Consider the following 54,591-nt stretch of genomic DNA (forward strand, 5'->3'; position numbering starts at 1 on the left):
AGAAAAAGACATTCATCTTCTGAATGTCTTTTTTATTTGAAAGTGAATTACTTAACTGTGGGTGCACCCTTCCAAACAGCAACCTCACCAGTACCACTCTTGTAATCGATGAAATCAGCAACGTTCTTTGACTGGTAAGCCTTTACTAGCTTCTTAATTGCTGAACTATTCTTCTTGCTCTTCGTCGTGGCAATAATATTCACAGCACCATGTTGGCTCTTATCAAGCGGACGCACATAAATGGCCGAATTGATTGAACGGCCAGCACCAACAATAAAGCTTGGATCAACAGAAGCCAAATCAACTTCAGGCAATACACGGACTAGCTGGTCAGTACCAACTTCCTTAAATTGCAAGTTCTTCTTGTTTTCTGTAATATCCTTCAAAGTTGGATCAGAAACCTTGTCAGACACCTTAATCAAGCCAGCTGCTTGTAGTAACAGCAATGTTCGACCTTGTGTAATCTTCGAATTTGAAATGGCAACCGTTCCATTTTGTGGAATGTCTTTAATGCTCTTGTGCTTATCAGAATACAAACGACCGGCAACCATGATGGTTTCACCAACAGGAACAATATTTGTCTTATGTGCCTTGTTCCAATCGTTCAAAAAGATATAGTGCTGGAAGGCGTTGGCGTCAATATCTCCCGAAGACAGCGCCGCGTTTGGCTGGTTATAGTCGGTAAAGGTCTTAATTTTAAGGTCCAGACCTTCCTTTTTGGCATTTGCCTTAATCAGCTTCCATTGCTCATCCGTTTTTTTGTCACCAGCCATAATACCGACAGTCAACGTTTCCGTTTTGCTCTGAGCGCTATGCTGAAAAAAGCTAAAATAACCAACGACAATCAAAGCAATCGCTGCAATAATACCTGTTACTATTTTGTTGTTCATTCTTCTCTTCCCTTTTCCCCTATTTGTTGCAATTAAAATCGAACAATTTTTTAATAAACTCTTTTGGCAATGCAATTCCCCGCTACCTAATCAACTCCTTTTCAAATAAAAAAGTCCCGTAGTCAAAAGACTACGGGACGAATTAAAGTCGTGTTACCACCCTGATTTTAACTAGCATCACTACTAGTTACTCGACAGGTACGTCAAAAAGAGATAACCTAACGCAATAACGGGCGCACCCGGTTCCGGCTAACCAATAGCTCACCGTCACTTAAACTCAAGGACCATTTTCAAGGGTTTTAATTCATCAACTCCCACCACCGTTGATTCGCTGTGCAATCTCGACCCTTTACTTTTCCTGTCGATGTTTATTAATTGCAGTTTAGCAATCAAATTAGTATTTGTCAACAAAATATGAAAAAATAGTTAAATTTAAATGAATAAGCATTTCTCCCAGTTACAATTTTAATTGATGTAGTACCTGCTGAAGGACTCTAACTACAATTTGTGTTTTTTATTTTAATTTAAAGCTGAACAGTTATATATTAAAGAATAAGAAGTTACGATAAGGTGGTTTATGAATTATGAAAAAAATTATTGGAGTTGCCGTGGCAATCGCCGTAGCGATTGCCAGCGTGATCGACGGTTACATTGTCTTCTTCAAGGGCCATCAACGGCATTCTCAGACTAGTTCAAATAGCAATCAGTCTAGTACAAGCACCGAATCGTCCAGCAGCACTAGCAGCAATCAAACGACGAATGGACAATACAAAGACGGAACGTTTACTAGTAAAACGGTTACTACCCCTCATGGTACCATGCAGGTTAGTGTCGTGATTTCAAACGGTAAAATCACGAATATCAAAATTTTGAAGTATCCTGACAAAGAATCCAAATCAGAAAGCATTAACAGTCAATCATTGCCTACTTACCAATCGGAGGCCATTAAGGCCCAAAGTGCTAATATACAACAAGTATCTGGTGCTACCGAAACTTACACAGGATTCACGAATTCACTTCAAGATGCTTTAAACAAAGCGGTTTAACATTATCCAGGAGGACTGGTATTGACTAAAAAGACTAATGCACAATTCCATTTTTTAACAAACGTTATTGGGAAAATGAACATTCCATTTACAATTAGCGCAGCTGTGTTCGAAGAACGGCCTGCCCTTCAAGAGCGTTTTCAACAACAATGTCAAAAGATTGCTGCTGATTTAGACCAGGTTAACGCTGTTTTTTCACCATTCAAACCGGATTCGTTAGTATCCAGATATGCAGATGGCGAGCGAGAAGTGATGTTAGATTCAACTGATTTTCAAGAGGTCTTCTTAATGGCTGACCAAGCTAATCAGGTAACCGAAGGATTTTTTGATCCATTCTTCAAAGGCCAATATGACCCAACCGGCATCGTCAAGGGCTGGGCAATCGAAAAAATATTTAATCAACGGTTACGGCCCTTACTGACAGATTCCTTGGTTGCAGGAGTCGCTTTAAATGGTGGCGGCGACATTCAAGCAGCTGTTGCAAATGACAGTGAACTAACCTGGATGACGGGCATTGAAGACCCACGTCAACCAGGTTACTTGATTGGCAAGTACCCGTTAACCAATGCTGCACTTGCTACCTCCGGGGTTAATAAACGTGGCGAACACATTAAACGGGTTGCAATTGACGGGCGTGCTCATTGATGCAGGTCACAATTGTTGATTACTCATTAACGATTGCCGATACCTGGGCAACCGCAGGAATGGCTGCCGGAACCAAACGATTTTTAGAACTAATTAAGAAACATCAATTGACGGGCGTGCTCATTGATGCCAAAATTGGTGAAATCAGTTTTGAGAAAGGTCAGGTTCATCATGCTCAAACGATATAACTTTAGTCTAGGGCTGACTTGGTTGGTAATCTTCTTTGTCATTCCATTACCACTACTCCAGACACTATCAGCTGGATTGCCAGCAATTTATTCCAGCCAATCCCAAGCAATTTATTTAGGTGCCATTGCCTATGCTTGGATGCTCACGTCAATTTATTTAGCCACGAAACCCCATTGGTTGGATCGACTGATTGGCTTGCCTGATATGTATATGATTCATGGCATCATCAGTATTCTTGCTATCGGTTTGGCCTATTTGCATAAATTTGGTAACCCTTCTGATGGCTGGATAAGAACTACCGGCGATTGGGCCATTTATCTATTTACTGGCATCATGGTCTATTCGATGATCTTTATGGCTGGCTGGTTCACTAGCCGGATTCCCTTTCTAGCTAAGTTAAAAAGAATGCTAGAGACCGTTTTCAAACATGAATTATCTGTCTGGTTGCATCGTCTAAACCTGATTGCTACCCTCTTAGTATTTATCCACGTCCAATTAATTAGCTATGTGACCGCTATTCATCCTTTCATGTTCGTCTTTTATGCCTACAGTAGCATTGTCTTTATCAGCTACGTGATGAGTAAAGTTCGGAGTCAATTAGGTGATACCAGAGGAACCGTGATGACTAACGAGGTACTAGCGCCAAATGTTCAGGAGTTAACGATTACGCCTCAAAAACATTATCAATTAAATTTGCGAATGGGCGATTTCGCCTTTATCTCCTTTCCTGATTTAAAAGGCCTGAAAGAATACCATCCGTTTTCAATCGTCAATCCACCTAGTGACGACAGCCAGCACATTAAATTGGACATCCGCGGCGATGGTGACTTCACGAAACTCCTTTCTGAAATTAAACCAGGCGTCGCAGTTAAATTAAGTGGTGGTTACGGCCGTTATCATTCTTTCCTGGAAGATAATGACCAAGACCATCACATTGTCATGATTGCTGGTGGTATTGGTGTAACACCATTGCTTTCAATCGTGGAAGGTTCTCCAGAACGTCACATTTCATTGTTTTATTCCGCCCATTATGACCATGATTTAATCTATTTAAATCAGCTAAAGGATTGGCACCAACGTGACAACTTTAATTTACATTATCAGGTTGGTCGCTATTCCGAAGCCGATGTTTTGAACCATCAATTGCATGACTTACCAAATAACACCATCTTTCTCATTTCTGGACCGGCTCCAATGATTCGCTATTGGAAACGGACCTTGAAGAAAAAATGGTATTCGAAATGGGCAAATGTACGCCGAAGAATTTACCTGGTAATAAAGAAAAGCCCGGTCAATATGACCGAGCTTTTTTATGTTGATATTGATATTAATGGATATAAATCGTTATGACTGTGAACAAGCCAAACAAAATCCCTGGGACGTTCGAAATAATAATTGGCCAATCTTTATACGTTTTAGTCCAGCCATAGCCAGCCCAGAACGATGCGTTAATCATCGCTACGAGTGGCTGTAAAACACCGACTGGATGCCCTGAAAAATTGCTAATAATTTGCGGGATATAAGAAACATACATCGCAATACAGGTGAACGTAGCAGCCTTGCTGAGTAACTTCAGCCGTTTAACTCGTTTTTCGGGTATAGCATTCTCACCTGTTGGATATTCTGAAGTATCAATTCTCATAAAAATTTCCTTTCTCCGTTGTTCATACCTAAAATTATAGCTGTTTTTATTTCATATAGCGAGTAAAAACGAAACATCTGCACTTTTTATGCAATATTGCTAGCTACTATTCAAATAATTGCTATGATTAAGTAATTCCAGCTAATGATATAATGTGACTTATATTAATAGCCGAGGTAAAAACATGAATAAAAATGAAGTCTTTCAGTATTTAAAGCAAAAAAACATTTGGCACGAAATTACAGAGCACCAGGCCTTATTTAGTATGGATAGCATTGTGGATGTTGATTTACCATACCCAGATGCCGATGCAAAAAATCTTTTTGTCCGTGATGATAAGAAACGAAATTATTATCTGATTACCGTTAAAGGCGATAAAAGAGTTGATTTGAAGGCCTTCCGCAAGGATAACCAGACTCGCCCACTATCGTTTGCTTCAGAAGAAGACTTGCTAAGATTAATGGACTTAATTCCTGGCTCAGTTTCCCCCTTTGGTCTATTAAACGATGAAGACCGCCAGGTCAATTTTTTCCTTGATGAAGAATTTTTAAAAGAACCCGGACTAATCGGGATTCACCCAAATGAAAACACGGCAACGGTCTGGTTAAAAACTCCTGATCTGCTCGAAATGATTCAAGAACATGGGAATGAATTTACGACTGTCCCTATTCCCGAACGAGAATAATATCATCATAATCCACTTAAAAAGCCGCAACACTGTTTCTGTAAGTAAATATGAACCCCGAAATTTGTTGGTCCAAATCTCAAAGTTCATATCAGTGCTACAGCTTTTTAGTATCTCATTCTCTTTTTAAGAAACAATTTGATGGTATTGCTCCTGGGCAATTTGTACAATTGGTACTTGCTGTGAACTGCACGTGCCTAATTTTTGACCAATATGTTGGACAAGCCAAGCAGTTAAATAAGGTCTGGAAAGAAGAGCTAGGTAAGCGTCGAAACTGAGAAACGTTTCGATATCCTCAAAATAGCTAAACAATTCTTCATCCGCACGCACCGGTTGAACAAGTCGCAGCATAATAATCGTTTCCAAAACTTGCTCATGACAGAGTAGATGTTCTTTTTGTGCTAAACGAACCATGATTCGTTTCAAAACCCGTTGAGTATCAACAAACCGGTACGCTTTTTCAGCCCAATCAATAATGGCAAAACCATCAAAAACGTTGGCTTTCTGCCAATGTTAAGCCCATATAACGCAATAATTGATAGCGGTACTCAAATGGATATCTGTTTGGCCACGTTCAAAATTTAAAATCACACTCGTCGATAAACCCGTTGCTTCGGCTAAGTCATTGGCAGACATGCCACGAATTTCACGTCATTCGCGAATCATGGCGCCTAAATGTTGAACCTCTGCAAAGACATCTTTCGACATGGTCCTCGACCCCTTTTTACGTTCTTAATTTCACTTTTTATTCAGCAATCACTTTTAATTCAGCTCGCTCTAGTAAGTACACTTGCAAATCAGCAATTGAAATCATTGGTAATTGCCATTTTTGGCTAACTGAACTAAATCAGCCTGACGAGCCCATATGACCATCTAGTAAAAGAATCTCGATGATTGTCGCTACCGGTGCTGTTCCAGCTAATTTGGCCAAATCAACACCCGCTTCGGTATTGACCATTACGCTCCAAGACACCTCCAGACTTGGCCACAAATGGGAATGTGTAACCTGATTCGCGAAAGTGCTAAACAACTAATGCGCTTAGTCAAAGAAAACGTGAAGCCAAAAAATTTGATTACCAAAGAAGCGCTTGATATGGCCATGGGTGGTTCAACAATACCGTGCTTCATGTTTTAGCAATTGCTCATGAAGCAGGAATTGACTATAACCAAGAAAATATCAATAAAATTGCTAAAAAAGTCCCTTATCTAGCCAAAATTGCGCCATCATCCAACTGGTCGATGGAAGATGTTCATCAAGCAAGTGGTATCCCAGCAATCATGAACGAACTTGTCCGCATGGGAATATCTTACATCCTGATCGCATGACCCTTACTAGGAAAACTATTCGAGAAAACGTGACTGGCCACGAAATTTTAAATGATGAAATTATCAGGCGCTTTGATATAAATCCTTATTCTAAAGAAGGTGGTATCTCCATTCTTTCTACGGGAACCTTGCACCAGATGGCGCGGCCATCAAAGCTGGTAGAGTCGATGCCAGTATCAAACAGTTTACGGGAGAAGCCATTGTGTTCGACTCGGAAAGGACGCTGTCAAGGCCATTGATGCCGGTCAGATTCCTGCCGGTCGCGTAGTCGTTATCCGTTATGAAGGACCTAAGAAAGGACCCGGCATGCCCGAAATGCTTGGACCAACATCTGCTCTAACTAGGATGGGACTAGGAAAAGAAGTTGCCCTGATTATTGATGGCCGTTTTTCCGGAGCAACCCGTGGTATCTCAGTTGGACATGTCAGTCCAGAGGCAGCAGATCAAGGACCAATCGCTTTAATTCATGATGGCGATCAAATTACAATTGATTTAGTTGACCGATCAATCCACTTACATGTTAGCGACGCGGAATTAGCAGAGCGAAAAACGCAATTAAAGCCTTTTAAGCTAAAAATCAAGCATGGTTGGATTGCTCGCTACCAAAGTCTCGTGACTTCAGCAAATACCGGTGCTGTTCTTAAAGGGAGCTGATGAACTTTTCGGTTAAAGAAATGAGGTACCTTTCATGAGAACTGCAACAGAAAACCTTAAAAACAGAATGGTCCAGGTCCAGGCTCTTTCAGAAGTAATTGATCCTGAATTGAAATGTGATATCATCAATCTTGCCTTAGTTTACGGATTATCGATGGATGATCATCATTGCGTAACTGTTCGATTAACATTAACTACAATGGGCTGTCCCTTAACAGAGGTTTTAGAAACCATGATTGAACGTGCCTTAATGATTCTCGTTGAGGTCGAAAAAGAAGTCGTCGTCGAACTCGTCTGGAGTCCCGCCTGGAATTAAAACATGATGAGCGACTATTCCAAACTTGTTTTAGGAGTCTATTAACAAAAAAGATTAGTTTCGCAAGCGATGACTGTTTTGATTATTCTGGCCGTATTGTCTACTAATTCAAAAACAATTCTTGCCGTTAGTGCACTTGCTTTAATTCCAATTATCATGTTGTATAATTTATTAGGCTATCTATTTGTTTTTTTGTTTGCCAGACTATTACAAATTGACAGTGCCCAACAGAAGGCAATTACGTTTGAAATTGGTATGCAAGATTCGGCCCTTGCGTCTACATTAGCAATTTCATTTTTCGAACCTGCTTCCGCCATTTCAGCTGTCATTTTCTCTGTTTGGCACAATATCTCTTGATCAGTTTTAGCCTCCATTTGGAAGCACTATTAAGAGCTCTTCCGTTCATGGCAATACAAAAAGTCGGCATTTTAGCCGACTTTTTATGATTAAAAATCAAACTCATTGGATAGAAAAAGGCCCGTTGCTTAAGCAACGGGCCTTTTTTACTATTAATATTTTATTTTAGTAAGTGCTGCTTTGCTTTACGAAATATCCATACGACCAGACTTAGTCCTGAATAAATCGAAACGAAGATGATAAAGTTCAAGAAGAGATTATCCTGAATAGCGGGATAAATCTTTTCAACTTGGTCAATACCAATAAAACTACCTAAAATAATGAAAATACTGCTAATGGAGAAGCCTCTTTTTCGGCGTTCGGGTCTCGACTTCGCTTGCATACTCATTGACCTCTCAAGTAAGTTATTAGTCATTAAACCTGAAAGAGCTTCGGACTGATTTTCTTCAAGATTTCTAAGATAATTGTCGGCACAACAGTTAAGAGAACAATCATCAACCAATGGCTAGCTGATAAGCTAACCAAGCCGAAGAGTCCTTGAACACCCGGAATTACCGAAACGGCAATGGTAATCAATGTTGCTAAGATGGCCATGTTCACCAACGATGGGTTGGCACCGTAGCGAATTGAAAAGAGCGACTTTTCAGAACGGATATTGAAAACGTGAATAATCGACGTTAATGACAAGACCACGAAGGCCATTGTCTGACCAACTTCTTCTGAAGTAGCGATACCACCCATGGCCACATTTTGACCAAACCAAATGGCACCTAAGGTCACCAGGGCAAAGAGCGATGCGTTTAAGGCAATCTGTCGGCCAAGTCCCTGGCTAAACAATGATGCATTTTTAGGCATCGGCGCCTTATCCATCACATTTGTTAACATCGGTTCACGACTCAAAGCGAATCCTGGCAAACCATCGGCTACAAGGTTAATAAAAAGTAGATGGATTGGGAGTAACGGTGAACCCCAGCCTAAAATCATGGCAATCATGATAGCAATTAATTCCGAGATGTTAGCGGACAAAAGGAAATTAATGGTCTTACGAACCTTAACATAAACGCCTCGTCCTTCTTCGATAGCACTAATAATCGTCGCAAAGTTATCATCTGTCAAAACGATATCGGAAGCACCACGAGCAACGTCAGTTCCGGTTTGGCCCATAGAAATACCAACATTGGCTGCCTTCAAGGCCGGTGCATCATTGACACCATCACCCGTCATGGCAATCGTAGCATCTTGTCGCTGCCATGACTTGATAATTCTGATTTTGTCCGTTGGTGTTACACGAGCATAAACACTATAATCTTTAACATTCTTATCCAATTCAGCATCGGATAATTGGGCCAATTCGGCACCGGTTAATGTTTTGTCGCCTGGTTGTAAAATGCCGATTTCACGGGCGATTGCACTCGCCGTTTCAACGTGGTCACCGGTAATCATCACCGTCTTAACCCCGGCTTGTCTTGCCTGAGCAACGGCCGCTGCTGATTCCGGACGTGGTGGATCAATAATACCAACCAAACCGACCAGTTCTAAATTGCTTTCATAAAATTTCTGAGTTGGTTCTTCCGGCATTTGATCAAAGACGTGCTTTGTAATAGTCAAAACACGCAGTGCCTGACGACCGAACTTTTGGTTAATCTTTTCGGCTTCAGCAACACCACCGTTTGCCAGCATTGGGGCCAACACATCAAAGGCTCCCTTAGTGATGGCAATGTAACCACCATCTGGTCGTTGATGAACGGTTGTCATCCGCTTTTTTGTTGAATTAAATGGTACCTGATCAACTACAGGATATTCAGCCAATAATTCTTCTCGACTCTTAATAGGATCAATGGCCCGTACCAAAGCAACTTCCGTTGGCAAACCATCAAAACGTGTTTCACCATCTTCATCTTCCGATACTGCAACGTTCGTTGACATTGCTGCCAATGACAAAACTTCCTCGGCTTCAGCTGTGATACCATCCGCTGTGGCTGATAACTGATTTTGACTCGCTTGCCAGACTTGACGAACTGTCATCTTATTTTGCGTCAAAGTTCCAGTCTTATCCGAAGCGATGACATTCGTTGTTCCCAGCGTTTCAACCGCTGGTAATCGACGAATAATAGCGTGCTTCTTGGCGATTCGCTGAACGCCAAGAGCTAGAGTCATGGTCACGATCACTGGCAGCGTTTCTGGCACAATGGCAACGGCTAAGGAGATGGCTGTTAAGAAGATGTACTTCAGATCCATTCCTTGGGCAATTCCTAACGTCAAAACGACAATAGCAGAGATAATGGCCAAATAAGAAATATTACGACCTAATTGAGCTAAACGACGTTGTAATGGTGTCAAAGGCGTGCTATTTTCATTGTTCAACAGGCTGGCAATCTTACCCATTTCGGTTGCCATTCCCACAGCCGTGACGATGGCAAGGCCATGACCATTAACAACAGTCGTACCACGATAAACCATCGTTACTCGTTCACCGAGGTCGACGTCCTTGTCTCCCTCAAAAGTAGCCTCCGCATCTTTTTCAACGGGTAAACTTTCGCCAGTTAATGCAGACTCTTCTGTCTGCAATTCAACAGCTTCAATTAAACGCGCATCAGCGGCGATGGATCGTCCGTTTTCTAAGAGCAAAATATCACCGACGACAACGTCATCCGAATCAATTAATTCCGGCTGACCGTCACGCAGAACCTTAACCTGGCTCTTATTCAAATCCTTCAAGGCGGCTAAAGAGTTCTCCGCCTTTCCTTCTTGGAAAATGGACAATGCTGAGTTGATGACCACAATCCCGATCACCAAGAGACTTTCGAAGTAATTATTACTTCCTTCCAAATAAGTGGCGACAAAGGAAATCCCGGCAGCAATCAGCAAAATGATAGTTGCCACATCCTTTAAACTAAGCAAAATTTTCTTAGCTAAAGACGTCTTTTTTTCAGCAACGAAAACGTTTTTTCCGTGTTCTTGTCGGCTTTTCTCGACCTGATTTTCCGAAAGCCCTTGGTTCGGTTTTGTCCCAAGAGTCTGGAGTGTTGCTTGAACTCCTTTTTGGAATGCTTGCATGAGTATTCCTTTCAATGGTTCATGAGAAGGTATCACACCAGAGATGGTCTCCTGGCCACGGCACGTCTTCTCTTGCGTGACCGTGTTGGCAGTTGCATACTACTCAAAGTTCGGCGCCGACAATAAAGTGGTGTAAGTCCCCGAATTTTGAAATCGTGTCTCTTCATAGATAAAAAGCGAACATTTTCGGCTAATCATTTGCGATTAACATGTAGGTTTTTAGCTAATTGGAATACTGGCACAATTAACTGTCAAAATTAATATTCAGATATGTATGAAAGTACGACGCCATTAGAGTGAATAAAAGTATTCTTAAACTAATAAGTATGACTAATTTTATTTTAGCATACTTATAACGATTTTTGTAAGTTTTAAAGAATAAAATAATTTTTTCTAATAAAAAAAACACTATTAAATCAGCGATTATATACTTTAAATTAGAATAATATTTATTAAAAAACGCCTATACCAATTTTGGAAGGTGTTTATCTGTCAAGTATTCCGTCTCCCTTTAAGGGATAGACCATCAATCATTCACGAAGACAAATTTCTTTTGCGTTTTCACTTCTTCAAAGCCAAGATAACGATAAAAAGCATGGGCATCTTGACGATTTGCACCAGAATTAAGCCTGATGATTCGAATTTTTCGGCTTTTGCCCGCCGCCTCTAACCACTCAATTAAAGCCGTGCCAATTCCCTGCCCCTGCGCTGACTGGTTGACCGCCAATGCCAAAATATTCAACGCAGGATCAGCATAAATTTCCTGGTAAACTTCGGCATGAAGATAGCCTAAAACCTTGTGCTGTGGGTTTTCGGCAACGGCCAGCAGATGGTGGCGTTGATCTTCCAGCAATTGCAATAACTGATTTTTCGCCTTCTCAATTGGATAATCGTACCCCAACTCATTTGTATTGAGCATGTGAAGGGCAGCCAAGTCAAGCAGCGTAGCCTCACGAATAAAAAATTTTTCAGACATTTTTCACCGACGTCCTTCCTGAAGGTACTTAGCTTCGACAATTGTGTGCGCTTTTTGCCACCAATTCTGGTGATTTTGGTACCAGGCAATGGTTTCTTCTAAACCAGCATCAAAATCACTAAAGGCCGGGTGCCAGTCAAGGGCTGCCATCGTGCTACTAGCATCCAAGGCATAACGCTGATCATGGCCGGGACGATCAGCAACATGCGAAATATTCGACGAATTCTGACCCAACTGGTGCAAGATTTTTTGCACAACTGTTAAATTACTCAACTGACAGTTAGCCGAAAACAGATATGTTTGGCCACTTTGTCCCCTTTCCAAAATAGCTAACAGACCTCGAACGTGATCCGTCACGTGCAACCAATCACGCACCTGCTTCCCAGAACCAAATATTTGGGGTTTTTCACCACTCATGACAGTAGCAATTGTCCGTGGAATTAGCTTTTCAACATATTGATAAGGGCCATAATTATTCGACGAGTTTGAAATTGTGGCTTGAATACCAAAAGACCGGACCCACGCCCGAACCAAGTGGTCAGAGCTTGCCTTTGTTGCCGAATATGGTGACGAAGGTTGATAACGAGACTCTTCTTGAAAAGTCGCCGTTGAATCAATCGGTAAATCACCAAAAACTTCATCAGTGGAAACGTGGTGGTAAAAGACACGGTATTTACGAACTGCTTCCAGCAACGTATAGGTACCGATAATATTTGTATCCAAAAATGGCCTTGGATTGGCTAATGAATTGTCATTATGGCTTTCCGCCGCAAAGTTCATCACGACATCGACAGTCTGAACCAGCTGATCAACCAGTGGCGCGTCACAAATATCGCCAACTACTACATGCAGTCGTTTAGTTGATAAATCAGTTATATTGTCTAAGTTTCCGGAGTAAGTTAACTTATCTAAAACTGTGATTTCGACTTTTTGATCGTGCTCCAGCAGATAACGAACGAAGTTAGCGCCAATGAAGCCAGCACCTCCCGTTACGAGTATTTTTTGATAGCGCATGGCCTTCTCTCCTTTGCTGATTTTAAAAAATATTATAACAAAAGGTCCTCCTCAGCAAGCACTGAATTGGCCCCTTCTCAATATTCTTACATTTTCAATAGAAGCGATGCCCGAATCTTTTTCGATTCGGCTTGTGCCGTTCGAACATAGATGGTATCTCCCGGTCGCAAAATCAAATCTCCAGCTGGCAGTAAGCTTTGGTTTCCCCGCTTCACCATCGTAATTAAGCTTTGACTGAGCCAGTCAATATTGCGAATTTCACGGTCATCTAAGACTGTGCCGGCCAAAACTGGCACTTCCAAAGTAATCAGCTGTTGGCCACCATCTTCTTCCTGATTTTGCAAAAGACGGTTCAGCAAGGACTCATAGATTGGTGCACCGTTGCACAAGTCGACCACTAGGTAAGCAACTAAGCTGACAACGGCCAACGGCAAAACATGGGTTACGGAACCGACCATCTCAATAATCAGGATGATGGCAGTAAAAGGCGCTTTCCCGATAGCCGCAAAATAAGCAGCCATGCCAATAACCACGAAATCAATGAGATAAGACGCAGACAGCCAACCCAAAATGACAAAAACCTGACCAATGATAGCACCATTTAAGGCACCAAGCGTCAAAATTGGTAAAAAGATGCCCCCAGGAAGACCCGATCCGTAACTAATCATCGAGAAGATAAAGCGAACTAGCACCATGGCCAATAAAATTTTGATACCTGGAACATGGTGACCAAGTGCCAGGACCAAATTATTGCCCCCACCAAGGCCATTTGACCAAACAAGCCCTAAAGGAATAACCAGCATCAGTGGCACCAGGCCGTTCAGATATTTTGGTAGGTGTGTCCATTGATAAATCTTCTGGCTGGCCAAGAGCGTTTTTTGGTATAGAAAGCCCAGCAAACCAAGAATGAGCCCCAAAATCAAGAGCAGGCCGTAAAGGTGGACTGGAATGAGTGGTAATTGTCCAACCGCCAAAACCGGCGTCTGGCCGAAAACAATTGTGGAAATCGCATCGGCAATCACAGAACCGGCCAATGCCCCCAGCCAGATAACCGGCGAAAAACTATGGTAGATTTCTTCCAAGACGAACATCACACCAGCTAACGGTGCATTAAAGGCGGCAGCCAAACCCGAAGCCGCTCCTGCCGCAATCAGTGACTTTTTTTGACTATGATCAACCTTGATGGTTTCAGCAACTCCTTGCCCGACGGCAGCACCAAGTTGAATCGAGGGTCCTTCTCGTCCCAACATCAAGCCGGAACCAATAGCTAAGATACCGGCAACAAATTTCCGCCACAAAATCGAAAAATAATTTAAATGCAGTTGATCCATCAACTGCCCTTCAACCTGTGGAATCCCAGAACCCGCGATATTGGGTTCCTTTTTCACTAACATCGCGACAATCAGGCCGATTACTAAATTAATAAGAACAACGAGGACAAGCATTAACCAGTGGCCGCTTTTAATGTGCGTATACATATCACGCCACCACGAAAGCGAGTGTTCAATGCTCATTCGAAAAACGGACACCACAATCCCGGTCAAAACACCAACCAGAGCCCCATTGATAATCACCATTAATCGATTTGTATTGAAATGAAAGGTATTTTTTTGCATATTTTTAGTTTACACCTTTTTATTCTAAAATCGTAACGAAAAACAAAAATAGTTCAAAAAGATTGATAACTTTTTGAACTATTTAACAAGAAATTAGATTGTTCGCCGATTTTAATGGCGCGTTTGACCATCGCCAAAAACTTCATACTTAATGGTCGTCAACGCTGGCAAGCCCATTGGCCCACGAGCGTGCAACTTTTGCGTGGAGATCCCAATTTCGGCACCAAAGCCAAATTCAAAGCCGTCCGTAAAGCGGCTCGAAACATTTTGGTACACCACCGCTGCATCCACTCGGTTCATAAAATCAGCGACATGCTGTGGATTTTTCCCAAGCATAGTCTCGGAATGGTGAGTCGTATGCGCATTAATCCAATCAATGGCAGCATCGCTATCGGTCACCACCTTAATCGCCATGATTAAGTCATTGTATTCCGTATCCCAATCAATTGGTGTTGCTAATGAGAGACGGCCATCAATAGCCACAGCCTGGTCGTCGCCGCGTAGTTCAACCCCGGCTTCAATTAAGGCCGAAGCCACCTTCGGCAAGAATTCAGCAGCAATTTTTTCATGAATCAGTAGCTTTTCGGCGGCGTTGCAGACAGCGGGCTTTTGCGTTTTTGTATTGACAATCACTTCGATTGCCTGATCCTGGTCGGCATCTTCATCCACAAAGATGTGCGTGTTGCCTGCCCCAGTTTCAATCACTGGTACGGTAGCATTCGTCACCACAAAGTCAATAAAGCTACCAGAACCACGAGGAATTAAGACGTCCACGTATTGACGCAGATGAAGCAATTCGTTAACGGAATCATGTGTGGTATCGGTGATCAATTGAATAATATTGGGATTCAATTGGTGATCTGTCAGTACGGAACGGAGCACCTGCGCCAAGGCAATATTGGAATGGATTGCTTCTTTACCACCACGTAAAATCACGGCGTTACCTGATTTGAACGTCAAGGCAGCGGCGTCCACTGTCACATTTGGCCGGGCCTCATAGACCATCGCTACCACTCCAAGTGGAACAGTTTTCTTGATAATTTTGAATCCAGATGGGTGTTCCCAGTTTTCATATGGGCCAGCCAATGAATCGTCAAGATCCGCCACGGCAGCCAAGGAAGTAGCGATGCCCTCAATCGTCCCATCATCAAGCGTTAGGCGATTGCGCATTGGGCCAGAAAGCGCTGTTGCACTGGCTAAATCCGTTTGGTTTGCGGCCATAATAGCTGGCTTTTGTTCCCGCAAGGCTTCAGCCATCGACAATAAAATTTGGTTGCGGTCTTGTATTGATAATTGCGCAACAACTTGTGCTGCTTCTTTAGCCTGTTGGCCAATTTTTTCAACTGTTGTCATCGTCTATTCCTCAAAAAGTGTCCCAATTTCTTCTCCCGCAATCACTGCAAGGATATTGGCCGGGTCATTTCCATTCACCAAGGACATTTTTTGACCATATTTCATCGTTAAATCAGCGGCCGCTAACTTAGTGCTCATGCCGCCAGTGCCCAAACCGGACGTTGAACCCGTTGCACTAAGCCAAATTGTTTCCGTAATCTCTTCCACTCGGTGAATCGGCTGGGCATTTTGATCAATATTTGGGTTAGACGTATAAAGTGCATCAACATCACTCAAAATAATTAAGCCATCGGCTTGAATTTGCTTCGCAACTAATGCGGCTAAGCGGTCGTTATCACCAAACGAGTGTTGGTGATCCAACTCGTCAACGGCAATCACATCGTTTTCGTTAATAATCGGAATCACACCCTGGTCAAAAAGTGTCTCAATAGCATTTGTAGTATTTTCTAGCATGACTGGGTTATTAAAGACATCATAAGTCAAAAGAACCTGCCCAACCTGCTGCTGATAGAAGGCAAAGCTTTGGTGGTACAAAGACATTAAATACCCTTGCCCAATGGCAGCGAGCGCCTGTTGCTTTGGAATTTCCTTTGGCCGCTGGTGCAAATTCATCTGGTTCAAAGCGACTCCCATGGCACCTGAAGTCACCAATAGCACCTGGTGACCTTCCTTTTGCAAGGTCGATAGTGTTTGAGCTAAACGGTTCACAACCGGGTATTTGATTTGCCCATCCAGGTCCACAATGGTACTTGTTCCAACTTTTACAACAATTTTCTGCCAGTCTGCCATGCACTTTTTCCTTCATTGAGTTTATTCTATTATAGCAAGAAAACAGGATAGTAGCGCGATAAAAAGAAGCTACGATTGTTTTTAAATGAATAACGAGGAACACTGCTTGCTTCGACAGGAATTATTTTTTTAGTAATCAATATAAACTAAATCAAATTCTAAGCAAGTAATTTGAAAGCAACAAAAAAGCAAAGTTAACTTTGCTTTTTTTCTACGCATAATTTAGTTTCAATCAATTCAAAAACAGCATCCTCAACACAGCTAAATTCGCCAAAAATGCTCAAGCCCTTATGAAAGCCTATTTTCTGTTCTAGGTGGCTAGTCGGTTTTCAAAAAGTGAACCCAGCTGATTTTCATTAATTGACCAAACGGGCAGGAATACCCACAACCGTCTGACCAGCAAGAATGTCTTGCAAAACAACGGCATTAGCACCGACTTTGCTATCCTGACCAATATGGATGTTCCCAATTACCTTGGCACCAGCACCGATTAAGACTCGATCGCCAATGGTTGGATGACGCCGCACGCCATCCTTCACAGCGCAACGAGCGCCTAATGTGACACCCTGATAAATCGTCACGTCGTCACCAATCACGGTTTCTTCACCAATCACAACGTTGACACCGTGGTCAATCACCAAGTTTTTACCAATTGTTGCGCCGGGATGAATATCAATCCCGGTCTTTCTCTTACTATGGGTCGCAAGCAGCTGAGCCAAAAATGGGTGGCCATGCGTCCAGAGGTAATGGCTTTTGCGATAAGCCCTGACCGCCTTATAACCAGTATGGAAAAACAAAACTTGGTAGCGGTGCTGTAAAGCAGGATCACGTCGAATAAAATCATCAGCAGTGTCAAACATGAGTTCTCCTTATTGATAAAAACCCTGGCGTATTCGGTCACCAGGTCAGCAATTCATCGCGCTTCCCGAATATTTACTGACGAATATACCCCCCTTTGCCTAACAAGGCATACAATCTTTGTCAGGAAAACTGCCAAATTTAAATTGGTACAGTTATAACAAGCGGTATGATAAGACCTGTAATAAATAGCAGGGAAACAGTACTTGGAGGAATTCGAATGGATAGTGGAAGTATTGCTTGGGTCCTGACATCAGCCGTTTTGGTTTGGATCATGACCCCAGGATTGGGATTGTTTTACGCAGGATTAGGCGACAAGAAAAACTTGTTGCATACAGTTGGTATATCAGTATTGCTGATTGGTCTAGCCACAGTCATCTGGGCACTGTTAGGTTATAGCTTATCCTTTGGTGGATCTGGTTCCTTTATTGGAAACCTACATTACTTGGGACTCAACCACGTCTCCCTTTCAGGGTCTACACGTGGCTTAAACATTCCAGATGGCGCCTTTGCCATCTTCCAAGGAATGTTCCCAATTATCACCATTACCATCATCACTGGTTCAGTGGTTGGTCGGATGCGTTTGAAGTCAATGTTAACTTTCCTAACATTATGGTTGATTTTCATTTACGCTCCCCTTGCCCACATGGTTTGGGATAACGGCTTCTTAGCTAAGTTAGGTGCCATCGATTTCGCTGGTGGTACTGTTGTTCACATTTCATCTGGTGTCACAGGTTTGGTATTGGCTTTGATTCTGGGTCCACGCAACGATCAAAAGCCACACCAAACAAATCCAATTTATGTCTTGGTTGGTGGTTTCTTACTCTGGGTTGGTTGGTTCGGCTTCAACTCTGGTTCAGCTTTAGCTGCTAACAACCAAGCCATCGTGGCTTTGATTAACTCATGGGTTGCCTCATCAGCAGCTGTTCTTTCATGGGGAGTAATTGCTTACCAGATTCAAAAAAAGGTCACACTCGATGGACTGGTAACGGGTGCCTTAGCTGGTTTGGTCGCAATCACGCCTGCAGCTGGTTACGTTCAACCATGGGCAGCCATTGTGATGGGCTTGATTGCCGGGGTCCTTGGTTTTGTTAGCATCACAACAATTAAGAACTTCTTCGGTTACGATGATACCCTGGATGCCTTTGGTATTCACGGAATTGGTGGTACCGTTGGTGCTCTTCTGACCGGTGTCTTCGCTGATAAAAACTTACCTGGTAGTGCCGCTGGTTTAATTTCAGGCCACTGGGACTTGCTAGGTCATCAAGCAATCGCCATTTTGGTGACGCTTGCTTTGGTCATTATTGGGACACTGGTTTTGGCAGGCGTTACTCGAGTCATTGCTGGTCCATTACGCGTAAGCGATGCTGATGAAAGCGCTGGTTACGATAAATTGATTCACCTACTCGTTATCAAAGACTAAGTCAATTAAATCAATGCACAATAAAAGGGCTGTCATCAATGACAGCCCTTTTATTTTTGCCTAAAGTTAATTTGTTTGGTCAAGCAGATAGTCCAACAACAAGAACATTATTTCCTGATTTTTGCTTGGAACACCGTGAGCTAAAATATCAGCACCCGTTTGGTGCAAAGTATTTTTAGGATCATTGGCGTACTCGCAATCATTAGCAACCATTTCACGGACATTGTCCGCCTCCGGTTCAAAATGAAACTGCAAGCCTAAGACGTTTTCGAACACAAAGCCCTGATTTTTGACTAAATCAGTACTGAATAACATCTCCGCCTGCTCAGGTACAGTAAACATCTGTTCATGCCAATGCAGTGCTTCTACTTTTTCTGGTAAGCCAGGAATACGGTTACTAAGTCGTTTAACCGGTGCCCAACCAACTTCCTTATAGGGAAGCATCGAGAACTTCGCCCCCAAGCACCTTGGCAATTTGCTGAGCGCCAAAGCATGCCCCAAAAATCGGTTTATGCTGAACCATTAATTGTGCAATTAGCGACCGCTCTTCAGCAATCCAAGGCAAGTCATCATTAGGACTCATTGGTCCACCCAAAATAACTAAGAAATCAACATCCTCCGCCTTTGGCAAGACATCTTGAAAATGAGCTGGGTGGTGAACGGTCATCTCATGACTGTTTTTTTGCGACCAACGAGCAATGCTCCCTGGCCCTTCGTTTGGTGTATGTTGCAAAACATGAATGCGCATCAAAAAAGCCTCCTTTTTTCGACGGCAATTTGATACGGGTTTCGCCTGCATATGCCCTTAATACGATTATTCTAACACAAAAAAATCCTGACGGTTTAAGTCAGGACTAATTTTTCAACGAATATTTAGAAGAACAAGTGAATCAAAACAACAGCGAGCAAAACTTGAACAGCGCCGACCAAGAAACCAAAACTGAGGAACTTGACGCCACTCTTTTTAATAACTGACCACTTCAAGTTCAAGCCAATGGCCGCCAAGTTGACCACGCCAAAGAAAGTTGACACCGTGTGACTAAACTGGTGAATTGGAGCTGGCAAAGCCATGATTGAGTTCACTATCAGTAAGATGGCAAAGACGATGATGTACCAAGGTAGAATCGTAATTTTAGCACTTTCGTCCTCTTCGACCGCCTCTTTTGCATTTTGCCGCTTAGCGATGTAAGCAAACAAAACAACTACAAAGACCAACATAATGACCCTCAACAGCTTAAACAGCGTTGCAAAGGTCACAACGTTTGAGTTAATCAAGGAAGCTGTTCCAACAACCTGACCAACGGACTGAACAGTGCCACCAACTAGGGCCCCGCGCAATAAATCGTTATTGCCAAATAAGAAGTGTGACAAACTTGGCAATGTCAGCAAAAGCAGCATACCCGTCAAGGAAACGGTTGCGACCGCCGTTCGGCGATCATCATCCTTGGCCTTAATAACTGGTGCCACGGCCGCAATAGCACTTGAACCACAGACGGCATTTCCAGCGCCCATCAACATCGTACTGTTGTCGTCAACCTTAAACAGGTACTTCCCCAGCAAGAAGACAATCCCAATCACCAAGACCATATTAATAATGATAAAGAAAATACCATTCAATCCTAATTTGGAAAGCGTTTTAAAGGTCAAAGTCGACCCCAGCAGAGCAATCCCAATCTCAATTGGATATTTTTCTGACCACTTAACCCCAGCACCATACTGGTCACCAGCAAAAATAGTATTTCCCAACAAAATCCCAATAATCATGGCCAAACTTTCGGCTCCCAATTGCGGTAAATATTTACTCAAAAATTGGGCGAAAAGCGAAACCACAACTGCTAGGACAATCCCAACAACATGCTTCTTCTCGATTCTCATCAGACAACCATTCCTTCTTTCGTTAGCGTTTTAACAAAAAATATTACTTCCCCATTAAACACCTAACCAGGGGGGCTTGGTCAAGCTTATCAAGATTAAAATTTGATAACAAATGTCGATTTTTAATCATTTTTAAAATTGATACAACACACCACGCCCTCGTTTAAAATAAAACAAAAATTAAGGGGTTGTCTTTTAACCACCGTGTTATCATAATTAAAGTTAATTATAGTATAGAAAGTTGGATTGTAGCATGACCGATGAATATTTGATTTTTGACCTTGATGACACCCTTTTGGATTTTACCGGAGGCGAAGTCGCCGCCATTCGTCAGCTTTTTTCAAATGAATTAGGCTTAACAGGCACTGATTTAGACCATGCACTAAAAACTTATCAAGAGATTAACCACCATCTCTGGCAACAATACGAATTCAAAGAAATTGCTCGCCAACAAATTTTTGAAGAGCGTTTCAAAAAGACCCTCGGAGCTCTTGGAATCGACTATGATGCCGACCGACTTGAGCAAGAATACGCTACATTGCGTGACCATAATTATCGGATGGTGCCCTATGCCACTGAAATTTTGCAGCACCTACAAAATCAATATACGATTATTGCCGGTACGAATGCCCAAGACGCTACTCAACGCCTTCGCCTCAGGGAAACTGGCTTAGACCAGTACTTTGACCAAATTTTCACTTCTGAAATGATTGGTGCTTCTAAACCCGACGCCGCCTTCTTCGACCGCATTTTCCAAGACAACCCGCAAATGACCAAGGAAAATACAGTAATGATTGGGGATGGCTTAACTTCTGATATCCTGGGTGGCCAAAACTATCAACTCGACACGATTTGGATTAATCCCAATCACAAAGAAAGCCCGTCAGAAATCAAACCAACTCAAGTAGTTGAAGATTTGCCAACTTTGGAAGCACTCTTGCAATAATGAAAGCTGCGCTTCTATCATCATCAGCTCAAAAAAGTCAGACCTTTGCGGGTCTGACTTTTTTATTTTTGGTACTTACCGATTTTTTGATCAATCGTTAAAATTTCACCATCGGGCTGATAGGCAACCTTGATATAGGCTGAAACCTTCTTGGCACCCGCCCGAACAGCCACACGCTGACACTCTTTCACGATGTCCATCAACTGGTTGTAATCATCGCCTTCAATCGTTGTTTCAAAGGGACCAACTTCATAACGTAAACCAGTACTTTGAATATACGCAATTACCTCATCGACCATCCGGCACAACTCATGGTCATTTTCGGCTGCTGGTAAGACCTGAATCGCTACACTTGCACTCATTTATTTTCTCCTTTTACTACAGTCGCAAAATCAATCGTTTCATCTGCTAAATTTTGTAAATCAGTCCACTCTTCCTTTGACTGATGGTCATAGACACCAATCACAAGAAAACCCGCTCTCTTTGCAGTTGAAGCCGCATACAGTGCGTCCTCGTAGACTGCAATCTTGTTCGGTTGCTGGCCAAAATATTGTGCAGCAGCCTGGTAAATTGTGGGTTGCGTTTTATCCTGCCCAACATCTTCACAGGAAAAAACAAAGTCAAAAAACGGCAGTAATTTCAGACGGCGAAGACAGTCTTTGGCTAACGCCGAGCTACTAGCGGTTGCCAGAACAATTTTGCGACCATTTTTGTGCATGCCTTGTAAGTACGCATATACCCCCACCTTAAGCGGAACATCATTTCGATAGTGTTGGTCCATCAAAACTCGCATTTCCTGCGCCAAACTTTCAGCAGTAACGGGTAAGACAAATAGTTCTTGTATAAAGACGGCCGAATTCGTCAAAGTCATGGTTTGAATCCGGTCATGCAAGTCTGCTGGTAGCTGATCAATGCCATGTCGGTGAAGCAATTCAGTTGCTAAATCCTCCCAAAAAGGCATGGAATCAACTAATGTGCCATCGAGGTCAAAAATCAAATATTCCTTACCGCTCATCGCTCACTCTCCCCTTACCAGACTTGTTCTAAATGCCGTTGTTATTTAGTCCAAGCTCGCGTGCATTCGTTTGAGCAGCCCCGTCTTCTGAAAAATTAAGGTCACTGCCAAGCCCATCCCAGCACCCACAATGGCAGCTGGTGTGTAATATGGCACAAAGTAATACCACTTGTGGACGTCCAAGCCATAGAAAATTTTCATCAATGGATAAGAAGTTAACGCCCCTAAAATACCTGTTCCAATCACTTCACCAAGGAAAACCAGGTAAAGGTTGTGGGTTTTACGATAAATCAAGCCACCAAGAATGGGGCCAAAAATAGCGCCCGTCACGGCTTGAATCGTCCGACCTGACATCATTCGCAAAATACCACAAATTAAGGCACTAGCCAAGCCATACCATGGCCCTACCAAAACAGCGGCTAAGACATCAACGAAGTGTTGGAAGGGTGCCATTGCCGGGAAATAGACAAAGCTATTTAAAACATAGGCCAAAGCAGCCAACAAGGCCGTTACTAGCATCTTCTTCGTTGATAATTTTTTCTGTGTCTTCATTTGAAAACGCTCCTTTTAAAATCAGTGGGGTAGCAAAAAAACAGCGCTCCTTTCCCACTTTTGCGGTTAAACCAGTCAGGCAGACCCTGTCTAGTAGAAAGTTCGGTCGAGACTAATTGGTCTCCTCTCACGCCGGAACACGGCTTCCCATCGCTGTTTTTTCAGAATCAAGGCGCTCCCCTTCATCCTGTCACGGTAAAATCACCGTGAATTATTCACTACCACTCCTTTCTCATTTAAAAGAAAAAATCGAGCACCCCAAAACGGAGCCCTCGATTACAAAAGTGATACGATTTCCTCCGCCGGCATTATCCGGTTCAGGTGTTCGGGTCAATGGTTTACCATCCTCTCAGTCTATTACACAAACTCCCCGATCGATTTTATTCAAAATAAGGGCCGCCCAATTTATTGGTGCGGCCAATTGTTGTTTACTGAAACAAACAATTTGGAACCACTAAAAAGGGTGACTGAACAATGAAGGTTATCAACATAATGGTAACCCTCATTACCCAACGAGAATGATTATACTCATTTTAGCGGAAAAAGACAACTATTCTGTCTGATATTTCAAAATTGTTTGCTTATTTACTAACTGCCACCACAACGTCTGCAAAATCATGGTTAAAGCTAGCTGTCCAGGTTCCTTCCGTTAGGTGTGGGGGCAATAGGAAGGTTCCTGAGGAAACTCGTTCCCCCACATGCAAGGTCTTTCCTTGCGCTGCCAATTTTTTAACTAGCCATTGCAACGATTTAAGTGGATTACCCAAAACTTCGGCTGAACTTCCCTCAGCCACCACTTCGCCATTATGGGCCAAATAGGCCTTCACATCCTCAAATTCAGCAACGGTCAAAGATGTACTTTCTCGTTCTGGTCCATAAACCACAAAACCGCCAACCGCTGCATCTGCCATGACTAAGTACTTGCTCAAAGATGGAAACCAGTCCGTAAACCGGGCATCAGGTACTTCCACACCAGCTGCTACAGTCGTTTTACGACGCAAATCTTCCAAAGAATCGGTAACTTGCAAGTCTTCCTTGGCCTTGAAGACCAATTCCACTTCTGCCAATGGGTCCAATAAATCGCTCTTCAACGAAAGATTGGCTGGTGACTGCACAAAATGGTTCTGCACCTGAGCCCCGTACAGTGGTTCGTTTGAATCGAACATATCTTGAGTTTCTTGGCTAGTCAAACTGACCTTGTAACCCCCAAGTGGCTGATTTTTCAATTCCATCAATTGGTCTTGCACTGCATAGGCAGTTTGATCATTGCTGACAACCTTCTCCCATTCAGTCATCTCAAGCGGTTGACGTTCTTGATAAGCATGATAGAGGGCCTGCGCCAATTTGTCCTCTTGCTTTGCTGGTACTACCTTCACCTTGGTCTTCAATTCAGTCATTGTCATATTTCATGCTCCTTTCAGTATACAAACAGCTCACGACGGTACGAAACTTCACGGTGCCCTCCTTTTCTAAAAAAATCAGCAGATAAAAAAGCGCCCTCAACCACGAAAAAATCGTTGTTAAGGGCGCTTACGCACGGTACCACCTTAATTTGTTGAACGGCAAAGTCCAACCTCAAACGTACGACCCGAAAAAGGCGATACGCCGGTTTGATAACGGTACCAACCGAGCGAGGCTTACTTCATTCAGCCCACTAGCTAAAGAATGATCGTCTTTAAGTTTGAAAACGACGCCCTTTCACCAAACAGGCGTTCTCTAATCATTTTCTCACTCAGACATTTCTTATTATCGCTTATTTTTTCTATCTGTTGATTCGTAGTCTACAACTTTATGATTGAATGTCAACCCTTTTATCATTTATTTTTAATTTAAATAAAAAAAACAAGGGTCTCCCCTCGGCTTCATTTGAAATCAAAAAATATTTTGAATGTTTTGATGACCAGCTGTTAAATCATAGATTTGATTAGCTGATTGTTCAGGATGAGCTAATACCACTGTGACAAAAGCAGCAACATCTGCTCGCGGAATTTGCAAATCTTCCTTTGGACCAGAAAAGTCGACATTCAATGAAACCTTTCCAGTACCAGCAGTGTCCAAAAGCAGCGCTGGGCGAACAATCGTATAATCCAAACCGGAATTTTGCAAATACAAATCAGCATAGTGCTTCATCATAAAGTAATGATAAATACCGGATGCAGACCACCGACTGCGGTCATCTGCTCCAGCAGCTGAAACCATCACATAGTGGGCAACACTAGCTTTTTTGGCTGCAATCATCGTTTTAATGGCGCCGTCCAAATCAACTTCTACCGTTCGTTCGATGCCACCCTTGCCTCCGGCACCTGCCGTGAAAACAATTTGACCAACTTGGTGGTCGATGAAAAATTGGGTCATCGCTTGTTCGTCGCTATCGAGGTCAAAATAAACTCCCTCAACACCGGCTAAATCAGCCACTGTTTGCAATTGGTCTTTATTCCGAAAGGCCGCTAAAACCTCCCGCTGATTTTTAGCTAAATCTTGAACCAAAATTTGACCAACTTTACCGTGTGCACCAATCACAAGTGTCTTTGTCATCAAAATCTCCCTTCACTTAATCCAAAATTGTCAAAATACTTTTCGTGTCCATGCGACCAGAACGAATTTGATTTAACAAACTATCTTCATCACGATAACCGAGCCCAACGCCCATTACAACCTGTTGGTCATCTGTTAACTTGAGCGGTGCCATTAAATCATTAGCAAATTTAACGAATTCATAGTCTGGCAAAGAATCAACACCTGCATCTTGGACCGACAGCACCAATGCTTCTGAAAAGGCACCCCAATCAACCAATGACCAATCAGGATAATCTTTAGGCAAAGTTAAGTAAACGATTGCCTGAGCATTATAGAGGTTGGCACCTGCCTTCCCCATCATTGTACCTCAATCATCACCAATTTGTTCCTTGGTACCAGCAAACCAACCCACGATATTGGCCTTGGCGCAATCGTCCCACTCTGGAATTGGCTGATATGGCAAGACTGATTGACTCGGTGCTTGGTTCAAAACGGATTGTAAGTGTTGTGCTCGAATAGCTGCCAAGGTATTGCCAGTGGCAATCACCACTCGGACTGGTTGCGAGTTCACAAAAGACGGTACTTTCTGTACCGTTTCAACAATCTCCTGTAGCGCTTTCGTGGAAACTTCTCAATCTTGAAACCACCGAATGGAACTCCGACCATTCACAACAGTTTGAAAATTCATTTGGTAGGGACTCCAATTTCTTTAAATATTTGTTAGGAACATTATCTCTATTTGTTGATAATAATTCAACTTTCTCTTTGATTGGTATAGTTAATAATCATATGTGCTATTTTTAAAAATACAACAAATGGCATAAAGAAATCAGAACTGATTTTTAAAATTATTTGAAAGAAGAGCGCACAATTTCCTTTTTATAAGCAGATAAACTTTTATCAAATTCATAAATAATTGGTTCGCCGTTTGGAATTTCGACCTTAGTTACCTGTTCCGGTGTCAAACCCTCGATGAGCTTGGTCAAAGCTCTGACGGACGTTCCATGAGCAACAATCAAAACATCTTCTCCCGCACGCAACCGTGGCACAATCTCATCTTCAAAAAGTGGTCGAACTCGGACTTCAGTACTTTGAATATTCTCACTGAGTGGCAAAAGGCCATAAGGCACCCGTGCATAACGGCGATCAAAAGCTGGATAAGTTCGGCCATCAATGGTAACTGTTGGATCATATGCCGGCTGTTTTGGTGGCAAGACAGAATAAGACCGTCGCCAGATTTGGACCTGCTCTTTACCATACTTGGCACGCATAGCATCCTTATCCTCACCCTGCAATATGCCATAATGGCGTTCATTTAACCGCCAAGACTTCGTTAGCGGAATATATGATTGACCTAATTCATCTAAGATGCGATTAATGGTCATGATCGTCCGACTAAGAACTGAGCTATAGGCCCGGGAAAAATGAATCTCCTGTTTTAAAAGCGCCTGCCCGGCATCCTGTGCTTGTTTTTTGCCAGTTGCAGACAAATAAGTATCGATCCAACCATTAAAGCGGTTAGACTGGTTCCATTCACTTTGACCGTGACGTAGTAAAACAAGTTTTGGCATAATCAAGCTCCTTTGCGCTCTATTTTACACCGATTCTCTTTAAGCAGGCAATGCCTTCTATAAACAAAATAAAAAGCCTTCAAAAGAAGACTTTTATAATAAGTCAGCTTATACGTTTACCATTCAACACCGTATTCTTCAAAGAATTCTGGAAGTGTTTTCAAGTTTTGACCATCGTATGAATCTAAAAATTCACGAACCGAACTTGGTCGTTGCAAATCAAGGTTACTGTTATAAGTTGGGTTGAGCGTTTCTTCCATGCCTTGGTCTGTTTGCTTTAATTGTAATTCTTCGACAGGCAGCGAACGGGCATCTGAAATTTTAGCTTCAATCAAGAATGGTCGACCAGCCTTCGTGACCTCAATCGCTTGATCAAAGGCTGCTGGTAATTCACTGGCCTTGGTAACCGTCACTGATTCAACACCCATTCCCTGGGCAATCATGGCAAAGTTTTGATCAGCAAGATCAATTCCTGAATGATGCATGGCCACATCATCTTGTTCACTCTTAATAAAGTTCAACGTCTTGTTGGCCGTAATAACATTAATAATTGGCAAATCATACTTCTTCTCGGTCAGCAAATCTTGCATAATCATTGAGAAGGCACCATCACCAGCGATATTCCAAACTTGGCGACCAGGGTATGACAATTGGCCAGCCAAAGCAGCTGGTAGTCCAGAACCCATAGAAGCAAAGATGGCAGAAATCACGAACTTATTCTTTGGAGTCACATGCAAATGACGGAAGGAGTTAATGATATTATCACCAATATCAATGGCAAAAATGGCATCCGGGTCAGCAACACGGTTAATTTCTTTGTAAATTGGTTCGGCTCGAAGCGGCTCACGAATATCATCTTGCAATTGCTTTTGGTAAGTAAACCAATTTTCCTTATCGGCACAAGCGGCCTTGAAAAATGCGGATTCTGGTGCTTGTTCACTACGGTCTAAGGCAGCCTGTACAAAAGCAGTTGCATCCGACCAGATACCCAAATCGAGGTTATGATGGCGGCCAAGCTCTGTTCGGTCGTTATCGACCTGAACGAACTTAAACGGATGAGTCGTGTACACTAATTTGGCAAATGGGAAATCAGCCCCAATGGCAATCAACAAATCAGCGCTCGCCATGATTTCATCGGCAGCCTTTGAGGCAGCACGGTTGGCCATGCCCAAGTTTCCTGCATAGCTTTCATCAACATGGCCTTTTGCCAAACCGGTCATAACCAAAGGAATTTGCAATTTCTTTGATAATTCAATCAGGGCGTCACCACCTTCTTGAATTCCACGACCAACGTGAATAACTGGTCGCTTGGCTTCCTTAACCAATGCTAAGAATTGATCAACTTCGGCAGCGGTTGGTTCTGGCTGTGGCGTCTTTTTATCATCTGTGGATCCATGGGAACCATAAGCGATATCTGGAATTTGTTCGTAGCCCAAGTCGTTTGGAATAATCACCGTTGCGACACCCTGATGCTTGTAGGCTTCACGAATGGCCTGGTCGACCACGTGTGGCAAACTTTCAGCCGTCATGACAGTTCGGCAATAAACGGATACATCTTCAAAGATTGGATCTTCGTTGAATTCTTGGAAAAAGTGTGAGTTCATAACCGCGCGTGGCGTTTGACCAACAAGAGCCAAAACAGGTGCATGGTCCTCCTTGGCATCATAAAGACCCGTTAACAAGTTTGTGGCTCCAGGTCCAGCCGATCCGAAGGCAACGCCGATTTTACCTGTGAGTTTAGCATCCGCTGCGGCTGCCAAAGCACCAACTTGTTCATGGCGAACTTGAATATAGTGAATTTGTTCTTTTCGCTCTGCGAGGGCTGCCATGGTGGAGTTAAACGAACCCCCAGGATAGCCAAAGAGGTGATCAACACCCCAATCTTCAAGCACCTTTAACATTGCGATGCTTGCTGGAACTGTGTTTCCTGTTACTGACATAAGACATCTCCTGTTCTACTTTGCTATAGCCATATTATAACCTTGTTTTACAAAGATGTAAAAGATTTTGCGCAGTTGTAACATTCAACAGACAATTATTAATAAAAAGATGCCTAATGCTGATTTGCCAGCGATTATACCAACGTCACCTTCACCATAGTTTTGGACTTCAAAGCCGTAATCAGTCCTTCCAAATCTTTCACCCGCCGTCTGGGAACGGTTAAGATTTGACGAGAAATGGTTGAGCGACCAACTTGATTCCACTCAAAGAAAAAATTAACTTGTCCGGCATACCGCTGGTCCACCACTCGCAATTCGTAAACAGTATTTTTAGCCCGTTTAAATAATGGTGTCATTTCCTTTAAAATTTCAGTTATCAATTCATTTTCGACCATGATTAACCTCCACAAACTGCAAGTCTTCCCAATTTTTTGGTTCTCTGTCTAAGTAAAAACCATCCGCAAAAAAACCTGTTACCCGGCCAACTTCTACAGGACTGGCCCGGCCTTCGATATCGAAACTGTTCGCTTGGACAACCAATCGTTGTGAATTCCGATAAGCCAAAGCAACCACCTGCTGCATTTGCTCATACGACATGGCCTCATGCAACTTCGTCTGATCTGCCTGGTCTTGATCCGTTTTCTGATTTTTCAATCCCGCAGTATGATCCGAAAGAAAAAAGCCATTCCACTTGACCTTCCCTCGCTCGCGATAATCATGGTCAAAGTAGCCAGCGACGGTCGCTAACCAGTCTGGATTAGCAGAAAAATTCTTACTCATAAGCATTTCCCCCATTATGGCCCCCAACCAAATTAGCCCGGCTAATCGCCGTAGCCCCTTTTTCTAGCGAAATTGAACGGACCAGGCTCGCCGCCCCAAAGCGACGACGAATTTGGTCAACAACCGTATCAACCGGATCTTCCTCCTGGTCAGTTGGACTAGGAGCCTTGTCAAAGAGTGAAATTTCTTGCACGCTTTCACTCGATAAGCCGGAAAAAGAAATCCCAATATAGCGAACTGGGTCACCCGACCAATTTTCCTGAAAAATGCGCTTCAAAACGGCCATCAAGGTTTGACTACGATTTGTTGGCTCGATGCGAATGGTCTGGTGCAGGCCCGTTTTAGGATTGTGGCGGGTGTTAAAAGCGATTCCTTGGTCAGCATAACCCAAGTAAAGTGATGCCAGGGTTGCTTGTTGTTGGTGCGCCCGGAGGCGACTTGCTACTTGATCTGCCATTTCTTGCACCACCACTTGGATGGCCGCTGCATCATGGTAATTTTCTGGTAAAACTTGTGAGTTCCCATAGGACTTATCTTTTGGCGTAATCTTTTCTGTCAAATCAGACCGGTCAATGCCCCAGGCCAAGGCATAAAGTTGCTCACCCATTAGTCCCAGCCGTTCTTTGAGAACATATGGGTTTTGTTTGGCTAAATCGCCAATGCTTGCAATGCCCCACCGCTGCAATTTTTGTGCCGTTTGTGACCCAATACTCCAAACATGACCAAAGTTTGTCACGGGCCACAACTTTTTCGATACGTCCTCATAGTGCCACTCAGCCAGCAGGTGTGGCGCCTTTTTCGCTTCTAAATCCAAGGCTAATTTGGCTAAAACCGGACTATCCCCGATGCCAACTGAAAGGTAAATCCCCATTTCGGCCAGGACTTGCCGTTGAATTTTTTGCGCAACTTCTCTTGGGCTCTTGCCAAAGAGGTGCCAAAAATCAGTGATATCTAAAATTGATTCATCAATGGAATATGGTAACAAGTGGTCATCGTCAACGTATTGTTGGTAGATGGCATTAATCGCTAAGTTTTTTTTGATATAAAGGTTCATCCGCGGCTCCGCCTTGATTAGGCCAGGAACATCTGGAACATCCTTTTGTCTGGTAACGTTGGAAATCCCCAGTCGCTTCTTAGCCATTGGCGATGAGGCCAGCACTAACCCCCCGGTATCATTTTCCTGGTGTGACATCACTACCAGCATGGCCTTCAGCGGATTTAACCCTCGTTCAACCGCTTCGCAACTGGCATAAAAGCTTTTTGAATCGATTAGAAAGACAACCCGCCGGTCTTCACTTTGATAAATTTTTGAAAAATCATTAGTCGTCATCCGACGGATTTCCTCCTGTTAAGTCTGTTTTTATTATACGAACAGATGTTCGCTTTAGCAAGAAAAAAATCAGTAAAAATTTGCTAAGAAAAAGACCTAACATTAACGTTAAGTCTCTCATCAAAATTTTATGTCACAATCACTCATTTGCCAGGGCCCAAAACCTGGCCGACCACTTCATCAAAGTTGTCAGGTACCCAATCAACCCGCCTTTGTTCTGCTAGAGCGAGACTGATACTTTCCCCCTCGTAATCGGCAAGAAAACGGTCATAATAACCGCCACCAAAACCGACTCGGAGGCCGGCATCGCTAAAGGCGAGCCCTGGTACTAAGACCAAATCAATCGCTGATTTCTTCAGTTCCTGACCATTTTCGGGCTCCAAAATACCAAAACTTTCACCAGCTGTCAGGGCACTGTCGGCACTGATTTTAACAAAGGTTAATTCTCGATCAACCACCTTCGCCAAGCCAACCGTTTTACCAGCCTGCCAGGCGGCCTCCATAATCGGTGTTGTCTCCACTTCAAAAGGAAGCGATGCCGTCACCGCGACAGTTTGTGCCTGAAGCCAGGCTGGTTGTTGAAACAGTTTTTGATATAACTGTTCTTCTTGTTCAGCCTTTGCTAGCGGGCTCAAGGCCTTCAACTTGGCTTTTTGTTCCTGGCGAATCGTCTTTTTGTCAGGCATTTGTTCACCTCCAGCGGATTCAAAGAAAAAAAGCTGCATTAACAGCTTTTCATCATTCTATACCATTATTGGTCATTACGGCAACTTGTGTGCCATTGCCAAGCGTTCTGCTTGCTTCTTAATGTCCTTTAATGCCTTTTCATCGTCATGGTTGTGAATTGCTTCCACAATCAAACGGGCAACTTCAGCACTATCGTTTTCATCGAAACCACGAGTCGTGATGGCTGGTGTTCCAATACGAATTCCAGAAGTAATAAATGGACTGCGCTGTTCATTTGGCAAGGCTTCCTTGTTCGTCGTGATTGAGACACGATCCAACAATTCTTGTGTTTCCTTACCAGTCAAATCAGTCTTCGTCAAATCCAAGTTAAAGAGATGGTTATCAGTACCACCAGCAACAACACGGATGTCGTCAGTCTTTTCAAAGACTGCAACCATTGCCTGTGAGTTCTTGATGATTTGCTTTGCATAGTCCTTAAATTCTGGACGCAATGCTTCACCAAAGGCAACAGCCTTGGCAGCAATCACGTGTTCCAAAGGTCCACCCTGTGAACCAGGGAAGATAGCTGAATTAATTTGCTTTGCGTATTTTTCTTGTGACAAGATTACACCACCACGTGGGCCACGCAAAGTCTTGTGGGTTGTTGATGTCACGACATCAGCAATGCCAACTGGATTTTGGTGCAAACCAGCTGCAACCAAACCAGCAATGTGAGCCATATCAACCATCAAGTAGGCCCCAACTTCATCGGCGATTTCACGGAACTTCTTAAAGTCGATTGTTCGTGAATAAGCAGATGCACCAGCCACAATCATCTGTGGCTTGACTTCCTTGGCTTGTGCCATGATGGCATCATAGTCCAAAGTTTCAGTTTCTGAATCCAAACCGTAAGTTTCTGAATGGTAAACCTTACCAGAAAAACTTACCTTGGCTCCGTGAGTCAAGTGACCACCAGCATCCAAATCCATACCCAAAATTGTATCACCTGGCTTCAAAAAGGCCATGTAGGCTGCTGCGTTTGCCTGTGAACCAGAATGTGGTTGCACATTGGCATATTCTGCACCAAACAATTCCTTCAAACGATCAATCGCAGCTTGTTCAACGATATCAACGTATTCCGTTCCACCATAGTAACGCTTGTAGGGATATCCTTCTGCGTACTTGTTCGTCAATACCGAACCTTGAGCGGCACGAACGGCTTTTGAAGCAAAGTTTTCAGAAGCAATCAATTCGATTGTCCGGTTTTGCCGGGCACCTTCTTGTTGAATGGCTGAAAAAATCAATGGGTCTTGGTCAGTAAAATTCATGATTTAAGCTCTCCTGGGCATCTTCTTTCACTAAATCAAACAACATCAGCTAGCCAGTCAGCTGATTGACTAGTGTAAAGTTATTATAGCAAATATTTATTGCGATAGTCTAGCATAAGTACGACTTTTATTAAAATTCGTGCAAGTAATTATTTAAATCGTTCGTGTTTAGCTGATTTTCCAGACCAATCAAGAGTTTTAGTCGGGCCTTTTGCCCATTAACGGCCGATGCGAAGATAGCCCCGGCCTTTTCGAGCTGCACGCCACCACCAAGGTAATCATAAACCGGCTCCGCAATGCCCTTAAAGGACCGCGAAACAATCACAACAGGAATGCCAGCATCCAAGAGTTTCAAAACCCCAAGGGCAGCATCCTCGCCCAAGTTTCCTGCTCCAAGTGCTTCAATCACGATGCCATCAATGCCTGAGTCAGCTAAAAGACTCAGAATATGGCCATCCATCCCGGCATAGGCTTTCATAACCGGAATTCTTTTATCAACGGCTTTAATGGGATAAGTTTGCTTATATGGCAGGTCGTAAAAGAAGAGAATTTTACGTTTATTAACCATACCCATCGCCCCAGAAATCGGTGAGGCAAAGGTGGCAACGTTCGTTGCATGTGTTTTCGTCACAAACCGGGCAGCATGAATTTCATCATTTAAAACAACCATGACACCCCGATTTTTTGACTGCTTATCGATGGCCACGCGCAAGGCCGATTGGAAATTATATAAACCATCGGAGCCCAATTCGTTGGAGGACCGCATAGCACCGGTCATGACAATTGGAATTTCAAAGGAAAGTGTTCCATCCAAGAAGAATGAGGTCTCTTCCAACGTATCCGTCCCGTGCGTGATGACTACCCCGTCAAAATCTTGTTCCGCATCCTTGAGACGGTTATAGAGGGCCAACATATGAGTTGGGGTAATATGTTCGGACGGCAAATTAAAAATGTTTTCAGTCGTCAATTCCACTTCGGGTAAATCGAGGTGGGCATCATTTAATGGGTTTTGTGCACCCTGTTCAACATCACCATCAACATCCTCGTGCATGGCAATCGTCCCACCAGTATGTAAAACTAAAATTCTTTTCATGGCTTTCCCTTTCGCGCCTTAATGGTCAGCTGCCCTTCAAAAGCAGCCATTTTTTGAATGAAGACCTTTTCCTTTGGCTTCAACCCGACTTCTCGGTCATAAAGATAATCAATCACCCGTTGAATGCCGCGCTTGGTCATCAAAGATAAGGTTACCTTAGCAATCTTATTCATGTCAATTGCTGAAAATTGCCGTAAATAATAGACGACTTTCTGGTCCAAGTTTAACCGTTGATCATCAAGGTCAAAATGTGACCGTTCAATGATACCGTTATATTTTTCAGAATAGTCAAAGACTCCCATTACAGCACCGGAAATCGGATCAGCCTGCCAGTTTGGTGCCACACCAAAAGCGGGCAACAGCTGTAATTCAAAAATATTGGTAATAACTTGAGGGTCCACCTGTTCATTGAGTTTTTCAAACCCCACCAACGTTTTCTCATACCATTCCGATTCTGATTTTCCCTCTTCCAAGGCTAAATCCAAGAGCTTTACAATTAGCGCTGCATAGGCACTCACATTGATGTCCCCAACCACATTTTTATAAGGATGACTGTCTTGCACATCATTAATAAAGCCCAAACCGGTATTATTTTTTGGATAAGCGCCATCGAAAATCGTCCAGGAATAGGCCTGACAGGCAAAACCAACTTTTGACTTTGCCTTCTTGGCCCCACGAGCCATCAAAGTCATTATTCCCTGTTCCTTCGTAAAAACTCGAACCAGCAGATCATTATCTCGGTAAGGCCGTGTATACAAGACGAGACCTTCAATCAATGCCATCACGGCCCTCCTTTCCATAAAAAAACAACCATCAAGCTGATGGTTGTCTGCTCAGCTATTGTGCTGGTAAAACGGTTTAGAAATCATCCTTACGGTAGCCAAAGCTTTGCAAAGCCTGTGGTCGATCACGCCAACGTTCCTCAACCTTAACCCAGGTTTCCAAAAAGACCTTAGAACCAAGCAGGCGCTCAATATCTTTCCGTGCTCGTGTACCAATTTCTTTAACCATTCGGCCTTGCTTACCAATCACGATGTTCTTTTGACTGGCACGCTCGACGATAATTGAAGCCTGGATGCTAACCAAACCATCATCATCAGAGGAAATTTTATCAATCACAACCGCCACGGAATGTGGGACTTCTTGTTTAGTTAATTGCAAAACTTTTTCACGAATTAATTCGGAGATAACGAAGCGTTCCGGGTGATCCGTCAACTGATCTGAATCGAAGTATTGTGGTCCTTCATCCAAATCACCGATGACCGTTTCCAACAGCTCGGGAACATTATCCCCTTCTGTTGCCGAAATCGGGAAAATTTCCTTCCAGGCCGGTGCATCCTCTTGATACGACTGGATGACCTCGAACAGTTCTTCCTTAGGCAACAAATCGACCTTGTTGACCAGCAAATAAATCGGTGTCTTCGTTACTTCCTTCAAACGGTCGATGATATAGTTATCACCCCCGCCCCGCTTTTGGCTTGCATCAACAACAAACCAAATAGCATCTGCCTCGTGCAAGGCTGAGAAAGCTGATTTAACCATATAGTCACCCAAAGAATTTTGGGGCTTATGAACACCCGGTGTATCGATAAAAACCACCTGGGCCTCATTGGTTGTATAAATACCTTGAATCTTATTTCGGGTAGTCTGCGCCTTATTCGACATGATGGCAATTTTTTCACCAACAATGCGATTCAATAAAGTCGACTTTCCAACGTTTGGCCGACCAATAATGGCAACGAAACCTGATTTAAATCCTGGATTTGTCATAAAATAAGTTATCCTTTCAAACGGTGGACGAAACGAGAGAAGTTCGTTTCAATCCCAAAGTAATGCCAGATGTGTGGCTGGAAAATCAGAGCTAAGATAATCAACTCAGCACCAACAGCGACTAAAACCATTCCGGCCGAAACATCCTTCACCAAACCGGCTAATGGATGGTACTTGCGTTCAACCACAAGGTCTACGACGGCTTCCACCACCGTATTTAAGAACTCACCATAAACAGCCAAAAAGACCGCAATCACAACCCACAGCCATTCAGATCGGTTAAGACCTAAGTAAAGGCCAAGCACCAAAATAAAGAATGCAAAGCTTAAATGGAAACGCATATTCCGCTCGCGAATCACCACCAAGAAAATCCCTTTCAATGCATGGTACATTGAAATCAAAAAATTTTTGTTCCGCCTTGATGGCGCCTTGGGATTGGTTTGTTCAGCCAACTCTTCCACAGCAGACTTAGGGTGAAAATCAGTCTCTTCAATCTGACCGTGGTTGTTATCGCGTAAGTCCGTAGTCATCTAAAATCTTCCTCTGCAAGTCAAACATCTCTTTTTCTTCGGCATCACCAAGCATGTGATCATAACCGTTTAAGTGCAAGAAACCATGAACAACTAGAAAGCCAAGCTCACGTTCAAAGGAGTGACCAAGGTATTCCGCCTGGCTCTCGATAATATCAACGGAGACCAAAATATCCCCAATATTTTTAGCAATATCTTCGGCCATTTCTTCATCAAGAAGAACAGGGCTATCATCGCCATCCTCTTCAATGGCAAAAGAAATGACATCCGTTGGCTTGTCTTTACCGCGATAATCGCGATTATAAGCCTGAATGGCATCATTATTCATAAAGGTCACTGACATCTCAGTGTTGTCTGGTAATTCTAGATAGGCACCAGCATAATTTAAAACAGATTGGACGAGGTCTTGGTGAAACTGTGTCACACCGTCTTTCGTCTGATCAATTAATGCTAAATCCATTAGTTATTGGCTTCTTTCTGTGCGTTTTTTAATTCAGCTAGTCGAGCATCCGCATCTTCATAGGCGGAAACAATCAGACCAACGACTGGGTGGCGAACGACATCACCACTCTCAAAGTTAATAAAGGCAATACGGTTGACATCGCGGAGAATCCGGCGAGCAGCCACCAGCCCAGACCGAACACCATGTGGTAAGTCAATCTGGGATGGGTCCCCGTTGACGACCATCTTAGCGCCAAAGCCCAAACGTGTCAAAATCATCTTCATTTGAGCGTTTGTCGTATTCTGAGCCTCATCGACAATGATAAAGGCATCATCAAGGGTTCGACCACGCATATAGGCGAGTGGTGCAATTTCTAGGACACCCCGTTCAATAAGACGAGCAACATGGTCTGCTCCGACTAAAGAATTCATGGCATCGTAAATGGGCCGCATATAGGGGTCAACCTTTTCCTTTAAATCACCCGGTAAGAACCCAAGTGATTCACCAGCCTCGACTGCAGGGCGAGTAATCACAATCCGCTCGACGTCACCCTTCTTTAAGGCTGAGATGGCCATGGCGACGGCTAAGAAAGTTTTTCCAGTTCCAGCGGGGCCGATTCCAAAGGTTAGATCATTCTTACGAATCGCCTGGACATATTGACGCTGACCATAATTTTTAACACGGACTGCCCGGCCCTTATTATCGCGGATAATACTTTCACTATACAAATCTGAAAAGTAATCCAATGTTCCGCGCTTCGCCATTGTCATCGCAGAGATAACGTCAGCAGGACCGACGGAAATTTGTTTCTTAATCAATTGTGTCAGTGCTTCCAAAACGGCGAGCGCCAAAGAAGCTTGGTTCGAATCGCCTTGGACAGCTACCTGATTGCCACGAACGAGCATTTTAACGGCCAAACCCTCTTCCATTAAAACCAGAAGCTGATCCTTTGGACCCGTTAATTTGGTCTGCTGTTCAATGTTCTCAAAAGTGAATAGTTTCTCTGTTTGCGTTGTCAAAAATCCCGCACCTCATTTAGTTGAACTTACCTTATTTTAACACAACTTAGAACAAAAAAAGCCCGACAAAATCGGACTTTTCAAGTAAATCATTAGATTGTTTCAACAGAAACGTTGTTATCTGACTTGGCCATGTCGATTGGGGCAACAGTCACAACAACAATCTTGTCACCAGCAGCTGCCAAACCTTGAGCTTGAGCAACTTCCTTGGCCTTGGCAACCAAGTCATCAACAGACTTTGGTGTGTCAGCCAAGATAGGCAAGATTCCGTTGTTCAAAGTCAATCCGCGTTGTACGCGTTCTGACTTTGTCAAAGCGATTGTCATTGCAGTAGGACGATGCTTTGAAACCATACGTGCGGCGTAACCAGTTTCAGTCAAGACAACAACGGCCTTAGCTTCAACTGAGTCTGACAAGCGAGCAGCTGCTGAAGCAACTGATTCAACATCATCATCACCGTAGAAAGTGTCAGCATGACGGCTGTACAATGACAAAGCTGATTCAGCCTTTTCATCAAGAGCGGCCATCATAGCAACAGCTTCAACTGGGTAGTCACCGTTAGCTGATTCACCAGAAAGCATTGTTGCATCAGTACCATCAAAGACAGCGTTGGCAACATCAGAAGCTTCGGCACGTGTAGGACGTGGGTTTTCTTCCATTGAGTCAAGCATTTGAGTAGCAGTGATAACTGGCAATCCCAAAACGTTCATCTTGTCGATCATTTCCTTTTGGATCAAAGGCACGTTTTCGGCAGGAATTTCAACACCCATGTCGCCACGTGGAACCATCAAACCATCAGAAACTTCCAAGATAGCATCCAAGTTGTCGATACCTTCTTGTGATTCAATCTTAGGGATGATTTGAACGTGTTCCATGTTCTTTTCCTTCAACAAGGCACGGATATCCAAAACATCTTCAGGCTTACGAACGAATGAAGCAGCGATATAGTTGATTTCGTGGTCCAAACCGAAACGAATGTCATCAGCATCCTTTTCAGTGATACCAGGCAAGTTGATTGAAACACCAGGGGCGTTAACACCCTTACGTGATCCCAACAAACCGTTGTTTTCAGCCTTAACAACCAATTCCTTGTTTGCTTCGTCCTTTTCAGTGACAGTAGTAGCTAACAAACCATCATCAAAGAGCACTTGTCCGCCAACCTTAACGTCGTCAAACAATCCAGGATAAGTAACCGCAATCTTTTCCTTTGTTCCTTCGATGCTGTCGTCCATTGAGATACGGAATACATCGCCAGTTGAGAATTGAATCTTACCGTCAGCTTGCTTAGTAGTACGGATTTCCGCACCCTTTGTATCAAGCAAACGACCAACAGTCTTACCAGTAATCTTTTCGGCTTCTGCAACTGCTTGCATACGGCCCAAATGTTCTTCGTGATCACCGTGTGAGAAGTTGAAACGGAATACGTTAGCACCTGCTTCAATTAACTTCACAATTGTGTCTACATCAGTTGATGATGGACCAAGTGTTGAGACGATCTTCGTCTTTTTCATGGGTAAATAGCTCCTTTGATATCTTGGTGAGTTGCCTACAAACAACTTCCTTTTCATATTGTAATACACTCTATAACCAATTCACAAGACACAATTTAGTCTTTTTGTCGGAAAACGACATTTTTACTAGATAAAACCTGTTCTAATGCCCGTTTTAACTGGTCTGGCCCGGCTAAATTGTAAGATTGTGGTAACATTCGCCTGATTTTTGTCTTCGGCCAATACAAAATCACCGGGTATTCACCTGAATTTTGCTGCATCACTCGCCAAAGCTGATTTTTAATCGGCTCCTGATCATGGTCTTCATCTAAACGTAAAAACCAAGTGCCTGGCTGAGCAGCCTTTAGCGTTGGTGCCACCTCTTGATGAACCGGATGCTTTTTATCCAAATCAGCTTGGAAGCTTTGGCTTTGACTCGCATCCACAGCGTCAAAAAAGTTTCCAATAACAGACAGCCCCTGACGAACTTCCGTTTTGCCACCTACCCGCACTAAGCGTCCAACCTTTAAGGTCGATTTTACTTTATCATAGACTTTAGGAAAGACAGTGACATCAACGCTGCCCGTCATATCCGTTAAATTGACAAAAGCCATGTCGTCACCCCGCTTCGTCTGGATGACTTTGACACTTTTAACGAGGCCCAAAACTTTGACGTTCTGTCCAGCAACTAAATTGACCATAGTCGTCACGACCCCTCGATCGTACTCGGCCTGAAAAGCCTCGGTTGGATGACCCGATAAGTTAAAGCCAAGGGCCTCTTTCTCCGTTTGCAATCGCTCTACTAACGGTAAATCAGCTAATTTCTTGATTTTCGTCTCGGACAAGACCAAGTCACCGAAGCTAGCCGCATTAATCAAATCCGGCAAATTCGCTAAAAGTTCTGCTCGATTGTAGCCAAAATGATCAAGCGCTCCGGCATAAGTGAGCTGATTGAAAAACTTTTCATCTTGGAATTTTTCAGGTAAAGCCTTGACGAGGTCTTGCAGACTGGCAAAACGCCCAATCTGGTTGCGACTGTCCAGCAAAGCCGTCACAAAGGCCGTCTGTAAGCCATTAATATTGCCCAAGCCCATGACCAAGGCACCATCTTGAATAGACCAATCTCTAGTAGAGATATTGACATCTGGCGGTAAGACCTTCAAGCCACGTTTCTTGACCTCGGCCAAATAGGCTTGCGCCTTTTCAACACCGCCTTGGTGAGCGTTCAAAATGGCTGTATAAAAGGCCAAGGGATAATGGGCCTTCATGTAAGCTAACTGGAATGATAACTGGCTATAGGCAACCGCATGCGATTTATTAAAACCGTAATTGGCAAACTGATCGATATAGGCAAACAGTCTTTCCGCTTCGTCAAGCCGGTGGCCCTTTTTTTGCGCTCCCGTTATAAAAGCAGACTTGGCAGAAGCCATCTGATCAAGCTTTTTCTTAGACATCGCCGACCGAAGAAAATCAGCCTGCGCCAATGAAAAGCCGGCATAAGCCGCCGCCACCTGCATCACTTGCTCCTGGTAAACCAGGATGCCATAGGTTGGTGCCAGGATTTGGTCAACGACAGGGTCAATAGTTGGCACAGGTTCTTGCTTCAACCGCCGCTTAATAAAGGGGTCGATGTGTTGACTAGGCCCTGGTCGATAAAGGGCTGTGGCCGCCACGATCAGATGAAAGTCATCAACCTTAAGTCTCTTTAAAACATTTTTCATGCCGGCTGATTCAAACTGGAAAATGCCCGTCGTGTTCCCGTCGGCAAACAGTTGCAACGTTTCTTTGTCTTGAAAATCAATTTTTTTAATATCAAAATCAGCTGGCAACTCGTCTTCGGCCAAGGCGATTGTTTGCGCCAAGATTTTCAAGTTTGTCAGACCCAAAATATCAATCTTTAATAGGCCAAGTTCTTCAACCGGCCCCTTTTCAACCTGAGTCAACAAATAGCCATCATTACCAACTTGAACTGGCAACGTATTCACTAACGGTTGGTCTGAAAGAACCACGCCGGCAGCATGGGTTGAATAATTGCGGGGCAGGTTTTCAATGGCCAAAGCCGTTTTCATCAACAGTTGGCCAAAGTCTAAATCATAAATTGCTTGCTTAAGCTTTTGGTCAGGCGTCTCCCAAGCTTCTTTCAGCGGTACCTTACGGCCGTTCTTACCGGCTGGCACCCCTTCTGAAAGTCGTTTTTGCGCCTTGGCATCGAGGCCGAAGACACGGGCGGTATCACGCAAGGCCTGTTTAGCAGCCAGAGTACCAAAGGTAATAATCTGTGCAAAGGATTCCTGACCGTACTTACCATGGAGGTAGGCCAGAATTTCATCACGACGGTCATCCGGCCAATCGATATCAATATCGGGCATCGATGCTCGATCAGGATTTAAGAACCGCTCGAATAGCAAACCTTCGGCTAGAGGGTCAACGTTTGTAATTCCTAATGTATAGGCCACCAACGAACCCGCAGCCGAACCACGGCCGGACCCCGTTTGGACATGATGGTCTCTGGCGTACTTAACAATGTCCCAAACAATCAAGAAATAATCAGCAAAGCCAAGCCGCGCGATAACATCCAACTCATGGTTCAGCCGGTCCTGATAATTTTGAAAGTGGTCATCATGACCCGTTAACCGCCGCTTCAAGCCTGCATTGGCCAACTGGGTCAGGTAAGTTTTGGAATTCAAACCAGAATCTTGCTGAAAAACAGGCAAGGCCGGTGACTTAAACGCCAAATCAACGCTAGCCTCTTCAATCAGGACCTCGTTATTCTGGTAAGCGCCACGCAAAGAAGCGTTTTTTTGATACGATTCAGTAATTTCCGCCTGTGACCGTAGGTAGTAAGCCCCTTTCTCGCGCGCTAAAAGCTCTAAGTCTTCTAGTTGGGTCCCCTGATCGATTGCCCGCAAAACCTGGGCAAAGAAAGCATCATCCTCGTTTAAGTAGTCCACCTGGTCCCAAGCCATTAAACGGATTTGATGGGCTGTGGCATAGGTAACTAAGAGGTCTTGGTGGCGACTTGACATTAAGGGATTAATGCCCAAGTAAAAATCAGCACCATCAACCCTTTCAGCTAATTGGTCCAGATAATTTTTAGCCCCTGAATCTTCGGCGACAATCAACTGCCCCAATTCTGATTTTGGTGACAAAGTCAAAGAAAGCCCATCAAGGTGACCAGCCAAGTCAGCAAATTGAAGGGCCTGGTCTGGGTCTGCCATCTTTTTGGAAGACAAATAAACCAAGTTTTGATAGCCAACCTGATTTTTAGCGGTCAATAAAACCGGAAAAGCCGTCGCCACGTTCACCAGGCCATTCACCTGCAAAACAAGCGAAAAGACCGGTTTGATGCCAGCCTTTTTCGCTGCCTTGTAAAAGGCAACCACGCTGTAAAGCACGTTTTCTTCCGCCAAAGAGACCGCTTGATACCCCCGCTCCTTGGCGACTTGAATGATTTCTTCTACTGAGTTAGGACTTTGCAAAAGCGAATAAGCGCTTTTTTGTTGTAATGGTGCGTACATAAAGTCCTCCTCAACGGTGTCAATAGTCTAAAAACATTATACCGAAAATTTGTTTGCCTAGCTGAAAAATTCCAAGGATAGCCTCCTTCCCCTTTTGACTGTTTTGCTTTTTTAACCAACACTTATCCGCAATTGTCGCCCTTAAATTAGACAAATTCTCTTGCGAATTTATAAGAGGGGCGTATCATAGTGGGTAAATAATAAAGGAAGTGGAAACATGCGCTATATTACTGCCGCCTTCTGGTGTGCACTGTTTGGTGAAGTTCTTGGTTACTTGGTCGGACAAATGACCGGCGTAACTTTCAACCCAGGTGTGACAGCTCTCGTAACGATTATCGTTGGTGAAGCTGCCCTCATCTTGGTCCCTGCCTTGTCAGATTCTGCAGAAGCAGAAAAGGCAGACAACCAAGCCTAAAACACCAACAGCTTGCTTTAAAAAAGACTAGGAAAATTCCTAGTCTTTTTTGTTGCCATTAATTTTGATGATTAGCGGGCTAAATTATGTGTCTTACTTTGACTCGGCTGCCTTGGTCAAGATACCCAACAAAACATCTGTTGCCTGTTCCATCACCTGCTTGGACACGAATTCGTAACGACCGTGCATGTTTTCACCACCGGCAAAAAGATTTGGCGTTGGCAAACCTAAGAAGGTAATCTTTGAGCCATCCGTTCCGCCTCGAGCCGGTTGTGTATCCGGCTCGATACCCAAATCCGTCATAGCATCATTGGCATATTGGACAACTTCTTGGTGATCCTTCAAAAGATCACCCATGTTGTAATATTGGTCTTTCAGGGTCAAGGCCACGCGGTCTTTGTGCAAATCCTGATTAAGCTGGTCAGCGATTTGGACCATCGTTTTCTTACGATTTTCAAACTTTTCCCGATCGTGATCACGGATAATGTAAGTTAACGTAGCTTCTTCTGGTGTTCCTGCCATATCAATCAAATGATAGAAACCTTCACGTCCCTCTGTCTTTTCAGGCCGGTCATGCTCAGGCAATGCGTTATGAAAATCAATCCCAACTTGGATGGCGTTGACCATTGCACCCTTGGCGGTACCAGGATGAACGTTTTGACCGGTAATCACAATCTCAGCCTGGGCAGCATTGAAGGTTTCCCACTCCAATTCGCCTAATGGGCCACCATCAACCGTGTAGGCAAAATCAGCATCAAAGGCAGCGACATCAAAATGATTAGCGCCAATACCGATTTCCTCATCCGGACCAAAGGCAAAGCGAACGGGACCGTGTTTTACTTCTGGGTGGGCCAACAAATATTCGGCCAATGCGATGATTTCAGCCACACCTGATTTGTCATCAGAACCAAGCAAGGTGGTCCCATCCGTTGTAATCAAATCATGGCCTTGATAGTTCCTAAGATGTGGGAAGACTTCTGGATCCAACTTATAGCCAGACGTTCCCAATTCCAAAACAGAGTGGCCGTCGTAGTTATCAACCTCTTGTGGGTTCACATGATCACTTTCAAAATCAGCCGTGTCCACGTGGGAAATAAAGCCAATCTTCGTTCCCTGACCAGCTGGCAAATTTGAAGGCAATTCAGCAAAGAGATAACCATCCTTCATCGTACGGACGTTTTCCAAGCCGATTTCCTTTAACTCAACGGCCAAATCCTTTAAAAACTGAACTTCTTTTGCTGATGATGGAATCGTCTGACTCTCTTCATCAGACCGAGTATCAACTTTGACATAACGTAAGAAACGAGACACTAACTGTGGGTACTTCTCAGACATGCAAAACCTCCTGCTTGCAAACAGACCTAAAAATAGGTGTAGGGATCAGTATTCTTCTGGCTAGCCGTCACCGGCAGTTGCCAAGCAAACCATTCTTGAACTTTTTTGGCCATTGGTTCTTTGGCCAAGGCTTCCATATGGTGGTCCGGGTCTAACACGGCAAAATCAGCAGCCAGTATATCATGACCAACATGGTAGTACAAATCAGCGGTCAAGTAAAGGTCAGCGCCAGCTTCTTGCGCCTTTTTCCAAAACTTACCACCATCGCCACCTAGAACTGCCACCCGTTTGACGACTTTATTCGCATCATTAGCAATCAAACGCACAGCATCAACCTGGCAAACAGCCTTGACCTGTTTAGCAAAATCAGCCATGGTCATGGCGACCTTTAACTCACCAATCCGCCCCATCCCAGGTTGATCACCTTCACCTGGTAACAGCGGTATCTGATTTTCAATACCAAATGCCTGGCACAACCAATCATTCAGACCACCAGCAGCGGCATCCAAATTGGTATGAGAGGCATAAATCACAATATTATTTTTAATCGCAAGTGCATACATCGCATTTTGAGGGTTTGATAAATCAAGGTTCTTTGCAGGCCGAAACATGGCTTCGTGATGAGCCCAGATAAAATCAGCCCCTAAATCGATGGCCTCCTGGACAACTTCTGGTCGCACATCCAACGTGGTCAGAACGCGATGGATTTTTTGTTCCGGTTGGCCAATTTGTAACCCGGTTGGGTCGCCCGGCTCGGCTAGCGACTTCGGGGCAAAGCCCTCAATTTGTTCAATCAATTCACTTGCTTTGACCATCAAAAACCTCCTGGTTAATAAAGTTCAGCTTTTCTTGTAAGTTCACGTACTTTTTGCTACCCTTTTGTTGGGCACTTTCCAATCGTGACAAGACTCCAGCTGCTCGATTGCGTTCCTGTTCCCACTTGGCCAAGAAAACTGGATCTTTTGCCTGAAGGAGCTTGGGACCAAATGTCCACTCAGCCTGGGTCAGCTCCTGTTGACCAGGAACAGCCACAATGATTTCATAGCGGTGGTGCCCTTCTTGCACAATCTTTTCTTGATCAATTCGGTACCCATTTTTACTTAACCAAAGCCGAACCGCCGCTTGATCGGTGTTTGGTTGCAAAATCAACTGGTTAAACGGCCCCTGATTTTGACCAGCGGTTAAAATTTTTTCAATCAACAAACCACCCATTCCGGCAATGACAACCGTTTCGATTTGGTCATCCGGTTCAATCGCAGCTAAACCGTCCGCTAACCGGCAAGTCACCCGGTCAGACAAACCATAAGTCGCCACCGTATGGATGGCGTTCTCGAGTGGCCCCTGCGCAACCTCGCCCACCAAGGCAAACTCACTCTTTTTTTCCAATAGCAGAGCCGCTGCTAAATAAGCATGGTCTGACCCAATATCAGCCACGCGCGCCTGGTCATTCACCAAATCTTTTACTGCGGCTAACCGCGGGCTCAATTTAATTGCTGTCATAAGCAATTCCTTTCTCAATTAAACAATTATTTCTTGTGTCAGCACAAGCTAACTAGCAAAAAGGAGCCACAAATTTTTTGCGCTCCATAAAAAATCATGATAAAAGCTTTTTCACCGGCTCAAAAGTCCGCCGGTGGATCGGCGTTGGACCTAATTCCGCTAGACCCGAAAGGTGCTTAGCCGTCCCATAACCAGCATTATGAGCAAAGTCATAACCCGGATATTCTCGACCATAGTCAGCCATCATTTGGTCACGGGTAACCTTAGCCAAAATACTGGCAGCGCCAATCGAGTTTGAACGAGCATCCCCCTTAATCAGCGATTGCTGTGGTAAATCCGTGTCAATCGTCATGGCATCCACCAGTAAATAGTCGGCCTTTGGCTGCAGCTGCTCCACTGCTTCCTTCATCGCTAACCGACTGGCCTGATAGATATTGACCTCGTCAATCACTTGCGCATTAACCACGCCAATGCCGTAAGCAATGGCCTCGTCCTTAATCGCCTGAACATATTCTAGGCGGTGTTTTTCGCTCACCTGCTTTGAATCAATCACACCATACTGATCAAAGTCCTTCGGTAAGATCACTGCCGCAGCCACAACCGGGCCCGCTAATGGTCCCCGGCCGACCTCATCAACACCGGCGATATTTTGGTAACCAGCTGCCCACAGTGGCTCTTCTAAGGCAAAGCGCGACAAAAAAGCCGCCTTTTGCTCGGCTAATTTTTTCTGCCGTCGATCAAAAGCCAAAATGGCTGCCTGAACACCTTTTCGGTCATCCAACCGCCAAGTTGCCAAGCGTGAATCATCTGATGCAGCTTCTTTTAAAGCCGCTTTAATGCTCGCAATCGTTTCACTCATGAATTAAATCTAGTGTATACGTACCCAACTTTCCTTGACGTAGATCATTTAAAACACGGACCACCGCCTTATCGTAATCGTCCTTGAAGCCCAACTTGGCCGTAATGGCTAAGAGGATATCAACATCAGACATTGTTGTAAAGGCATCGTCAGCCAAGTGATAGCGGTCAATGATGGCCTGTGGCCGGTAGTCCCGGAAGAAGGCAATCAAAGACAGCACCGCGTCATCCTTGGCGAAAAGCGTATCCTTCACCGCTCCACTCAAGGCCAAGCGGAGACCGATTTGTTGGTCTTCAAACTTAGGCCACAAGACCCCTGGGGAATCCAAAATTTCCAGCCCCGCTGGTGTCTTGAGCCAAGCAATCTTCTTCGTGACGCCCGGCTTATTAGCCGTTGGTGCCACATTCTTTTGAACCAGGTGGTTCAGCAAGGTTGACTTACCAACGTTTGGGATCCCTGCGAGCATTGCTCGAATAGGACGGTTCTCAATCCCACGCTTCTCCTGAGCCTTAATTTTGTCGGCCAAAACAGCCTTAGCAGCTTTCGTCATGGTCTGAGGTGTCTTTGGACTCCGTGTATCTAAGACGACCACACTCAGGCCTTCTTTTTCAAAGTGTTCCTTCCAAGCCTTGGTCTGTTTTGAATCGGCTAAATCAGCCTTGGTTAAAACTAACAGTCTCGGCTTATCACCAATCAATTTATCCACTTCTGGATTACGTGATGACGCCGGTAAGCGGGCATCGACCAGTTCAAAAACGATGTCTACCAAGTTTAAGTTTTCGCGCATCAAGCGAAAGGCCTTGGCCATGTGGCCAGGGTACCATTGTATTAATTGTCCCATGGACTTTCCTTCCTATCTTTCTCTTAGCGCGAAGCCTGGTACTCGGACCAAGCCTCATCAAAAATCGTCATCGACATTAAATAGCTCGCTGAACCTTCCAAGTAATTTGAAAGCTCGTCAAAGTCCGTCGACTGTTTTGGAAAACTTTGGTCTAAAAAGGCGTTGTTAGCAAATTGTTGAATCTCGGTTGCTGCAACCGGATTGCGGTTGGTCATTAACCAACCATAAAAAGTTCGTGACTTACTGGACACTAGTATCTACCTCTGCAAATTTAAAAATTCCATTCTGGACATCAATCTGCTTAGCTTGATAAGCTGTTTGACCGTCCTGAGTTAATTGTGACAAATCCAAAGTAATTTGACCCTGACTCGGTTGAATGGCCACACCAGCTGGTGCCACATTTTGCTTCAGTAGGTAACCAAGAGCTGCCTTCGCTGGGACATCCAGTGAATTAACCTTGGCCTTCTTAACGGTCAAAACCACGTTCCCATCACTTGTAACCTTCGGTGTCATCGTCAGTTGTCCCTTTAAACTCGAACTCGTGCTGGTTGCAACAATATTCTGACCATCAAGGTTCACCTGATAATGACTATTTTGCAGTTCGGACTGAATCATATCGTTGACTTCGTCTTTTGTAAACGACTTAGTTGCTAATACTTTCTTTGAACCAGTCAACTGGTCACTGCCTGACTTTTTTGTGCTAACCGTTGGCCCTGTTTGGTTGGCCAGGTTGCTGTAAGCAACGCCTGCCCCTGCTCCCAAAACAACCACAATCCCGGCAATTGTTAAAATAACTATCTTACCTTTTTTCACTTAGTATCAACTCTTTCTTTATTCTGCTTCATAGAGAATGGCCAAAGCGCCCATCCCCGTGTGAGTCGAGATAATTGGTGTTGCCACTGACAAAAGAATGTCAATGTCTGGCCAAATGGCATTTAAGCGTTGGACCATTGCTTCGGCCTCATCCTTGATGCCGGTATAAGTTACCCCAATCGCCTTCATCTGCTTATAGCCCTTCATTTGCTCGATTACGCTCTCGTTGAAGGCCTTAATGGTCTTTAATCCGCGACCCTTAACCACGACATCCACTTTACCTTCCTCATCAACCTTAGCACCGACCTTAATATTCAAGAGATTACCAATCAAGCCCTGTGTCTTTGATAAGCGACCACCAGCAACCATATTGTCAAGTGAGCGGAATGACAAGAAAATGTATGTTTGGTCTCGCGCAGTTTCCGCCACCTTCAAAACCTCTTCCAGGCTCTGACCAGCTTGTGCTGCTTTGGCTGCTGCCAAGACAACAAACGCTTCAGAGCGGTCAGCACTCAACGTATCAAAAGCATGGACATCAGCTTTTGTTAAGGCGTTTGCCTGAGCGGCCGCATTTACCGTCCCGGATAAGCCAGATGACAGGTGCAAAGATAAGACGGCTGCATCGGGATCTTCTTGATAGCATTGATCGTAAACTTCTTTAAAGGCCCCAATTGAAGGCTGTGAAGTCTGTGGCAATTGGTCGCTTTCTTGCATCTTTTCCAAGAATTCTTCAGCTGAAATGGTCACCCCATCTTGATAAATTGTGCCATCAATCTGCACGGTCAATGGGACAACTTTAATTTGGTACTGGTCAATTTCTGCCTGAGTTAACTTAGCGGCTGAATCCGTTACAATCTGTACTTTAGCCATGGAATCGTCTCCTACTTACTTCCGTTTATATGTTAAAAAGGTTAATTGATAGTCGCCATCAACAGCCTCTTGTTGCGCTGTTAACGTGAACTGGTCCAAATCAATTGGACTGACAAAAGTGTCCCCATCAAAGTCCCCTCTGACCTTTGTGACAATTAAGTCCGTCGCCATTGGCATTAATGCTGTAAAGACTTGAGCCCCACCGGCAACCGTCACGACGTGTCCCTGGCTGATTTCATCATCAATCAAGGCTTGTAAATCTGCTAGAGAATGAACCACGGCAACCTCTTCAAAGCCGGGATCAAAATCAACTTGTCGAGTTAAAACAACCGTTTTCCGTTTTGGTAATGGACGACCAATGGCTGCCCATGTCGCACGGCCCATTACCATGGTAGAACCGACTGTTTCTTTTTTAAAGTGTTTTAAGTCCGATGGAATCGACCATGGTAAATCGCCATCTTTACCGATTGCATGGCGGTCATCTTCCGCCCAAACCATTTTAACTGTTGCCATATGTCTGCTCCTCTACAAGGGTGGTCAAGGCCTCTTTGGTATTGTCCACCTGGCCTAAGACGACTGCCTGTTCCATCTTCTTTAATACCACACCTAAATCAGGACCCGGCTGCGCCAAGCCGGCCGCAATCAAGTCCCCACCACTTAAAGCAAGGTCCTTCATTGAATAAATTGGCAGGCTATCATATGTCTTTTGAATGCGCTCCGTCACACTTTGGTCAACCCCCATGATTGTCAGCGTTTCAAGTAACGTCCTCACATAAGCATTGTGCTCATAAATTGCCCACCGGTCAATTTGATTGACATTGGCTAATAGCGGTCCAACAGCCAGCACGGTCTGCATCACCTCTTTCGACAATTTCCACTGCCGTAGCTGCGATTGCAAGGTCGGTCCATCAAAACCCTGTTGCCCTAAATACAAAGCCCAGACAACTTGTTCACTTTGCGGTTGTTTTCTTTCCAGCTGATTCGCAACCCTTAAAACATCGGCTTCCGTCATCAAGCCGGTTTCCCCTGGTAAATAAGGTAAGAGTCCAGCTTCAACTAAGATTTTCAAAGCTGACCCAGCGGCCAACCCCTGCAACATTTTCTCAAATTCAACTCGAATGCGCTCAACGGCGATTTTAGCTAAATTCGGTCCTAATTCCACCAAGGCAGCTAAAGTTTGATCTTCAATTTGAAAATCTAATTGCGCAGCAAAACGCAGGGCACGCATCATTCGCAAAGCGTCCTCTGTAAAACGTTCTTTTGCTAAACCGACCGCCCTGATTTGTCGGTTGGCCAAATCAGTCAGGCCGTCAAAATAATCAATCACTTGACCGTCTTCATCAAGGGCAAAGGCATTAATGGTAAAGTCTCGGCGCTTCAAGTCCTCACTCAATGACCGCACAAACGCAACCTGATCAGGTCGACGAAAATCTGTATAAGTGGATTCCGTCCGGAAGGTCGTAATTTCATAACCTTCACCGTGATCTAAGACCATAACGGTACCGTGTTGGATACCGGTATCGACCGTCTTTTTAAAAATCTTTTTAATTTCTTCTGGGTAGGCAGAAGAAGCAATATCCACGTCGTGAATTGGCTTTCCTAAAATAATGTCGCGAACACAACCGCCAACAAAATAAGCTTGAAAGCCGGCCCGGTTGATCTGCTTTAGAATCGGCTTGGCAGCCGTCAATTCACTTGGTAACAGTTCAAGCTTCATCGCCACCTCCTTCTAATCATTTACTATTCATCTAATCTTAGCAAGATTTTACCCTGAATGCACGAAACAAAGGGATTCCCATTCATTTTTTTAATCAAGCGACAGGTCAGCCAAACGGTCGGCTAATTCAAAGTTGTCTGGATCGAGATCAACAGCCTTTTCTAAGGCAGTCAGTTCCTCTTTTCGTCGACCAACTTCGTGATACCAATCAGCGAGGTCGTGCCAAAAATCAGGATCCGCCGGGTAATCAACCTGCGCAGCCTGCCATTGTTCCGCTGCCTTGTCTTCTTCTTCCTTGGCATGGTAAGCCCGCGCCAAGTCCCAGCTAAAGCGTGGGTCAACTAAGTCTAATTCTTGGGCTGCACCAATGGTTTCAATGACGGCATCGTAGTCGTGCCGAGCCAAATAGAGGTCAGCTAAAGCACTATAAGTTGCTAAGTCCTGGTCATCTAGGGCAAGCGCCTGATTGAAATCTTCTTTCGCCTGGTCGTACTGACCCAATTTAAAGGCTAAGAGCCCGGCTTGGCGATACAAAACCGGGTTAGTTTGATCATACGACAGCCCCAAACGATAAGTCTTTTCCGCTTGGTCAAGGTCATTAATCCGTTCATAGAGTTGTCCAAGAAGTGGGTAAACAGAAGTGTACTGTGGGTCTGCCGCCAAAATATCTTCAAAGAGTGGTAAGGCATCCTCGTCAGCCTTCTTCTCGACATACAAGAAAGCCAGTTGGAACTTGGTGTCAATCGTCAAGTCAATCGGCTTAATCTGTTCAAGGTAGGCAATGGCGTTATCCACGTTTCCAATTGCTGCATAGGCCGTTCCAATTCGAGCAGCCATATCAACCTTAGCAATCCGTCTTTGACCGGCTAACAAGAGTTGGCGATAACCGCGAATAGCCTGGTGGTACTGACCGGTCGTAAAGTAAAATTCAGCCAAGGCAAAGGTTACCACCGGCTCATCGGGTGCCAGCTGTGATGCCTTTTCCAGGGCATATTCTGCCGACTCACTTAAACCTTCTGATTGATACAAGTCCGCTTTAACCAGCAAGGCTTGCAAATAGGCCGGCGAATTCTCTGAAATTTGGGCTAAGTAGTCCTGCGCCAAATCCAAGTCGTTTTCTTCAATCGCTAATTCCGCCAAAGCCGTCTTCAAGTCACCCTCATCAGGATATTTGGCCAGCAGGTGTAAGTAAGCTTTCTTGGACTCTTCGACAAAACCAATGGCATAGAGATCTTCAGCCAGTGAATAAACCAAATCATCTTCATCTTCGGCTAGTGATTTTTGAAAGGCTTTCTGTGCTTGGTCCATTTGTCCCAAGCGAATAGCAGCCATCATTTCTTCTGCATAATTAGTCAATTTTTTAATCGCCTTTCCAAACGCTTTTTGCGTAAATGTTCTCTTCTATTTTACTAAATCAGCCTTTGAAACACAAAAAGCCTTCTTTGTAAAATAATAGTAATACTCAAATAGACCAATTTGTGTTATTATTGTCTGGAGCTTTTTCATAAGCAATTTCTGGGAACTAGATAAATTCTAAAAGGAGGTCTTCAGGATGTACTCATTAACAAAAAAGCGTTGGCAAGCAATTCACAATCGAGATGCAGACTATAACGGTAGCTTTATCTACGGTGTCACAACCGATAAGCGGGTTTGTTGTCCCTCATGCGTCCATGGTAGTGAAACCCACCCTGAAGATATTCAAATTTTCAAAACAAATGACGAAGCATTATTTGAGGGCTTCCGCCCCTGCTCTGATTGTCAACCATTTGGCGAACTATCCGATAAGGCTGATTTAGTCTTCCGGGTGAAAGAATACCTGTCAGCCAATTATAAGAATCGAATTACACTCGAGTCCTTGAGCGAAGACTTTTCTGTCTCATCCGGTATCCTACACCGAGCCTTTATGACCGTAGCCGAAGAGAGCCCACAAAGCTATCTTCTACGAGTGCGGATGTTCCATGCCAAGAAGCTACTTAAAGATGGCAAAGACTCTGTTGCCCTCGTTGGCCTCAAGGTTGGCATCCCCAACCTCTCATACTTCAACACCGTCTTCAAGCAAGAAGCCGGTGTGACGGCCGTTCAATACCGCAAGCAAAGCAAATAAACTTGCCAATCCAAGTTCATTAAGATACAGTAGACAGCGAAACCAACTTTCGCTGTTTTTTTGTACAAGGAGGAACTAGATGTTTAACGATTTGAACAAAAAGGTTGCCGTGATTACCGGCGGCTCAAAGGGTATTGGTAACGCGATCGCGTTGCGCTTTGCTCAAGAAAAGATGAACGTTGTCATTAACTACCATTCTGACGAAGCCGGGGCACAAGCGGCAGTCGACGAGATTCGAGAAAATGGTGGCGATGCTGTTGCCGTCAAGGCTGACGTTTCAACTGAAACCGGCGTCAAGGCCCTTTTACAGGCTGCGATTGATAACTTTGGCGGTTTGGATGTTTGGGTCAACAATGCCGGAATGGAAATTCAAACACCAACCCACAAAATCACACTTGAGGAATGGAATAAAGTCATTGGCATTAACATGACCGGTGTGTTCCTTGGGGCAAAGGAAGCCCTCAACTACTGGTTGGACAATGACCGGACTGGTAACATCATCAATATGTCTTCCGTCCACCAACAAATTCCTTGGCCAACCTTTGCTTCCTATGCAACTGCTAAGGGTGGCGTCAAGCTCTTTACCGAAACGATAGCCATGGAATATGCGCCAAAGGGTATTCGCGTCAACAATATCGCTCCCGGTGCCATTAACACACCGATTAATGCGGAAAAATTTGCCGACAAGGCCCAATACGAGCAAACGCAATCAATGATTCCAATGTTAAAGATTGGCGATCCCGAAGATGTGGCCGATGCCGCCGTTTGGCTAGCATCCAATCAAGCCAAGTACGTGACTGGTACGACCCTCTTTGTTGATGGGGGGATGACCCTTTATGCTGCCTTCCAAGATGGTAAGGGATAATTTTTAAAAAGCATACTAAAAGGAGTTCTTCTACTTAGGAGAACTCCTTTTTTC

58 protein-coding genes, 3 pseudogenes, 1 riboswitch and 1 other annotated feature are annotated in these 54,591 nt (G+C 44.0%); of the genes and pseudogenes, 14 read left to right on the forward strand and 47 right to left on the reverse strand.

The window, feature by feature from the left end; genetic code table 11:
* Nucleotides 1–47: 47 nt before the first annotated feature.
* Nucleotides 48–890: a MetQ/NlpA family ABC transporter substrate-binding protein gene (locus AABI20_RS06880; protein WP_338347263.1), complete on the reverse strand. Its 843-nt coding sequence runs from the start codon at nt 888–890 to the stop codon at nt 48–50.
* 130 nt (nt 891–1,020) lie between these two features.
* Nucleotides 1,021–1,264 (reverse strand) — a binding site (T-box leader).
* Nucleotides 1,265–1,474: 210 nt separating this feature from the next.
* Between AABI20_RS06880 and AABI20_RS06885 the strand changes: the two genes are divergently transcribed.
* From AABI20_RS06885 to AABI20_RS06900, 4 genes are read left to right on the forward strand one after another with little or no spacing between them, the layout of a single operon-like run.
* Nucleotides 1,475–1,936 carry an FMN-binding protein gene (locus tag AABI20_RS06885; RefSeq protein WP_288846172.1) on the forward strand — a complete coding sequence of 154 codons (462 nt, stop codon included), beginning with the start codon at nt 1,475–1,477 and terminating at the stop codon, nt 1,934–1,936.
* Nucleotides 1,937–1,957: 21 nt separating this feature from the next.
* Entirely contained in the window at nt 1,958–2,581 is a 624-nt protein-coding gene (locus tag AABI20_RS06890; RefSeq protein WP_338347266.1) for an FAD:protein FMN transferase, read from the forward strand.
* Nucleotides 2,581–2,769 (forward strand): hypothetical protein, encoded by a 189-nt coding sequence (locus tag AABI20_RS06895; protein WP_338347268.1) that lies wholly within the window; start codon nt 2,581–2,583, stop codon nt 2,767–2,769. Before AABI20_RS06890 ends, AABI20_RS06895 begins: the two co-directional genes overlap by 1 nt.
* A complete protein-coding gene (locus AABI20_RS06900; protein WP_338347269.1) occupies nt 2,753–4,120 on the forward strand; it encodes an FAD-binding oxidoreductase in 1,368 nt (455 codons plus the stop codon). The genes AABI20_RS06895 and AABI20_RS06900 overlap by 17 nt, the downstream gene beginning before the upstream one ends.
* On the opposite strand, the gene AABI20_RS06905 is transcribed toward AABI20_RS06900, so the two are convergent.
* Complete coding sequence (locus tag AABI20_RS06905) at nt 4,098–4,412, reverse strand: SemiSWEET family transporter (protein WP_047974406.1); 315 nt, start codon at nt 4,410–4,412, stop codon at nt 4,098–4,100. The genes AABI20_RS06900 and AABI20_RS06905 overlap by 23 nt on opposite strands.
* Nucleotides 4,413–4,596: 184 nt before the next feature.
* Here AABI20_RS06905 and AABI20_RS06910 point away from each other — a divergent pair, with 184 nt between their 5' ends.
* Nucleotides 4,597–5,097, forward strand: coding sequence for a prolyl-tRNA synthetase associated domain-containing protein (locus tag AABI20_RS06910; protein ID WP_047974407.1), 501 nt, complete (start codon nt 4,597–4,599; stop codon nt 5,095–5,097).
* A 126-nt stretch (nt 5,098–5,223) separates the two neighbouring features.
* Here the strand turns inward: AABI20_RS06910 and AABI20_RS06915 are convergent, their stop codons facing one another.
* The 3 genes from AABI20_RS06915 to AABI20_RS06925 form a co-directional block, all read right to left on the reverse strand.
* Nucleotides 5,224–5,511, reverse strand: coding sequence for a hypothetical protein (locus AABI20_RS06915; protein ID WP_152666208.1), 288 nt, complete (start codon nt 5,509–5,511; stop codon nt 5,224–5,226).
* 99 nt (nt 5,512–5,610) lie between these two features.
* On the reverse strand, nt 5,611–5,742 hold the full coding sequence (locus tag AABI20_RS06920; RefSeq protein WP_288846484.1) for a helix-turn-helix domain-containing protein: 132 nt from the start codon (nt 5,740–5,742) through the stop codon (nt 5,611–5,613).
* Between the two features lie 202 nt (nt 5,743–5,944).
* Entirely contained in the window at nt 5,945–6,055 is a 111-nt protein-coding gene (locus AABI20_RS06925) for a 3,4-dihydroxy-2-butanone-4-phosphate synthase (protein WP_152666209.1), read from the reverse strand.
* Nucleotides 6,056–6,216: 161 nt separating this feature from the next.
* On the opposite strand from AABI20_RS06925, the gene AABI20_RS06930 reads away from it, so the two are divergent.
* The 4 genes and pseudogenes from AABI20_RS06930 (at nt 6,217) to AABI20_RS06945 (ending at nt 7,750) form a co-directional block, all read left to right on the forward strand.
* Complete coding sequence (locus tag AABI20_RS06930) at nt 6,217–6,423, forward strand: dihydroxy-acid dehydratase domain-containing protein (protein WP_255360181.1); 207 nt, start codon at nt 6,217–6,219, stop codon at nt 6,421–6,423.
* Nucleotides 6,424–6,571: 148 nt separating this feature from the next.
* Nucleotides 6,572–7,077: pseudogene (locus AABI20_RS06935) on the forward strand (hypothetical protein).
* Between the two features lie 34 nt (nt 7,078–7,111).
* Nucleotides 7,112–7,393 (forward strand): metal-sulfur cluster assembly factor, encoded by a 282-nt coding sequence (locus AABI20_RS06940; protein WP_047974409.1) that lies wholly within the window; start codon nt 7,112–7,114, stop codon nt 7,391–7,393.
* A 69-nt stretch (nt 7,394–7,462) separates the two neighbouring features.
* Nucleotides 7,463–7,750, forward strand: a complete 288-nt coding sequence (locus AABI20_RS06945; protein WP_053068905.1) for a hypothetical protein — start codon at nt 7,463–7,465, stop codon at nt 7,748–7,750.
* A 414-nt stretch (nt 7,751–8,164) separates the two neighbouring features.
* Here the strand turns inward: AABI20_RS06945 and AABI20_RS06950 are convergent, their stop codons facing one another.
* The 7 genes from AABI20_RS06950 to epsC all read right to left on the reverse strand — a co-directional run bounded on the left by AABI20_RS06950 (nt 8,165) and on the right by epsC (nt 17,415).
* On the reverse strand, nt 8,165–10,807 hold the full coding sequence (locus AABI20_RS06950; RefSeq protein WP_338347271.1) for a cation-translocating P-type ATPase: 2,643 nt from the start codon (nt 10,805–10,807) through the stop codon (nt 8,165–8,167).
* Nucleotides 10,808–11,333: 526 nt separating this feature from the next.
* A complete protein-coding gene (locus AABI20_RS06955; RefSeq protein WP_047974412.1) occupies nt 11,334–11,783 on the reverse strand; it encodes a GNAT family N-acetyltransferase in 450 nt (149 codons plus the stop codon).
* A gap of 3 nt (nt 11,784–11,786) precedes the next feature.
* Nucleotides 11,787–12,797, reverse strand: coding sequence for a dTDP-glucose 4,6-dehydratase (gene rfbB / locus AABI20_RS06960; RefSeq protein WP_338345604.1), 1,011 nt, complete (start codon nt 12,795–12,797; stop codon nt 11,787–11,789).
* An 86-nt stretch (nt 12,798–12,883) separates the two neighbouring features.
* On the reverse strand, nt 12,884–14,413 hold the full coding sequence (locus tag AABI20_RS06965) for a ClC family H(+)/Cl(-) exchange transporter (protein ID WP_338347274.1): 1,530 nt from the start codon (nt 14,411–14,413) through the stop codon (nt 12,884–12,886).
* A 111-nt stretch (nt 14,414–14,524) separates the two neighbouring features.
* Nucleotides 14,525–15,766 carry a glutamate-5-semialdehyde dehydrogenase gene (locus tag AABI20_RS06970; RefSeq protein ID WP_047974415.1) on the reverse strand — a complete coding sequence of 414 codons (1,242 nt, stop codon included), beginning with the start codon at nt 15,764–15,766 and terminating at the stop codon, nt 14,525–14,527.
* 3 nt (nt 15,767–15,769) lie between these two features.
* Nucleotides 15,770–16,555, reverse strand: coding sequence for a glutamate 5-kinase (proB, locus tag AABI20_RS06975; RefSeq protein ID WP_047974416.1), 786 nt, complete (start codon nt 16,553–16,555; stop codon nt 15,770–15,772).
* 356 nt (nt 16,556–16,911) lie between these two features.
* Nucleotides 16,912–17,415, reverse strand: a complete 504-nt coding sequence (gene epsC, locus AABI20_RS06980; RefSeq protein ID WP_338347278.1) for a serine O-acetyltransferase EpsC — start codon at nt 17,413–17,415, stop codon at nt 16,912–16,914.
* Nucleotides 17,416–17,633: 218 nt separating this feature from the next.
* Between epsC and AABI20_RS06985 the strand changes: the two genes are divergently transcribed.
* Nucleotides 17,634–18,836 (forward strand): ammonium transporter, encoded by a 1,203-nt coding sequence (locus AABI20_RS06985; protein ID WP_338347280.1) that lies wholly within the window; start codon nt 17,634–17,636, stop codon nt 18,834–18,836.
* A 66-nt stretch (nt 18,837–18,902) separates the two neighbouring features.
* Here the strand turns inward: AABI20_RS06985 and AABI20_RS06990 are convergent.
* A pseudogene (locus AABI20_RS06990) lies at nt 18,903–19,584 on the reverse strand (type 1 glutamine amidotransferase).
* A gap of 125 nt (nt 19,585–19,709) precedes the next feature.
* Nucleotides 19,710–20,711, reverse strand: a complete 1,002-nt coding sequence (locus tag AABI20_RS06995; protein ID WP_338347282.1) for a YeiH family protein — start codon at nt 20,709–20,711, stop codon at nt 19,710–19,712.
* Between the two features lie 253 nt (nt 20,712–20,964).
* Here AABI20_RS06995 and AABI20_RS07000 point away from each other — a divergent pair, with 253 nt between their 5' ends.
* The gene (locus tag AABI20_RS07000; protein WP_338347284.1) at nt 20,965–21,657 is read left to right on the forward strand and encodes a YjjG family noncanonical pyrimidine nucleotidase; all 693 of its coding nucleotides are present in this window, start codon (nt 20,965–20,967) and stop codon (nt 21,655–21,657) included.
* 62 nt (nt 21,658–21,719) lie between these two features.
* Here AABI20_RS07000 and AABI20_RS07005 read toward each other — a convergent pair whose 3' ends face one another.
* The 22 genes and pseudogenes from AABI20_RS07005 to AABI20_RS07105 form a co-directional block, all read right to left on the reverse strand.
* Nucleotides 21,720–22,019 (reverse strand): thiamine-binding protein, encoded by a 300-nt coding sequence (locus AABI20_RS07005; protein WP_047974421.1) that lies wholly within the window; start codon nt 22,017–22,019, stop codon nt 21,720–21,722.
* Nucleotides 22,016–22,672, reverse strand: coding sequence for an HAD family hydrolase (locus AABI20_RS07010; RefSeq protein WP_338347286.1), 657 nt, complete (start codon nt 22,670–22,672; stop codon nt 22,016–22,018). Before AABI20_RS07010 ends, AABI20_RS07005 begins: the two co-directional genes overlap by 4 nt.
* Nucleotides 22,673–22,717: 45 nt before the next feature.
* Nucleotides 22,718–23,224 carry an energy coupling factor transporter S component ThiW gene (gene thiW / locus AABI20_RS07015; RefSeq protein ID WP_047974423.1) on the reverse strand — a complete coding sequence of 169 codons (507 nt, stop codon included), beginning with the start codon at nt 23,222–23,224 and terminating at the stop codon, nt 22,718–22,720.
* A 277-nt stretch (nt 23,225–23,501) separates the two neighbouring features.
* Nucleotides 23,502–23,607, reverse strand: a riboswitch (TPP riboswitch).
* A 198-nt stretch (nt 23,608–23,805) separates the two neighbouring features.
* Nucleotides 23,806–24,627, reverse strand: a complete 822-nt coding sequence (locus AABI20_RS07020; protein ID WP_047974424.1) for a 2-keto-4-pentenoate hydratase — start codon at nt 24,625–24,627, stop codon at nt 23,806–23,808.
* A 469-nt stretch (nt 24,628–25,096) separates the two neighbouring features.
* On the reverse strand, nt 25,097–25,759 hold the full coding sequence (locus AABI20_RS07025; protein WP_338347289.1) for an SDR family oxidoreductase: 663 nt from the start codon (nt 25,757–25,759) through the stop codon (nt 25,097–25,099).
* A gap of 16 nt (nt 25,760–25,775) precedes the next feature.
* The gene (locus AABI20_RS07620) at nt 25,776–26,102 is read right to left on the reverse strand and encodes a nitroreductase family protein (protein ID WP_082131870.1); all 327 of its coding nucleotides are present in this window, start codon (nt 26,100–26,102) and stop codon (nt 25,776–25,778) included.
* A gap of 6 nt (nt 26,103–26,108) precedes the next feature.
* Nucleotides 26,109–26,357 (reverse strand): annotated as a pseudogene (locus AABI20_RS07625) (hypothetical protein); the annotation flags it as partial.
* A gap of 232 nt (nt 26,358–26,589) precedes the next feature.
* Nucleotides 26,590–27,312, reverse strand: coding sequence for a 2,3-bisphosphoglycerate-dependent phosphoglycerate mutase (locus AABI20_RS07035; RefSeq protein WP_047974428.1), 723 nt, complete (start codon nt 27,310–27,312; stop codon nt 26,590–26,592).
* Between the two features lie 116 nt (nt 27,313–27,428).
* A complete protein-coding gene (gene spxB, locus AABI20_RS07040) occupies nt 27,429–29,252 on the reverse strand; it encodes a pyruvate oxidase (RefSeq protein WP_338345609.1) in 1,824 nt (607 codons plus the stop codon).
* A 134-nt stretch (nt 29,253–29,386) separates the two neighbouring features.
* On the reverse strand, nt 29,387–29,647 hold the full coding sequence (locus AABI20_RS07045) for a hypothetical protein (protein WP_047974430.1): 261 nt from the start codon (nt 29,645–29,647) through the stop codon (nt 29,387–29,389).
* Nucleotides 29,634–30,032, reverse strand: coding sequence for a hypothetical protein (locus tag AABI20_RS07050; protein ID WP_338347290.1), 399 nt, complete (start codon nt 30,030–30,032; stop codon nt 29,634–29,636). The genes AABI20_RS07045 and AABI20_RS07050 overlap by 14 nt, the downstream gene beginning before the upstream one ends.
* The gene (locus AABI20_RS07055; protein WP_338347291.1) at nt 30,025–31,362 is read right to left on the reverse strand and encodes a Y-family DNA polymerase; all 1,338 of its coding nucleotides are present in this window, start codon (nt 31,360–31,362) and stop codon (nt 30,025–30,027) included. Before AABI20_RS07055 ends, AABI20_RS07050 begins: the two co-directional genes overlap by 8 nt.
* A gap of 143 nt (nt 31,363–31,505) precedes the next feature.
* Nucleotides 31,506–32,048 (reverse strand): 5-formyltetrahydrofolate cyclo-ligase, encoded by a 543-nt coding sequence (locus AABI20_RS07060; RefSeq protein ID WP_047974483.1) that lies wholly within the window; start codon nt 32,046–32,048, stop codon nt 31,506–31,508.
* 75 nt (nt 32,049–32,123) lie between these two features.
* Nucleotides 32,124–33,356, reverse strand: a complete 1,233-nt coding sequence (gene glyA, locus AABI20_RS07065) for a serine hydroxymethyltransferase (RefSeq protein ID WP_047974433.1) — start codon at nt 33,354–33,356, stop codon at nt 32,124–32,126.
* A 130-nt stretch (nt 33,357–33,486) separates the two neighbouring features.
* Nucleotides 33,487–34,449, reverse strand: coding sequence for an asparaginase (locus AABI20_RS07070; RefSeq protein WP_338347293.1), 963 nt, complete (start codon nt 34,447–34,449; stop codon nt 33,487–33,489).
* Nucleotides 34,446–35,231 carry a DNA repair protein RecO gene (gene recO, locus AABI20_RS07075; RefSeq protein WP_338347295.1) on the reverse strand — a complete coding sequence of 262 codons (786 nt, stop codon included), beginning with the start codon at nt 35,229–35,231 and terminating at the stop codon, nt 34,446–34,448. The genes AABI20_RS07070 and recO overlap by 4 nt, the downstream gene beginning before the upstream one ends.
* A 76-nt stretch (nt 35,232–35,307) precedes the next feature.
* Entirely contained in the window at nt 35,308–36,219 is a 912-nt protein-coding gene (gene era / locus AABI20_RS07080; RefSeq protein ID WP_288846145.1) for a GTPase Era, read from the reverse strand.
* 8 nt (nt 36,220–36,227) lie between these two features.
* Nucleotides 36,228–36,749: a diacylglycerol kinase family protein gene (locus tag AABI20_RS07085; RefSeq protein WP_248661054.1), complete on the reverse strand. Its 522-nt coding sequence runs from the start codon at nt 36,747–36,749 to the stop codon at nt 36,228–36,230.
* Complete coding sequence (gene ybeY / locus AABI20_RS07090) at nt 36,727–37,209, reverse strand: rRNA maturation RNase YbeY (protein WP_047974438.1); 483 nt, start codon at nt 37,207–37,209, stop codon at nt 36,727–36,729. The genes AABI20_RS07085 and ybeY overlap by 23 nt, the downstream gene beginning before the upstream one ends.
* Nucleotides 37,209–38,210 (reverse strand): PhoH family protein, encoded by a 1,002-nt coding sequence (locus AABI20_RS07095; RefSeq protein ID WP_338345611.1) that lies wholly within the window; start codon nt 38,208–38,210, stop codon nt 37,209–37,211. The genes ybeY and AABI20_RS07095 overlap by 1 nt, the downstream gene beginning before the upstream one ends.
* A gap of 92 nt (nt 38,211–38,302) precedes the next feature.
* Nucleotides 38,303–39,721, reverse strand: coding sequence for a pyruvate kinase (gene pyk / locus AABI20_RS07100; protein ID WP_288846144.1), 1,419 nt, complete (start codon nt 39,719–39,721; stop codon nt 38,303–38,305).
* Between the two features lie 95 nt (nt 39,722–39,816).
* Entirely contained in the window at nt 39,817–43,218 is a 3,402-nt protein-coding gene (locus AABI20_RS07105) for a DNA polymerase III subunit alpha (protein WP_338347297.1), read from the reverse strand.
* Nucleotides 43,219–43,435: 217 nt separating this feature from the next.
* Between AABI20_RS07105 and AABI20_RS07110 the strand changes: the two genes are divergently transcribed.
* Nucleotides 43,436–43,633: a YjzD family protein gene (locus AABI20_RS07110; protein ID WP_047974442.1), complete on the forward strand. Its 198-nt coding sequence runs from the start codon at nt 43,436–43,438 to the stop codon at nt 43,631–43,633.
* A 93-nt stretch (nt 43,634–43,726) separates the two neighbouring features.
* On the opposite strand, the gene pepT is transcribed toward AABI20_RS07110, so the two are convergent.
* The 11 genes from pepT to AABI20_RS07165 all read right to left on the reverse strand — a co-directional run bounded on the left by pepT (nt 43,727) and on the right by AABI20_RS07165 (nt 52,924).
* A complete protein-coding gene (pepT, locus tag AABI20_RS07115; RefSeq protein ID WP_338347298.1) occupies nt 43,727–44,968 on the reverse strand; it encodes a peptidase T in 1,242 nt (413 codons plus the stop codon).
* Nucleotides 44,969–44,994: 26 nt separating this feature from the next.
* The gene (locus tag AABI20_RS07120; RefSeq protein WP_288846141.1) at nt 44,995–45,783 is read right to left on the reverse strand and encodes a Nif3-like dinuclear metal center hexameric protein; all 789 of its coding nucleotides are present in this window, start codon (nt 45,781–45,783) and stop codon (nt 44,995–44,997) included.
* Nucleotides 45,767–46,468, reverse strand: a complete 702-nt coding sequence (locus AABI20_RS07125; protein WP_288846140.1) for a tRNA (adenine(22)-N(1))-methyltransferase — start codon at nt 46,466–46,468, stop codon at nt 45,767–45,769. The genes AABI20_RS07120 and AABI20_RS07125 overlap by 17 nt, the downstream gene beginning before the upstream one ends.
* Nucleotides 46,469–46,562: 94 nt before the next feature.
* Nucleotides 46,563–47,327, reverse strand: a complete 765-nt coding sequence (locus AABI20_RS07130; protein WP_338347299.1) for a ribonuclease HII — start codon at nt 47,325–47,327, stop codon at nt 46,563–46,565.
* A complete protein-coding gene (ylqF, locus tag AABI20_RS07135) occupies nt 47,320–48,168 on the reverse strand; it encodes a ribosome biogenesis GTPase YlqF (RefSeq protein WP_338347300.1) in 849 nt (282 codons plus the stop codon). Before ylqF ends, AABI20_RS07130 begins: the two co-directional genes overlap by 8 nt.
* Before the next feature lie 23 nt (nt 48,169–48,191).
* Nucleotides 48,192–48,419 carry a YozE family protein gene (locus tag AABI20_RS07140; protein ID WP_082131872.1) on the reverse strand — a complete coding sequence of 76 codons (228 nt, stop codon included), beginning with the start codon at nt 48,417–48,419 and terminating at the stop codon, nt 48,192–48,194.
* Nucleotides 48,409–48,981, reverse strand: coding sequence for a DUF2140 family protein (locus tag AABI20_RS07145; protein WP_288846137.1), 573 nt, complete (start codon nt 48,979–48,981; stop codon nt 48,409–48,411). Before AABI20_RS07145 ends, AABI20_RS07140 begins: the two co-directional genes overlap by 11 nt.
* Nucleotides 48,982–48,999: 18 nt before the next feature.
* The gene (locus AABI20_RS07150; protein ID WP_338347301.1) at nt 49,000–49,851 is read right to left on the reverse strand and encodes a DegV family protein; all 852 of its coding nucleotides are present in this window, start codon (nt 49,849–49,851) and stop codon (nt 49,000–49,002) included.
* A gap of 15 nt (nt 49,852–49,866) precedes the next feature.
* Nucleotides 49,867–50,364 carry a dihydrofolate reductase gene (locus AABI20_RS07155; RefSeq protein ID WP_338347303.1) on the reverse strand — a complete coding sequence of 166 codons (498 nt, stop codon included), beginning with the start codon at nt 50,362–50,364 and terminating at the stop codon, nt 49,867–49,869.
* Entirely contained in the window at nt 50,351–51,568 is a 1,218-nt protein-coding gene (locus AABI20_RS07160) for a CCA tRNA nucleotidyltransferase (RefSeq protein WP_288846134.1), read from the reverse strand. The genes AABI20_RS07155 and AABI20_RS07160 overlap by 14 nt, the downstream gene beginning before the upstream one ends.
* A 90-nt stretch (nt 51,569–51,658) precedes the next feature.
* On the reverse strand, nt 51,659–52,924 hold the full coding sequence (locus tag AABI20_RS07165) for a tetratricopeptide repeat protein (protein WP_338347304.1): 1,266 nt from the start codon (nt 52,922–52,924) through the stop codon (nt 51,659–51,661).
* A 196-nt stretch (nt 52,925–53,120) separates the two neighbouring features.
* Here AABI20_RS07165 and AABI20_RS07170 point away from each other — a divergent pair, with 196 nt between their 5' ends.
* Both AABI20_RS07170 and AABI20_RS07175 read left to right on the forward strand, forming a co-directional pair.
* The gene (locus tag AABI20_RS07170) at nt 53,121–53,672 is read left to right on the forward strand and encodes an Ada metal-binding domain-containing protein (protein ID WP_047974452.1); all 552 of its coding nucleotides are present in this window, start codon (nt 53,121–53,123) and stop codon (nt 53,670–53,672) included.
* A gap of 79 nt (nt 53,673–53,751) precedes the next feature.
* Nucleotides 53,752–54,537: a glucose-1-dehydrogenase gene (locus tag AABI20_RS07175; protein WP_338347305.1), complete on the forward strand. Its 786-nt coding sequence runs from the start codon at nt 53,752–53,754 to the stop codon at nt 54,535–54,537.
* The last annotated feature ends 54 nt before the right edge of the window (nt 54,538–54,591 follow it).

Source organism: Fructobacillus cardui, from assembly GCF_963580785.1.
Lineage (GTDB): Bacteria > Bacillota > Bacilli > Lactobacillales > Lactobacillaceae > Fructobacillus > Fructobacillus cardui.

What these genes read in the sequence shown, in the direction of transcription:
- AABI20_RS06945 (WP_053068905.1), top strand. Translation starts at nt 7,463, where the DNA reads ATGACTGTTTTGATTATTCTGGCCGTATTGTCTACTAATTCAAAAACA.
- AABI20_RS06940 (WP_047974409.1), top strand. Translation starts at nt 7,112, where the DNA reads ATGAGAACTGCAACAGAAAACCTTAAAAACAGAATGGTCCAGGTCCAG.
- AABI20_RS07120 (WP_288846141.1), bottom strand. Translation starts at nt 45,783, where the DNA reads ATGGTCAAAGCAAGTGAATTGATTGAACAAATTGAGGGCTTTGCCCCG.
- thiW (WP_047974423.1), bottom strand. Translation starts at nt 23,224, where the DNA reads ATGAAGACACAGAAAAAATTATCAACGAAGAAGATGCTAGTAACGGCC.
- AABI20_RS06880 (WP_338347263.1), bottom strand. Translation starts at nt 890, where the DNA reads ATGAACAACAAAATAGTAACAGGTATTATTGCAGCGATTGCTTTGATT.
- rfbB (WP_338345604.1), bottom strand. Translation starts at nt 12,797, where the DNA reads ATGCGCTATCAAAAAATACTCGTAACGGGAGGTGCTGGCTTCATTGGC.
- AABI20_RS06915 (WP_152666208.1), bottom strand. Translation starts at nt 5,511, where the DNA reads ATGGTTCGTTTAGCACAAAAAGAACATCTACTCTGTCATGAGCAAGTT.
- AABI20_RS07005 (WP_047974421.1), bottom strand. Translation starts at nt 22,019, where the DNA reads ATGAGTGCAAGTGTAGCGATTCAGGTCTTACCAGCAGCCGAAAATGAC.
- pyk (WP_288846144.1), bottom strand. Translation starts at nt 39,721, where the DNA reads ATGAAAAAGACGAAGATCGTCTCAACACTTGGTCCATCATCAACTGAT.
- AABI20_RS07105 (WP_338347297.1), bottom strand. Translation starts at nt 43,218, where the DNA reads ATGTACGCACCATTACAACAAAAAAGCGCTTATTCGCTTTTGCAAAGT.
- AABI20_RS06895 (WP_338347268.1), top strand. Translation starts at nt 2,581, where the DNA reads ATGCAGGTCACAATTGTTGATTACTCATTAACGATTGCCGATACCTGG.
- AABI20_RS06925 (WP_152666209.1), bottom strand. Translation starts at nt 6,055, where the DNA reads ATGGTCAATACCGAAGCGGGTGTTGATTTGGCCAAATTAGCTGGAACA.
- AABI20_RS07010 (WP_338347286.1), bottom strand. Translation starts at nt 22,672, where the DNA reads ATGAGCGGTAAGGAATATTTGATTTTTGACCTCGATGGCACATTAGTT.
- AABI20_RS07170 (WP_047974452.1), top strand. Translation starts at nt 53,121, where the DNA reads ATGTACTCATTAACAAAAAAGCGTTGGCAAGCAATTCACAATCGAGAT.
- proB (WP_047974416.1), bottom strand. Translation starts at nt 16,555, where the DNA reads ATGGCAGACTGGCAGAAAATTGTTGTAAAAGTTGGAACAAGTACCATT.
- AABI20_RS07175 (WP_338347305.1), top strand. Translation starts at nt 53,752, where the DNA reads ATGTTTAACGATTTGAACAAAAAGGTTGCCGTGATTACCGGCGGCTCA.
- AABI20_RS06910 (WP_047974407.1), top strand. Translation starts at nt 4,597, where the DNA reads ATGAATAAAAATGAAGTCTTTCAGTATTTAAAGCAAAAAAACATTTGG.
- AABI20_RS07070 (WP_338347293.1), bottom strand. Translation starts at nt 34,449, where the DNA reads ATGAAAAGAATTTTAGTTTTACATACTGGTGGGACGATTGCCATGCAC.
- AABI20_RS07000 (WP_338347284.1), top strand. Translation starts at nt 20,965, where the DNA reads ATGACCGATGAATATTTGATTTTTGACCTTGATGACACCCTTTTGGAT.
- AABI20_RS06995 (WP_338347282.1), bottom strand. Translation starts at nt 20,711, where the DNA reads ATGAGAATCGAGAAGAAGCATGTTGTTGGGATTGTCCTAGCAGTTGTG.
- spxB (WP_338345609.1), bottom strand. Translation starts at nt 29,252, where the DNA reads ATGTCAGTAACAGGAAACACAGTTCCAGCAAGCATCGCAATGTTAAAG.
- AABI20_RS07045 (WP_047974430.1), bottom strand. Translation starts at nt 29,647, where the DNA reads ATGGTCGAAAATGAATTGATAACTGAAATTTTAAAGGAAATGACACCA.
- AABI20_RS07035 (WP_047974428.1), bottom strand. Translation starts at nt 27,312, where the DNA reads ATGCCAAAACTTGTTTTACTACGTCACGGTCAAAGTGAATGGAACCAG.
- AABI20_RS07050 (WP_338347290.1), bottom strand. Translation starts at nt 30,032, where the DNA reads ATGAGTAAGAATTTTTCTGCTAATCCAGACTGGTTAGCGACCGTCGCT.
- AABI20_RS07110 (WP_047974442.1), top strand. Translation starts at nt 43,436, where the DNA reads ATGCGCTATATTACTGCCGCCTTCTGGTGTGCACTGTTTGGTGAAGTT.
- era (WP_288846145.1), bottom strand. Translation starts at nt 36,219, where the DNA reads ATGACAAATCCAGGATTTAAATCAGGTTTCGTTGCCATTATTGGTCGG.
- AABI20_RS07060 (WP_047974483.1), bottom strand. Translation starts at nt 32,048, where the DNA reads ATGCCTGACAAAAAGACGATTCGCCAGGAACAAAAAGCCAAGTTGAAG.
- ybeY (WP_047974438.1), bottom strand. Translation starts at nt 37,209, where the DNA reads ATGGATTTAGCATTAATTGATCAGACGAAAGACGGTGTGACACAGTTT.
- AABI20_RS06955 (WP_047974412.1), bottom strand. Translation starts at nt 11,783, where the DNA reads ATGTCTGAAAAATTTTTTATTCGTGAGGCTACGCTGCTTGACTTGGCT.
- AABI20_RS06970 (WP_047974415.1), bottom strand. Translation starts at nt 15,766, where the DNA reads ATGACAACAGTTGAAAAAATTGGCCAACAGGCTAAAGAAGCAGCACAA.
- recO (WP_338347295.1), bottom strand. Translation starts at nt 35,231, where the DNA reads ATGGCATTGATTGAAGGTCTCGTCTTGTATACACGGCCTTACCGAGAT.
- AABI20_RS06985 (WP_338347280.1), top strand. Translation starts at nt 17,634, where the DNA reads ATGGATAGTGGAAGTATTGCTTGGGTCCTGACATCAGCCGTTTTGGTT.
- AABI20_RS07055 (WP_338347291.1), bottom strand. Translation starts at nt 31,362, where the DNA reads ATGACGACTAATGATTTTTCAAAAATTTATCAAAGTGAAGACCGGCGG.
- AABI20_RS07620 (WP_082131870.1), bottom strand. Translation starts at nt 26,102, where the DNA reads ATGATGGGGAAGGCAGGTGCCAACCTCTATAATGCTCAGGCAATCGTT.
- AABI20_RS06950 (WP_338347271.1), bottom strand. Translation starts at nt 10,807, where the DNA reads ATGCAAGCATTCCAAAAAGGAGTTCAAGCAACACTCCAGACTCTTGGG.
- glyA (WP_047974433.1), bottom strand. Translation starts at nt 33,356, where the DNA reads ATGAATTTTACTGACCAAGACCCATTGATTTTTTCAGCCATTCAACAA.
- AABI20_RS06905 (WP_047974406.1), bottom strand. Translation starts at nt 4,412, where the DNA reads ATGAGAATTGATACTTCAGAATATCCAACAGGTGAGAATGCTATACCC.
- AABI20_RS06900 (WP_338347269.1), top strand. Translation starts at nt 2,753, where the DNA reads ATGCTCAAACGATATAACTTTAGTCTAGGGCTGACTTGGTTGGTAATC.
- AABI20_RS07160 (WP_288846134.1), bottom strand. Translation starts at nt 51,568, where the DNA reads ATGAAGCTTGAACTGTTACCAAGTGAATTGACGGCTGCCAAGCCGATT.
- AABI20_RS07020 (WP_047974424.1), bottom strand. Translation starts at nt 24,627, where the DNA reads ATGACAATGACTGAATTGAAGACCAAGGTGAAGGTAGTACCAGCAAAG.
- AABI20_RS07150 (WP_338347301.1), bottom strand. Translation starts at nt 49,851, where the DNA reads ATGGCTAAAGTACAGATTGTAACGGATTCAGCCGCTAAGTTAACTCAG.
- AABI20_RS07085 (WP_248661054.1), bottom strand. Translation starts at nt 36,749, where the DNA reads ATGACTACGGACTTACGCGATAACAACCACGGTCAGATTGAAGAGACT.
- AABI20_RS07025 (WP_338347289.1), bottom strand. Translation starts at nt 25,759, where the DNA reads ATGACAAAGACACTTGTGATTGGTGCACACGGTAAAGTTGGTCAAATT.
- epsC (WP_338347278.1), bottom strand. Translation starts at nt 17,415, where the DNA reads ATGTTTGACACTGCTGATGATTTTATTCGACGTGATCCTGCTTTACAG.
- ylqF (WP_338347300.1), bottom strand. Translation starts at nt 48,168, where the DNA reads ATGGGACAATTAATACAATGGTACCCTGGCCACATGGCCAAGGCCTTT.
- AABI20_RS06965 (WP_338347274.1), bottom strand. Translation starts at nt 14,413, where the DNA reads ATGCAAAAAAATACCTTTCATTTCAATACAAATCGATTAATGGTGATT.
- AABI20_RS07130 (WP_338347299.1), bottom strand. Translation starts at nt 47,327, where the DNA reads ATGAGTGAAACGATTGCGAGCATTAAAGCGGCTTTAAAAGAAGCTGCA.
- AABI20_RS07125 (WP_288846140.1), bottom strand. Translation starts at nt 46,468, where the DNA reads ATGACAGCAATTAAATTGAGCCCGCGGTTAGCCGCAGTAAAAGATTTG.
- AABI20_RS07155 (WP_338347303.1), bottom strand. Translation starts at nt 50,364, where the DNA reads ATGGCAACAGTTAAAATGGTTTGGGCGGAAGATGACCGCCATGCAATC.
- pepT (WP_338347298.1), bottom strand. Translation starts at nt 44,968, where the DNA reads ATGTCTGAGAAGTACCCACAGTTAGTGTCTCGTTTCTTACGTTATGTC.
- AABI20_RS06885 (WP_288846172.1), top strand. Translation starts at nt 1,475, where the DNA reads ATGAAAAAAATTATTGGAGTTGCCGTGGCAATCGCCGTAGCGATTGCC.